Genomic DNA, 57671 nt, shown 5'->3' with positions numbered 1-57671 from the left:
GACGTCCGGTATGAAGAGCGGCGTCCCCGTAGCGACGATTTGATCTGTTATGGCCTGTGGTATGACGCGGCGAGTGCCTGATTGAGGTGCGTGGGTATTGCCGGCAGTTGCGGCAATCTCCGGCTCTCCTTCAGCGTCCAGGACGACGATTGCTCCGTGACGCATTTGCAGAAACGAAGGCAGGATGTTCACGACATTGGCGAGCGTAATCTCCAGCTCGCTGGGGGCGGTCAGCACCTTCGATATCTCGTAGAGTCCCCTGAGCGCGATATCTGCTTGGGGCATGCTTTTGATGGGCGGTTCAGGGCGGGTATCCCGAGGTGCTACCTCGTCGACCCGATCTTGCGGTACGTGAGCCATGGAAACACCTCAGGGGTTGTCGTCCAGAGTGCTCCTCCTTTTGTGTCTGAGTCTGAATTCTGAAAGCACAGTATTCACGAGCTTCTCTTCGTTGCGAGGCGATTCAAGCAAAGATGAGACTTGGCGTTGGTCGCGACCTCAGGTGTACCAAGACTAACCCTCTTGATACGTGCGTGCGTCGGTCATCCGAATTTGAAGAGGACTCCGAAACCGCCGCGTGGATAGTTCCACTCGATCTCGCCACTGGTCTCGCACAAAATCCGGCAGGTGCCGCACTCCATGCAGCCGTCGGCAGTGATCTCCACTTGACCTTTGTCGTTCAACTCATAACATTTCGCGGGGCAGACGTGGGTCAGCGCGAGCAAGTTCGCGCTTGGCCTCTCGTGCGGTAGCACTTTGATATGCGGACGGCCGGAATCCACCAAGTAGCGGTTCTGGTAAAGCTTGTCCTCGACACGTGACTTCGTCACTGCGATCGTCATTTCGTCTCCCCTCAGCGCCACGCCAATGCAAGGCGGACCGCGTCGCTGACCAACCCCCAGCGCGAGCGCGCCTTGATGAAGGCCGCCGTGGTCGCCTTTTCCTTCTCGATCTTCGGCGTGCCGTCGACACGCATGAAGTTCTGCGCGGCTTGCGACATCAACCGCGGATAAGCCGTGAAGTAATTGCAGGAATTGGTGTGGAGCAAGGCCGGCATGTCTTTGTATTTCCTTAGGTCCTTGACCACGAAGGACTTGTCCAGCATGGCTTTGTAAAGGGCGAGATTCCGTTTGGTCATAGGACCGTTGCGGCTCTTGACCTCGATGATTGCCTCAGCCGCGATGCGGCCGGAGGTCATGGCGAGGTTCGAACCCTCGCGGTGAATGGCGTTGTTCAGTTGCGCGGCATCGCCGACCACGACCCAACCGTCGCCAAAGAGCTGCGGAATAGCCTTGTAGCCGCCTTCGGGAATGAGATGCGCGGAATATTCTTTCACTTCCGAGCCGGCGATCAGCGGCCGGATCGAAGGATGGGTTTTTAAGGCGTCGAGGAGGACGTAAGGGCTCTCGACCATCGCGGCGAAATCGGAGACGAGGCAGCCAATGCCCAGTGAGATCGACTCCTTGTTGGTGTAGAGGAAGCCGAGCCCGGCCATGCTGCGGGAGGTCGTGCCCACCGCCTCGATCACGCAGCCTTCATCGCCTTTGAGGCCGAACCGCTGCTCAATGACCTCTTCGGGCAGGAAATGCATTTCCTTGACGGCGAGCGCCACGGTTTGCGGCTTCGGCATCTCGCGCAGGCCGGCCCGCGTGCCAAGCAGTCCGCAGACACCTTCTGCGAGAACGACCACGTCCGCGTAGATGGCTCCGCCGGCCCGGTCTGTGCGGACGCCGATCACCCTGTCCTTGGCGTCACGGATGAGTTCCGTCACGGTCGTCTCGCACAGAACCGTCGCGCCGGCCTCGCGCACCTTACGCGAAAACCATTTATCGAACTGGGCACGGATAATCGTGTAGCGGTTGGGCTTCGCCTCATTGAAGTCGTCCGACCGATAGTGAATCCCGGTGTGGGATGTGTCGTCCATCACCCAAAGCCGCTGTTCAACCAAATGCCGCTCGAGAGGCGCATCGTCCCGGAAATCCGGGATGATCTTCTCCAGCATGTTCGCGTACATGATGGCACCCTGGACATTCTTGGACCCCGGATATTCACCCCGCTCCAACTGCAGCACCTTCAGGCCGTGACTGGCCATGGTGTAAGCAGCTGCGTTTCCGGACATGCCGGCCCCAATAACAATGGCGTCGAATTGTTCCTCAATCATGTCCATCCCTTAGCTCGCAAGCTTATCGCGACTGTGGGGCGACAGCCGCCGGGTGAAGGCTTCCGTCAGTGCGGGCAGGAAGCGGATCGCGTCGGTGACGATCCCGAGGTGAGCGAAATCGAAAATCGGCGCGTTCGGGTCGGTGTTGATGGCCACGATGAGATCCGCCCCCTCGACGCCAACCCGATGCTGGACGGCGCCGGAAATCCCAGCCGCTATGTAAAGCTTCGGCCGGATGGTCTTGCCAGTTTGGCCGATCTGCCGATCAGCCGGCATCCAGCTCTTCTGGACCAACGGGCGCGAACAGCCATGCTCGGCACCAATTGCCCGCGCGAGATTCTTCACAAGCTGCAGGTTCTCCGCCGCGCCTAGACCGAGGCCTCCCGCAACCACGACGTCGGCATAGGCAAGATTTGCCTTTGCCGACTGACTATCCGGCAGGAAGCCGAGGATTTTGGTAACGATCTCGTCCTCGGCTACCGAGAGCTTGTGCCGGATGACACGCCCGACCGGTTTATCCGCCCGCTGCGGCATGGGCATGACCCTCGGTCGCACTGTCGCCATCTGGGGGCGGAAATTGAGCGTATAGATCGTGCACAACAAGGAACCGCCGAAAGTCGGACGGGTGGCGGCGAGCGAACCGTCGGTATCCACATCGAGTTCGGTGCAGTCGGCCGTGAGCCCTGTCTGCAAGGTCGTCGCCACGGAGCCGGCAAGATCCCTGCCGAGTGTGGTGGCACCGAGAAGAAGGATCTCGGGTTTGTGGGTATCGACCAGATCCGTCATCGCCTTGGTGAAAGGCTCGTTCCTGTAGTCGGCGAGCAGCGGCTCCTCGACGATGTAGACCAGGTCGGCACCATAAGCGAAGGCTTCGGCAACGGCGTTCCCGATGGCCTCTCCCGGCGGTCCAAGCACGACGCCCGCAAGCTGGACCTGAAGCTTGTCTGCTAACTTGCGGCCTTCGCCGAGCAGTTCGAATGATACGGGATGGACCTGACCGCGTTCGAGCTCGATGCAAACCCAAACGTGCCGGTAGTCCCTGAAATGCGCGGGCAGCTCCTTCTTTATGCCGGCACGGCCGGCGGCAGGGCGAGGGGTTTCTCGGTTCGCGTTCGACATCGTCTGATCCTTGCCCTCTCACGCGCCGCCGTTGAAGGCGAGCTCATGTTCCAACGCCGGCTGGCGGGTGAAGATTGCCGTGATGAGTTCGTCAGCGACATCGCGCAAAGCCATCTCGGCGGTGTCGATTTTTGCCGCCTTTTCCGCCCGCGCAGGAGGGGCGAAAACGCGCTTGACGACCGTTGGTGAACCGCGCAGGCCGCATTTGGTGAGATCCTCAATGCCGGCGTCGGCCGCACTCCATTTCAAGACCAGGCTGCGCGCGGCGCACAGGGCGTCCTGGATCGAGCCCCGGCGGATCTCGTTTGTGCCTTCCAGCATGGTGATGAGGCAAGGGAGCCTGCTCTTCAGCATCTGTGTGCCGCCTTCGGAGCGGCGCTCGACCTTGATCTCGCGTGCAGCAAGGTCAATAGAGGCGATCTTCGCGACATAGGTCAGTTGCAGGAGTCCGAGGCGCTTGGCGATGCCGGGCCCGACCTGGGCGGTGTCGCCATCGATCGTCTGCTTGCCAGTGAAGACGAGGTCTGGCGTGCCGAACGTCTCGCCAACCTTCGCGATTGCCTGGGAAAGGGCGAACGAGGTCGCCAGCGTGTCGGAGCCGGCAAAATAGCGGTCGGTCAAGAGCACCGCTCGGTCGGCGCCGTAACCGAGCGCCTTGCGCAGCGCGTCCTCTGCCATGGGCGGACCCATAGTGAGCACGGTGACTTCGCCACCATAGGCGTCGCGCAGCCTGAGGGCTTCTTCGAGGGCGAACAGGTCGTAAGGGTTGATGATAGTCGGAACACCCTGGCGCATGATCGTGTTCGTCACCGGATGGACCCTTATCTGTGCCGAGTCCGGCACCTGCTTGATGCAGATTACAATGTGCATTGGCGGTTTCTCTAGGCTCCTGTCCGGATGCGGGCTTGGCGGTTATCTCTTTGGAGCGCATCATTTGTGCCAACTGTTTTGCGCTGCCCCCTATTCCTAGAACTTCGCTTGGTTGCTTCCGAGGGCGCCGTGGTGCTGACGGATTTGTCGGCTTCTCGACATTGTCGCGTCGCAACCCGTGTCGCGGTCATTCCTGTCCGAACCGCTTCAGTACGGAGTCGAACGGGACAAAGGTGCGGCCCGGCGTGGCAGGTTTGTTCGGATCGTGGTCTTTGAGCACCTTGAAGACCCGATGCGAGAGCGGCGAGGAAATCGCGAAGTCTTCGTAAGCGCGTTCGAGCGTCGCGCGCACCCGCGCGGCAATCACCTGGTCGGGCAGACCGGAGAAATCTTCTTCGGCAAGGTATTGGCCCACGCGCTTCATGATATGGAGCCGCGAGACATTCAGCACCTTCGGATCATAGGAGACGCCAAGGACTGCGAAGAACTCCTCCGCAGCGGACAGGCGCTTCAGTCGTGCGAGGATGTCGGTGACATCGATAGGGCGGCTGTCAGCGGAACAATTCATTGCATTCTCCCTGGTCGGAAACCTGTGGTGTCGGTGCGCTCGCGCACGGCTGACCTGGACCCGCACAGCTCCGCGAGGGATGCCTCGCTGCACATTCCATCGTAGAGCTCGACCAGTTGAGTTGCAGTGACGGTCGATTTGGTCTCGGCCGCCTCGCGCCGGACGCGGGCCACCATCGCGGCTGCCAGATCCGGGTCGAGATCGCGACCGCTTTCGCTCAGCACATGGGCAATCGCAGTGGCGCCGGAATGCTTGCCGATGACGATACGCCGGCAGCGGCCCACGAGAGCCGGATCGAGCCCTTGATAAGTACGCGAGTCCTTTAGCAGCCCTGCGACGTGAATGCCGGATTCGTGGGTGAAAACATCGGCGCCGACGACCGGCTTAATGGCCGCGGTCTGCCGGCGGGCGGCCCAAGCCACCTGGGCGGCGAGGTCGGGCAATGCGGTCAGCTCGATGCCGGTATCCGCGCCGTCGAAGACCGCCATCGCGGCGGCCACCTCTTCCAGCGCGGCATTGCCCGCACGCTCGCCGAGCCCCAGGACGGTGACGGACGCATGGCGCGCGCCTGCGCGGATTGCGGCCAGCGTGTTGGCGGCAGCAAGTCCGAGATCGTTGTGCGCATGAAATTCAAGGTCGATTGGAGACTGCGCCACAAGCTGGACGACAAGTTCGAAGGTCGAAAACGGGTCGAGAACGCCGACTGTGTCGGCTAGCCTGACGCGGCTTGCGCCGGCGTGTGCAGCCGTCTCGATGACGCGGGCGAGATGATCCCGATTGGCCCGCGAGGCATCCTCGCAGCCCACCGCGACGAAGAAGCCGGCGGCGGCTGCGCGCCTCACCCTATGTTCGATGACCTGGAGCGCTCCCGCCTTATCGAGGCCGAGCTTGGCGGCAAGTTGGATGTCCGACGCAGGCAGCGATAGATTGACGGCGTGGACGCCGCTCTCGATCGCTGCATCGAGATCCAGCGACGTCATCCGGCACCAGGCCATGAGCCGAACCGGGAGACACCGCGCGACCACGGCGCGAATTGTTTCGATCTCGTCGGCGCCCATGACCGGCGTGCCGATCTCGATCTCTGTGACGCCGGCCGCCGCAAGAGACTCGGCGATCTCCTGCTTTTCCGTCGTGGTAAAGGCGACGCCGGGCGCCTGCTCGCAATCGCGCAAGGTCGTATCGTTGAGAAAGACATGACGGGTCATGAACGGTAGCCGGTTCTGCTGCCGCTCAGGCATAGACCGGATTGAACGTCTTCGGACCTTCGCTTACCCGGCCCAGAACTGGGAAAGCCACGCAGCTTCTCCACCATTGCCGGCATGACCTCGAGCACCCGGTCGACGTCCGCTTCGCCGTTGTCCCGCGCCAAGGAGAAGCGGACTGCCGCGTGTGGCGTTTTCATCGCGCTCAGGACATGGCTCGGTTCCAGAGAGCCGGAGGTGCAGGCAGAGCCGGAGGAACACGCGATGCCCACGCGGCTGAGGAGGAGTGGAATTCCATCACTTTCGACATGTTCGAAGGAGATGTTTGCGGTGTTGGGCAACCGTTCCAGGGGATCTCCAGTGACACAGGTGCTTGGGATGCGCTGGAGAATCCCGTCCTCTAAACGGTCGCGGAGCGACTTTACCCGTGTGGTCTCGTCGTCCATGAATTTCAAGGCGAGTTCGGCCGCCATGCCGAGCCCGACTATGCCGGGCGTATTCTCGGTGCCAGCACGCCGGTTGTGTTCTTGGTGGCCCCCCTTGATCAGCGAGTGGAAATTGACGCCACGTTTTACGAAAAGCGCGCCGATCCCTTTCGGCCCGTGCAGCTTGTGGCCGGAGAGCGACAGCATGTCGATTGCAGTCGACTTCAGGTCCATCGGAAGCTTGCCGACCGCCTGCACAGCATCGGTATGGAAAAGGGCGCCCACTTCCTTGGCCAACTCGGCAAGCCTGGCCACGGGGAAGATCACACCAGTCTCATTGTTCGCCCACATTATCGAGACGATTGCCACCTGTGGGGTGAGGGCGGCCATATAGGCGTCGAGGTCGAGCCGGCCGCGGCAATCCACCGGGATCCTGTGCACCTTGACGCGGCGGGTCTTCTCAAGATGCGCGCAGAGCGTCAGCACGGCGGGATGCTCGACCGCGGACGTCACGATCTCGGTTCGGTTGGGCGCCGCCTCGAGCGCCGAAAGAAGCGCTGCATTGTCGCTTTCTGTCCCACCCGAGGTGAAGGTGATCTCATCGTCGAACTCCGCGCCGATCAGAGCTTGCAACTGCCTCCGCGCCTTTCTCACCGCCGCACTGACTGAGGCGCCAAGAGCGTGCGCCGACGAAGGGTTGCCGAATTGATCCCTAAAGAACGGCAACATCGCTTGCACGACCTCAGGATCGACCCGTGTGGTTGCGTTGTTGTCGAGGTAGACAGGTTTCATGTGCGATCCTCAGTTGACCGGAATGACGCGAGCGCGCGACCGCCTCATTGAGGCTCTGGCGTATGCCGTTGATGATGATGGGCCCGAACTGGCAGCCGGCGCAGACGCCCGAGAGTTTGACGTAGACCGGATCGGCGTCGACATGGACAAGTCCGCAGTCGCCGCCGTCAGCCCGCAGGCAAGGACGCCCGAACACGACAACGTTATCGATAAGCCGAATTTGGCGCAGCGGCGCGATTTGGTCGCCAGCAGCTCGGGTGCCACCAGGAACCGAACTGTTTCGGCAGGCGACGTTCTTTGCATCCTACCGGAAGCGATTGCCGGTCCCGAGATCGGCTTTGACCTTGCCTTGTTCTTGAGGACGGGGACATCTGTTGTGCCGGCCATGTAAGCCTCCTCTTCCGCAAAAGAGTCCGGTGTCGGCAATCGCTTCATGGACCCGCACAGGCGCTTCGGGCGATCAACTGAAGGACTTGCCGCAGCCGCACTTCTCGCGCGCGTTGGGGTTATCGAAGACAAAGCCGGAAGATTCGAGCCCGGTGAGGAAGTCGACGGTCATGCCGGCGACATGGGGTTGGGAGCCCGCGTCCACGAACAGCTTGATCCCATCTGTCTCGGTGATCGCGTCGCCCTCGCGCGACACGCTCTCCAGGCCCATTAAGTATTTGAAGCCGGCGCAGCCGCCGGCCTGGACCATGATGCGAAAGCCTTCCGCCGGCTCGCTGGCGCGGGAAAGAGCAGTCTTGATGGCGGCAACAGCGTTTTCGGTGAGCGTAATCATGGCTCCATTCTCCTCAGTCCGGGACCTGCTTGCGCATCACGCTGCATGCACCGTGCCAAAGCGAAAACCGTTTCAACACAGCGCGGCATCTCTGACCCTGCGGTGGTTCTTGTGAGTCCATTGCTGCGAAGGTGTCGGCCAACCGACACGTACTGTCGGGTTTGTCGGGTCCGCCACGCGGGATGTTGGGCCTGAGTTGTTGGCTGAACTCACATTAAACCAATGACCATTACAGAAGACTCCCTCTGAGCTTGCTTCGGCGCAATTGGCACGGTTTTTGAAGCTCCACTGGCGAGGCGGCAAGAGACTGCCGATCCACAATCGTGTCGTGGGTGCCCTCGCGATCGATGCGGCGAAGCAAGGGAGCAACATGTCAGGACTGGGTCAGACACGCTTTGTTTGGCAAAGCAGCGCCGCCCGTGGCATCCGAATGACCGATTGGCCGATTGCGACAACACCCACAATCGCTCACCACCGCCCGGTGGCCACCGACCGGCTCGATGTGATTCCATCGGCATGTGCCTGCTCGTGTCACTCGGGTCTCGCCGCTCCGATAGCACCCCCGGTTTTCGCGCGGGTGCGACGACGTGCGCACGCTGTCCAGCGACACTTTGTTCACGGGCCAGCAGCAGATCAGGGTCGAGCATTACGGCGCGCCCTATCGGCTGAAGATTCACCGGCAGGGCAGCTGATCCTCACACGTAGGTGGAAGCAGGGGTAAGACATGGACCAGCGCGAGAAACCGTCGCCGGACGAAATCCGGCGGGCGTGCGAAGACAATCCGAAAATCCGGGAGCATGATCTCGCCGCTCGATTGGGCATTTCGGAAGCCGAATTGGTCGCGGCGCATTGTGGTCACGGCGCGGTGCGCATCGAGCCGCGCGTCGATGATCTGCTGACCGGCCTCGAAGCGGTCGGCGAGGTGATGGCGCTCACCCGCAACGAAAGTGCCGTGCACCAAAAGATCGGCGTTTACGACAAAGTGGTCACCGGCAACCCGCATGCCATGGTGCTCGGCGACGAGATCGACCTGCGCATCTTCCCGAAAGCGTGGGCGTATGGCTTCGCCGTCGAGAAGCGCGAGGGAGCCGAGATCCGCCGCAGCCTGCAATTCTTTGATGCCACCGGCGAGGCGATGCACAAAGTGCATCTCAGGCCCGCCTCGAACCTGCATGCCTATCAGAATCTGGCGGCAGAGCTCGTATCCTCCGACCAGGATCCGATCATATCGGTCGAGGCGAGCGGGGCGCGCGATAACGCAGTGAGTCCAGACCAAGCCGCCACGGTCGACGACCTACGCGAGCACTGGAGCCGGCTGAGCGACGTGCATCAGTTCTACCATATGTTGAAGACACTGAAGCTCAGCCGCTGCCAGGCGATGCGTATGGCCGACGAGGATTACGCCTGGCTGCTCGACAATGATGCCGTTGGCGCCCTGTTCCAACAGGCGGCCGAAGACGAGATGCCGATCATGTGCTTTGTCGGCAATCGTGGTTGCATCCAGATCCATTCCGGCCCGATCAAGTCGGTCAAGCAGATCGGGCCGCGGATCAATGTGCTCGACGAGACCTTCCATCTGCATCTTAGGACCCATCACATCCGCGAGGTCTGGGCCGTGCGCAAGCCGACGAGGGACGGTCACGTCACGTCCATTGAAGCCTATGGCGCCGACGGCAACATGATCATCCAGTTCTTCGGCACGCGCAAGGAAGGCGAACGCGAGCGCAGCGACTGGCGGTTTCTGGCCGAGAGTCTGCCACGCGTTCCGGTCCGACCGACAGGGATGTGTAGAGCCGACAGGCCATCGGATTGAACCGGCCGCCATAGGACTCGGCACCACGTTCCGACAGCGGCTCGCGCTGTGCGATAGAGCTTGCCGTCGTAGCGCATACGGACGGTCAGGTGTGCACGCCGGAATTGTCCGCATCGATACAGTCAAGCTCGTCGTCGGCCGGACCGCTGCGCACGAGTGCATCGCCGTCTAACCAGAAATCCTTGCAGCGGCTGCATACAACGCATACGCCATCAGCGCCGAACCGTAAGCGCGGCTCGAGCTTGTTGATAGTTTCGATCATCGCGCGCATGTAGGCGGAACTTGAGTTCTGCATCGTTTCTCCCAAAAACATTGCGAAATTTTCTCGGGTGGAACGACCTTTCTGCATCAGTGCGAACGCAAGTTCCGCCAGCGGCCGTAGGCGGGAGCTGGCCGCCGTGGAAGTCGCCAATCAATGTTGAAACGGGCGAACAAACTGGAAGAGTGCTCCAATTATGGCGCACAGCTCATTTTTGCGTCGGAGCAGCGCGAATTTGACCGGACCCTCAGCAGAAGTTGAGATCTCGTGCTCAATGGTGCTGAGCTCGGCACGCCACTGTGCGATTATCAAATCATATTGGTAAACGGCGTCTCTTTCACTGGAGGAGACAGCGATAAGTTTGGCAGGATCAATAGAGCAACGAAATTTCGCAAGCGGATCGGCAGTATTCGGAGCCGACGGGACATGCGAGTACGACATGGTACACCTTTAAGTTAGAATTGATGGGAAGGTCGCCGACCCCGTCGGAAGACTTGCTGGAATTGTCTCGTACAACAGGGCAGCTGTCAAATTTTTTCGGACGGTGGCTCACGTTATAGTTGTCGTCGCTTCCGAAGATGAGATGGCGTGCTCTAGCGAGGTTAGGCAACACCAACGTCATCTCAACAGCGGGCTGGGTTAGAACCTTGGCGTTCGAATCGGCGGGAACGAGCACAGCGCGCCATGTCCGGACCACAGGATCGCCATCAGGACCGTCGCGTATTGACCCAAGGACGAAGCCGCTCGCGCGGCACTGGCGCCCGTGGTGAGGGTGCGGCAATGATCTGAACGCCGTGCATTTGTGGGTTTGCGGTCCTGGCTGACGATTGGGGTCTTCTCAACCATCAGACAGGAGGTTCCCATGACGGAGGAGAGGACCACCCCGCTGCGCGAGCGGATGATCGAAGACATGCGCATCCGCGGAATGGGCGACAAAGCCCAGCAGGCTCATATCCGAGCCATCAAGGATTTCGCCAGGTTTCTGAAGCGATCTCCGGACACCGCCACACCTGATGACCTGCGCGCCTACCAGCTGCACATGACGAATGCCGGGGTGACACCCACGACATTCAATGCCCGCATCGTGGCGCTGCGGTTCTTTTTCGGCACCACCTGCGGGCGTGAGGACATGAAGCGGCATATGCAGTTTCGCCGCCAGCCGCGGAAGCTGCCCGTGGTGCTCAGCGTCGAGGAGGTTTCCGACCTTCTGATGGCGGCCCCGGGGCCGGGCCTCAAATATCGAGCGGCGCTCAGCATCTCCTATGGGGCCGGGCTAAGGGCGTCAGAGGTCTGTAACCTCAAGATCGGCGACATCGACGGTAACCGGATGCTGATCCATGTCGAACAGGGCAAGGGGCAAAAGGACCGCAAGGTCATGCTGTCGCCCGGGCTGCTGGAGCTCTTGCGCGCCTACTGGCGCGAGGCGCGGCCGCAGGGCTGGCTGTTTCCCGGCAAACCCAGGATCAACCCGATCTCGCCGCGGCAGCTCAACCGCGCCTTCACCTCGGCCAAAAACATGGCCGGGATCGGCAAACCCGCAACGCTGCACACGTTGCGGCACAGCTTCGCCACGCATCTCCTGGAAGCGAACACCGATGTTAGGGTCATTCAGGTCCTGCTCGGGCATGCCCGGCTCAATACCACCGCGATCTATGCCCACGTTGCCACCAAGACGATCCGCGGCACGGTCAGCCCGTTCGAGGCGTTGAAGAAGCTTCAGGACCAAACGCTCCGACGCGGATTGGAGTAGCGCCCCGGTCACGTGGCCCGGGCCACGCTGGAGATCGCTGACATCTTTCGCACCTACGGCTCCGCGTGGCGGCGGGCCAATGCCGGGCATGTCAGCCTGGCCCAGCTCAAGGTCATGTCGGCGATTGAAGCCTGCCGAACCGAGGCGCTCGGCGGGCATGTGGCGGCTTGCACCAAGTGCGGGCATAACCACATCGCCTATAATTCCTGCAAGAACCGGCACTGTCCGAAGATCCTATGGGCTGGTGGATAGCGACCTGCCGTCGGCAGAATGGCGTTGCTAAACCCACTCATTCTGGAGACGACAATGCAACAGGTTGCAAATCGGCCGGAACCGGCCGCTATCCGCATTGATCTTGGCGCGATCTTTGTTTCGATGGAACTGTCTCGATCAAGTTGGCTGATCACTTCACTGTCGCCGGGTGGCGGGGAGAAGATGTCCAAGCATTCTCTGCGGGGCGGGCACGTTGCGGGACTCCTGGAGCTGTTTGCGACGCTCCAGGAAAAGGCTCGGGCACGAACCGGCGAGCGCTTCCGGATTATTGTCATTCAGGAAGCTGGACTAGACGGCTTCTGGATCCATCGGGTGCTTCAGGGCGAAGCGATCGAGAGCCACGTGGTCGACGCCGCCTCGATCCTGGTGTCACGGCGGCGCCGACGGGCGAAGACCGATAAGATCGACGGCGAGACCCTGGTACGGACCTTGCTGGCCTACAAGCGTGGCGAGCCGCGGGTCTGCTCCATGGTCAGGCCGCCGACCCCCGAGGAAGAGGATCGCCGCCGACTCTGCCGGGAGCGCAAGACGCTGATCGCCGAGCGGGTGGAGCACGTCAACCGGATCAAGGGGCTGCTGTTCGCCCAGGGCGTCGGTGACTATGAGCCGCTGCGTCGCGACCGACGCGCCAGGCTCAAGGATCTGCAAACGGGTGATGGTCGCGCCTTACCTTTCCACCTGAAGGCACAGGTTGTGCGTGAGCTCGACCGGCTTGAGCTGATCCTGGAGCAGTTGCAAAAGGTCGAGGCGGCGCGCGACGATCTGCTGTTGGATCGAGCCAAGGCGAACGACCCGGCGCCGGTGGTGAGACTGCTGCAGCTGAAGGGGGTGGGCGCTGAGTTCGCCAACGTACTCTGGTCTGAAGGTCTTTATCGTCATTTCGACAATCGAAGGCAGCTTGCGGCCTATGCCGGGCTTGCGCCAACGCCCTGGCAGAGCGGTTCTGTCGATCATGAGCAAGGCGTCTCAAAAGCGGGCAATCCGCGGCTGAGAGGAACGATGGTGCAGATGGCCTGGCTGTGGCTGCGACACCAACCAGACTCGGCCCTCAGCCAGTGGTTCAAACAGCGGGTCGAGCGCCACGGTGGGCGGCTGCGTAAGCCGCTAATCGTCGCCTTGGCACGTAAACTGCTGGTCGCACTGTGGCAGTATGCGACCGCCGGAGTGGTGATGGAGGGCGCCATCATAAAGCCGACCTGATCTGAAGCCAACCAAACCTCTTTCGCCATCTGACGGGGCCTGATCAGCCCCGGCGGATCCAGGTGGACGAACCGGCCTGGCATATGGTCTCAACAACCGCCCCTAAGAATGGTCACGTCCTCCTGAGCCTAGCCGCCGTATGCGGGATAAGGGTGCAGCCGCCCTGGGGCGGCGACCGTATGTGAGTTTCAACCGAGCCAGAAATGCTCGTATTGGAAACAGGCTCAACCTCGGATCCGTAGCAACTCCAGGAGATAATCCATGAAGCCGTACCACAATCCGGTTGACCCGAGTCCGCCCATGTGAGTGCCAGGGACCTGCGGCGCGGGATTGGATGGCCGCCCGCGCCGCGGATCTGCTGCCCGTGGAATATTTCCACGTGGTCTTCACCCTGCCTGCCGAGATCGCTCAGATCGCCTACTGGAACAAGAAGGCTGTCTATGACCTGCTGTTTCGGGCATCGGCCGAGACGCTGAGCACGATCGCGGCCGATCCCAAGCGGCTCGGCGCACGCATCGGCATGACCAGCGTGCTGCACACATGGGGATCGGCGCTGACGCATCACCCTCATGTCCATATCATCGTGCCCGGAGGGGGACTGTCGCCGGATGGCACGCGGTGGATCGGCTGCCGCCCCGGGTTCTTTCTGTCCGTGCGGGTCCTGTCGCGGCTGTTCCGACGGCTCTTTCTGGAAGGCCTGATGGCGCTGCATCAATCAGGCGATCTGGCCTTCTTCGGGGAACTGGCCGGGCTTGCACAGGCTGACACCTTCGCCGCCTGGCTCGCGCCGCTACGCAAATCCGAATGGGTCGTCTACGCCAAGCCACCGTTCGGCGGTCCCGAGGCCGTGCTGGCCTATCTCAGCCGCTACACCCATCGCGTGGCGATCTCGAACAGCCGCCTGATCCGCGCCAATGCCGAGACCGTCACCTTGCGCTGGAAGGATTACCGGATCAAGAACGGTGACCGTCACAAGGTGATGAGGCTGGCCACCGACGAGTTCATTCGCCGCTTCCTGATTCACGTGCTGCCCGACGGGTTCCACCGCATCCGCCATTACGGCCTGCTGGCCGCAGCAGGCCGTAAGGCCATTGTCACGAAGATCAGGAAATTGCTCGGGGCGGAAACGCCATCGCCAGATGAAGCGCCAAGCGCCGAGATCACCCCGCTCACCCTGAGGGAGCCATGCCCGGACTGCGGCGGCCCGATGCGCATCGTCGAGATATTCCGCCGTGGCCAGCAACCCAGATCCCGGGCGCCACCGAGGGAAAAGGCCGCATGACGAAATGCATGCCACATCAGCCAAGGCCGGCCCGGATCTGCGGTGCGCTCCGGGGTGGCGCCGGTTTGCGTCAGGCTTTGCCGAACACCGCAAAATCGCCGAGACACAACGGCAGACGGCCTCAAGGACCAGCCCTCATCACATCATTGGCCGTTGTTGCGCCACCCCGATTGCTGCTGTTGTGCCCGCCGGTCACCGCCAGCCGCACGCTTTCCCCATAGGCTGCACCCAGCCCCCGCGGCCTCCTCCTTGGGAGGTTTTCAACGCGGGCCGACACAGGCCAGCCGCCACTGTCACGCCGCGGCCCGCATCGAAAAACCTTCACCATTGGCGACCTTCATTGTCCCCTTTTCGAATGGCAGCAATGCGCCTCTTCCCGGACGTACCTGCTGGCGCATCGTGTCGTACGTGAAGCCCTCAGACGTTCGGGCGTTCTTTGTGTCAGTGAAGGCGGGCAAGACCGCCGCGAACGTAAAGATCAGTAAGAAGCGCGGGCGCGCCATCGTTACAGGAGGACAGGGAACGGCGAAGCGGACTATTGGCTTGCTGTCGGGCATCATCACTCATGCGGTCTCGCTTGGCCTGATCGAGCGGAACCCGGCACATGGCCTTCGCCTGCCGGCAGATGGCAAACGCAAGCTCTCCGATTTCCCTGCGAAGTATGCTGCGCTTGATCGAGCGCTCGCGGAAGCTGAGGCGAACGCTGAACCCTGGCAGGCTGTCACTGCGGTTCGGCTTGCGGCCCTGACCGGCATGAGGCGTGGCGAAGTCATCGGCCTGCGCTGGGCCGAAGTCGATCTGAGTGGCCGCTGCCTGCACCTAACGGACAGCAAGACCGGGGAGAGCGTTCGCCCGTTGAGCCGGGCCGCTGTCGATCTACTCCTGTCGATCCGAGAACGCAAAGAGAAGGGCGACTTTGTGCTTCCGAACGCAAGGCCGATGCACCGGTTTGGTGGTTTGCCGAAGGCCTATTTGCGGATCGTGCGCTATGCCGACCTGGACGAAGCCGACCGCGATGCGCTGGCGATCTGACGCTGCACGGTTTGCGGCATGGCTTTGCGACAACAGCGGACGGCTTAGGCATGACGCTCCCGACATGGCCGCGCTGCTCGGTCATTCTGCCGGTGGCGTCACAGCCGGCTATGTGGCACGCGTCGACGCCGTGCTGACAGCCGCCGCCGACAAAGTCGCCGATGAAGTATCGCGGATGATGGGCGAAACGCGGAGTGCGACTGTAATTGATCATCCGGCAATGCGCGAAAAATTATCAGCCTAGTTCGCGATCATTGATGTTATTGCAGTTTTCCGATTGGTGGACACAACCATTGGTCACGAAAAGTCATCTCAGGTAATCGAAAGAAAGGCATGACCAATGTTGACCTTCGCGAATATTCCTCCCCGCCTAACGCGCGCTGAGGCTTCGCTCTATCTCAGGGAACGGCACGGCATCAGCCGATCCAACGGCACGCTGGCAAAGCTCGCCGTGATCGGAGGTGGGCCGGTCTTCCGAAAGGCTGGTACGCGCCGGGTCGTCTATGACGTTTCTGAATTGGATCGGTGGGCGAACAGCATCACTTCGGAATCGATAGCGTCGACCAGCGCTGCTGCGTGATCACCATGGCCGAAGACATAGTTTTCTGCGCGAGGACTGGACACCGGATCGTCGGGGACAACGTGATCCCGTTTCCTCGCCCCCACGCGAAGCCCGTCCCCGCTGAGGCGATAGAGCCAGCTGACGCTCTCACTATCAAGCCAGCCCTGGCGGCCGGTCAAACCCTTGATGAGATTTGCGACGACTGCGCGAAGGCGGAGCTTGCCGCCATCCCGTACCTCGCATCGGAAGACGATCCGATCTAGTCGCATGCAAATGAACGCTCAACGTATTCCTTTTCCGACTGGCAGGAAGGCAAGCAGCCAAAGAAGGGCTGGGATTGCGCCGATGCCATCGGCGACGGATGGACATGATCAGCTTGACGCCTTCATGCGCGCGACCGCAAGGCCGTGGTCGCCACCTGGGGCTGTCGAGCGCCCGCGCCCGGTTGAAATCGTCTCCACGCTCCAGGCTGAGCCGCCGCGCGTCAAGCCCCTGATCAAGGTGGTGAAACGCGAAATTCACCGGGCGGTCAATCAAGCCGTCGCAGTCCTCTCAAATCGGGACTTTGGTATTTTTTCGCGCGCAGACGAACTTGTTCGCCCGGTCACCCACCGCACTCCCTCTCAGACCCTAACTGTTGCCAAGCAGGGCGAGAATGTTAGCCGTCCTGACGGATCGGTGATCGTCACAGCCCTAACTGAGGCCGCCCTTATCGAGGTACTGACCGAAACGGCACTGTTTATGAAGTTCAATCTGCGGGTCAATGACTTCGTCCCATGCGACTGCCCGCCCGAGGTGGCAAAAATGGTCCTTGCGAGAAAAGGCCACAACTGGACCATGCCGCGCCTGAAGGCAGTTATCAGCGCGCCGACGCTGCGGCATGGACGGTACGGTCCTCAGCGAACCTGGGTACGACGCGGACACCGGCTTGCTCCTTGTGGGTGAACGCCTATGGAGGCATGTCCCTGAAACGCCGTGCAAACGGCAAGCCATGGACGCCCTCGCCGTCTTGTCGGAACCGATCGCCGCGCTTCCCTTCGAAAGCGAAAGCGACCGCGCTGCTGCCCTGGCGCTGCTGATCACGAGCGTTCTGCGACCTAGCCTGAAGACTTCGCCTATGTTCGCGGTATCCGCCCCCTCTGCCGGCACCGGCAAGAGCCTAGTAGTCGATGTCGCGGCGGTCATGGCAACGGGTCGGCGGGCGGCTGTCATCACACCAACGCCAGACGAGGCGGAACTTGAAAAACGGATCGGGGCGTGCGCGCTCGCTGGCGATCCGATCCTAAGCATCGACAACGTTACCCATATCCTGCGCAGCGACCAACTGTGCCAGATGCTCACGCAAGATGAGGTCCAAGTTCGCGTGCTCGGCTCATCAAAGAACGTCCGCATTCCGGCCACCAGCCTGATTTGCGCCACGGGAAACAACCTCACGGTCTATGGTGATTTGAACCGACGCACGATCCAAATCCGGCTAGACGCCAAGTGCGAGCGCCCTGAGGAGCGGCGTTTCGAGTTCGACGCAATAGACCTCGCTATGCGCAAGCGGCCCGAACTTGTTGCGGCGGCACTGACCGTCGAGCGCGCCTATCTGTCGGCGGGCACGCCTAACAGAGCTTCGCCCATGGGCGGATTTGAAGACTGGAGCGATCTGGTGCGATCTTCCCTGATCTGGCTTGGGCTGGCTGATTGTCGGGGCGATGTCGCCGCTCAGCGAGCAGCGGACCCGGAGAAGGATGAACTTGCCGAGATCATCGAAGCGCTGCCGAACGGGCCTTTCACAACGCGGGAAATAGCTCTGCGCGTTGCTGATAGTCCGCTTCTAAGGGAAGCGCTGGGCGGCTTCATCGAGCGGAGCGGCGCATTTTCAAGCGGTTCGGGAAGTATCTGGCGCGATATGCCGCAACGCGGATCGGCGGTCGATGGATTGAGCAATTGCCCCGTGAGAGCAACAGCAACTGCACTGTTTGGCGCGTGGCCGGCGAGGGTCACGATCATTCGTCGTCGCCGTCTGGCGGTTCGAAACCGGAGTTGACCGGCTGGTGACCCCCATGCGGAGAGCCAGCAGGCACCTGTAGGTGTACCCAGCCGTAGGCGGGCTCACCAGCTCTGTCCCGTTCCATGTATCACCAGCGCTGCGGTCTCCGCGCAATTGGCTGCGGCCCCGTCTTATGTCGCCGACACGATCAGGTGACTTGCACCGGATTTTTCTGGCCTAGATAAATCCCACTTTCCAAAGCCTACGGCACGTGATATGACTTGGCTATGGTCCTCACGCGAACAGAAACGCGTCGTGGATTTTGGCGCCAGGTTTGTGAGGCTGTCATGTAACCGTAGTCGAGGTTCCCGCGCCGAAATGGCATGGACGAATGAGAGGCCGCCTTGTGCGGCCTTCTTTATCAGACCATCGAAATATGGATAGCATCATTGATAGCGTAGGCAGCGTCAGAGCCTGCCATCCTAGCCTCAGCTAGCAGCCTTTTTAGGCTGTACTCGTAGTCATAGATGTACTTCTCGCGCCCGTCCGGATGACCAAAGCCCAATACTCCGTACCAGAGCATCAGGCGAAATGCCTCCGCGGATTGGTCATCATCTAGACCAAACGCTCGGAACCCATCTAGTACTTTATCTTTCGTCAAGAATTTCGGCTGTCCGATAAAAGCGAATAGAATGTCCGCCGAGAGCCCCGAGACGTCGCGGATCTCATACCCAAAATCTTCGACAAGAAGGTTGGCATGCTGCCGCACCGCATCGACTATGTCGGTTTCGGTAACCTTGCCGTTTCCCCGATTGATTGCGTTCGCTAACGAGTTCTCTACTATATTAATAAGGAAGCGGGGCCTCATTAGACAATGGTCGACACAATATTCGAACGAATCCCTGGATCCAACTGAGTCGCAAAATGTTCGCTGCCACAGCTCCTGAAAGCTGGAACTAATGTTGTTTTGCGATGACTGCAGCCGCTTAAATATTACCTGACGGAGCTTTGCTCTATCCGTCCAGTCAATTCGAATTTGTCCGCCCTTGCCACGGTCAGGCGTGTCCTCGACCAGAAGTTCGTAAATGTCGTTGCGTAGGAAAACAACACTGGCAAAATCTCGGTCGATTCCTGCGAAATCACGACGTATTTTGTCAAGGGTCTCGATCATCAGCCGCACCATTCTGATGTCGAAACTTTGCACTCCGTTTGCTGGCCAACCCTTGTCTATGTTGTCAAATAAGACCAGCATCCGAGATTTCTGGTCCGTGTACTTGGCAACCAGAGCCTTGATCTGATTGATGCCGCCACGAAATACAATGTTCGTTAACCGCTCAGGACTGAGGGCCTGTCCGCTCCTCTTCAATGCCGCGATTTCTTGCAGAAGATGGCGGCTTAGGAGGTTGATTCGGGAAGTAAAATCCCCTTGGCCTACGATCTCGTATCGGTCTAAGGCTGCATCAATCTCGGTTAGTATAGCCACCGAACGGCCGTCAAACTTCAGTCTGTGTTCATACCCCCTGCGGATCGTGAACAGCGTCTCCGACAAGAAAACAAAGTACCAAAAGGCCGCCAATGTATGATCAAAAACACCTACCTCGACGAGCTTGAGTAACTCTTGGCGAAACAAGCTCAGCTGGTGCGACTCGGGCTTCAGGTCGGTTACGAAGAAATTCTTTTGGGTCCTCGTCGTGTCGCGCACCATAAAAAATATAGCGGTTTTCCCAGAGCCTTTTCGACCGGCAACGATCCCTAACTCTCCACGAAGAGTTCTGACGTACTCTGATGTCTCAACGAAATAGTTCTCTAAGGTGCGGAATTCATTCTCGGCCGCAGAGGCGCCTAAGCTGACCCTTTGTAGGTCGCTTCGCCGCGGTTTGTTTCGGTGGGTGCTCAAGCCCTGAATGGCTATTATTGCAGCTTTAGCAAATTGAGATACCGTCTCCTCTATCGCCTCTTCATTTCTCACAGTGGTAACAGCCTCTCGATAATCGAGCGGTATGGGCGAGCCAGTGGAATCTTGCTGGATTAACAGTGTCTCCCGACCCAGGCCGTGGCAAAGGCCGGCAAGGAAGGAGGCGCGGAGATTATGGCGGGGCGCGTCATCAACATTTGCGCCTAAGAACGGTACAATAATACCCGATGACGAAGTTGCCTCGCCGATCATGGCAATCACTGAAAACCTCGGCGACTCAACAGGATCATGGCTCCTGTAAAATACCTTGGAACCTTTTATGCTCGATACAATCGAATTGCGGAAATCGGTTTTTCTGAGGGGATCTATGAGAAATAAGGGCTGGCTCGCGTTGACAGGCTTGCCATATAGGTCAAGCAAGCTCGTCGAGGGCAGCTTCGTAAAAAGCGAAACCAGACCGCTGCTACTTTCGTAGGTTTGGAACCCGATCACGTCAAACAGCCCATCTTGCATTACGTTTTTTGTTGCGTCTGCAAATGACACGTTGACGACGGGGGCGATCGAACAACCGGACCCAACCGCGAAGCCCATTTCATAGTAAACATTCATGTTAGGAAAGGTTATATCGCATAAAAGCGTGTCGGATTTCTCAACAAGGCTCCGAATGCGATCGGGGATATTATCTCCGAATACGTCCATGCTTGGCCATGGAGTTACCGTAAGTTTGCTGGTTACCAGCTGCACCTGAGAGCAAGCACTAGATATTGTTCGGGTTAAATCGGCTGGGCTGCTGGGGAACGCAAAAAAAGCTCTGCGGAATTTGGATTGTTCCATCTACCCCTCCCGGAAGTTTACCGATGCTCCCCCTTGAGACCATCGCCGAACGCATGCCGGGGCGCAAGCAATAGTTGAGGGTGTTAAAAGTCCTGCACATCGTTCCTGAACCTGAGCGGTCATTAATGCCTGGGAAACGCGCTTCGCCCTCGCATCCAAATCGTGACTGTCCACGACCTTATAGAGGGTCCCAATCTGGGCATATTGACAGAATTGAACGCGATCCGTGCCACGCATACGCGCGCGCTGGACAGGGCAAGCCCCGCCTAGAAAACCAACGTCTGAGGAAATCAGGTTGTCGCCTTCCTTCAAGCCACCAATCGAGGCGGCCGTTCAAGGGACCTGCAAAAAAACCTGCCGTTGAGCGAACCCCTCCTCACACCACAATCCGAAACGGGGGGAGGCGTCGAAAGGGCTACCGGTTAGATGATGGCTTTCTTGTCGCTACTGGTCAGCCTCCAGGATGTCTCCAGATCCTATGAGGGGGTGGATAGCGACCTGCGCTCTGGCAAAGTGAGGTTGCTAAACATCTCACCCTGGAGGCAAGCATGCCCGTCGCAGCTACCCGATCCGAAGTGCCGGCCGCTATCCGTACCGATCTTGGCGCAATCTTCGTCTCGTTGGAACTCAGTCTCTCAAAATGGTGGATCACCTCGCTGTCGCCGGGCGCTGGCGAGAAGATGTCGAAGCATATGGTGGCGGCCAGCGACGTCGCCGGCATGCTGGCGCGGTTTGCCGAGCTCAACAGGAAGGCAGAGGCACGGACCGGGCGGAGCTTTCCGATCATCGTGATCCAGGAGGCCGGGCTCGACGGCTTCTGGATCCATCGCGTGCTACAGGCCGAGGGAATCGAAAGCCACGTCGTCGATCCGGCGTCGATTGCGACCTCGCGCCGGCGGCGCCGGGCAAAGACCGACAAAATCGACGGGGAAGCGCTGGTTCGGGCATTGCTGGCCTATAAGAGAGGTGAGCCACGGGTGTGCGCGATGCTGCGAGTACCGATGCCCGAGGAAGAGGACCGCCGCTGTATCTCGCGTGAGCGCAAGGCATTGACGAACGAGCGCGTGCGACACGTCAACCGCATCAAGGGCCTGCTGTTCAGCCAGGGTGTATCCGGCTACGAGCCGTTGCGCCGCGACCGACGAAAGCGGCTGGAGGAGCTTAAGACCGGCGACGGCCGTCCGCTTCCCGGACATCTGAAGATGCAGATCGGTCGCGAACTAGACCGGCTCGAACTTCTGCTGGAGCAGATCAAGGCTGTCGATGCCGCGCGCGATGCCATGCTCGCTGCCGCGCAGGCGGTCTCGCCAGCACCGGCGATGCTGCTCAACCTGAAAGGCATCGGGCCGGGATTCGCCGCCGTCCTCTGGTCGGAGGGGCTGTCGCGTCACTTCGATAACCGACGACAGCTTGCCGCCTATGCGGGCCTCGCGCCGACACCCTGGCAGAGCGGCTCGGTCGATCACGATCAAGGGGTTTCAAAGGCCGGCAATCCCAGGCTGCGAACGATGCTGATCCAGATGGCCTGGCTGTGGGTGCGCCATCAACCGCGATCAGCGCTCGCCTTGTGGTTTGAGGACAGGGTTAAGCAGAATGGCGGCCGTCTCAAGAAGACAACAATCGTGGCGCTCGCCCGCAAACTGCTCGTCGCCCTGTGGAAGTACGTCCATGCGGGGGTCGTCATCGAAGGGGTGGCCATGAAGACCGCCTGATGCATTATCCAAACTGAATTCTGCAATCTTCCAGGACCCGATCAGTCCTGGCAGATCCAGGTGGGACGAACCGCGTTTATACATGGCCCCGAAATGCCGATCTTCCAGTATGGTTCGTCTTGCTGAGCCCTTGTCCGCCGCACGCGGGATGTTGGTGCTGCTGCTTCGAACAGCGACCGTATATAAGTTGGATCAGGCTCGGGTAACGAGCCGTGTCATGCAATAGGGCTCAGTCCATGGATGCCATTATAACCGACGGAGTAGCAAAATGTGATCTTGACGGGCCGCGTCCGCGTTGACCTTCCTCATATAGGTATAAACCGTAACCTATGTGTCCAGAATGGACCCTGATGTTTTTGGCGCACCCGACAGGATTCGACCCTGTGACCTCTGCCTTCGGAGGGCACAAGCGTTTAGACATCCAAACTTGCGTGCAATCCTCCATGTGGTGCATATGGTGTGGCCATTTATCTGCCCGGCCGGAAGCAGTTTGGTCGCTGTGAGCCTTGGATGCTTTTGCAGCGCTAGTGCAGTGCGCGATCCTTTCCCAGACAGCCGGGATGGCTAGGGCCCGTCTAGTTTGCGCCAGAGAACGAACCTACTGGCGTGGGAGAGCCTCTCCAAGGCGACGCCACGTACTTGAAACGCCCCTAACCATCCGACTTCAGCAGATGCTTACAGGAACCCTGCGGATTGCAGCCCAATTTCCGGCGAGGTTGATCAACATTGCTGGTTTGCTGCCAAATTCAGCTTCTATATACACAATGGTTGGGAACCGTCGTTTGACTGTCTTTGCAGGAGGGCAGACGACCCTCTCCTGCGGTGATGCAAATCTTTAAATGCCAAAGATGCAAAAATCCCGGCAAAAATGCAGAACTCAAGTTCCCGCTACAGCGCAAGCGCCGCCGGGTCTTGTGGGACCGCACCACTTGCGCTGGATCGCGTCGTTGCTCAATCCGGGCCATGCGAGCGATCTCCTCGCTCGTCGACCGGAAGGCAGTGCAGCAGCAGCCAGGCCGAACAGCCCGATGTCGCGGACTCGACAAAACCGACCGTGGATGTCGGTTGTCGGATGTTGTCCTAAGAATGATGGACAGGTGATCATCAACTTAGCGGCGGCGGGCCTAGTGCAGGCTGGCATTGCTTGGTGCAGCGCCATGGGTACGCCTATCCGGCACGCGACTTGCTTCGACAATTTGATCAGCAGGGCATCAGCAGTGCGTCACGGAGCTCAGAGGTGATTGACCAGCCTCTCAACCCTAACGGGGATAAGCGGCGGCTTTGCTTCATGACCGCAGCGCGGCGGAGATGCCCCTTCTGATCGACTTCGCAACCGATCTCATCCGCGCTGGTGCAGGTGGGCTGTATCAGGCGACAGAATCTAGAAGGCGCCCGACAAGAGACGTGCCCATGCTGGAAATCGACTTTATGAACAGCGGTGCAATCTCAATCGAGCCATGAACGCCAATGTAGAGAAAACAAAATGGCGACCAACCCCGTTCCAGATCATGTCCCGCCCGAAATGGTGAGGGACTTCAGCCTGTTTACATCGCCAGGGATGCCACCAACACCCAACGGGGATCCACACGCAGCTGTCGCTTGCGTACATGACGGGCCTCCGATCTTTTACTCCCGCTACAACACGCAAGATGGCCGGGGTACCTGGGTCATCACCCGTGCCGCGGACCAGCGGAAGGTGCTGCAGGACGCAGAGACTTTTTCCAGCCATCGCAGCATCTTCTCCTCCATACTGGGTGAAAACTGGCCGACGATCCCGCTTGAGCTCGATCCACCGGCCCATGGCGTCTTTCGCTCACTGCTCAATCCGCTGCTTTCGCCAAAGCGGGTGTTGGCTTTGGAACCGGCTGTCCGCGAACGGGCGGTCGAGCTGATCGAAAGGATCGCCGCGTCGGGCACAAGCTGCGACGTGATGAAGGATTTTGCCTTTCCTTTCGCGGTGAGCACCTTTCTTCGCTTTCTGGGGTTGCCCGATGACCGACTCGATACATTCGTCGGCTGGGGGAAAGATCTGCTCCACGGCGACGATAAGGAACGACCTGTGGCTGCCCGGACGATCGTGGCATTCATCGACGAACTTGCAGCCATGCGCCGCCAGGAGGCGGTTGACGATTTCATGACCTTTATCGTGCAGGCACAGGTCGAGGGCCGCCGGCTGACGGACACCCAAGTCCGCGGCATCGGCGTGCTTGTCTTCGTCGCTGGGCTCGACACGGTCGCAGCAGCTATAGGCTTTGACTTGGCGTACCTCGCGCGCAACCTCAAAGATCAGCAATTGCTGCGGAGCGAACCGGACCGCATCCCGCTCGCAACCGAAGAATTGCTGCGGGCCTATCCGCCCATTCAGTTGATCCGCGTGGCTACGAAAGATATCGACTTCGAAGGCGCGCCGATCCGGAAGGGGGACTATGTTTCCTGCGCCACGATGATTGCCAATCGTGACCCGGCGGAATTCGAATGCCCCAACACAATCGATTTGGAGCGGGAGGACAACCGCCACGCAGCGTTTGGCTATGGTCCCCACCGTTGCCTTGGCTCACACCTTGCCCGGCGGGAGATTGTCATTGGCCTGGAGGAGTGGTTGGCGCGCATCCCGGCTTTCAGGATCAAGCAGGGTACGGCACCGATAACTTCTGGCGGCCATGTGTTCGGGATCGAAAATTTGATCCTGGACTGGTCTTAGGCCCGCCCCGACCCGGGGCACAGACAATGGAGGCAGCGCCATGCGCATCATCGTCCAAAAGGCCAAATGCCAGGGTCACGCGCGATGCGCGGCGCAAGCGCCGGACATCTTCAAGCTTGATGACGAGGGCTACATCCTGCCTGGTGACATTGAAGTTGCGGAAGGGGAGGAACTGCCTGCATCGCGGGGCGCGCGATCCTGTCCTGAACGTGCGCTGGAACTCACCCGCTGCGCGCTTTGAGGACTCATTCAACCGAGAGTCTGGCGGGCTTGAACCATGTGGCCGCACTCAGCACGCGACCTCTGTCCCGCACGGTTCACGTCCAACTCTGCAGGGGCATTTCCGGCGCCAGTGTTCCCCGTGAGGCGCAAACGGCAGGGCAGGGGTTCGCGAACACCTCTTCCAATCACAGAATTTGCGTCAGAGCCGATGGACCAGACGAGAATTGCCGAACTACTCGACGCGAGGCGACCCGGAGTGCCATACCGAAGAACTGCCCGACCCATGTTGCGGCAGGCCGGGTCTCTGCATGATTTGATAGGACGAAACCAGGAGAACGCACCATATTTGCCCAACATTATGCCCGGCTCAGCACCGGCCAATGGCCGCACATCGAGCTGGAGAGGAGGTTCGACCAGCATGTGCTTGCCTGTGTGCTTTCACATGCGCTCGAGGAGATCGAGGCCGGCGAGGTGACGGCGACGGAGGCAACCGGACTTTCGCGCGCCGAGCTGCGCGATGTCCTGGTCCGCTGTTTCCCTGCTTTTCCTATCAACGCGTTTGCCTTGAAAGAGGTGAGCGAGCCCGAGCCCGACCTGGAGGAAGAACTTCTGCGCGGACTGCTGCTGGCGCACGCCCGGCCGGGCGACCCGGCGAGCGCCCGCTTCGCCAAGATCATCGCCCGGCGTGCCATGCGCAATGACCATCTCTGGCAGGACCTTGGCCTTTTTAATCGGACCGAGCTCGGCCGCCTGCTCGCCTCGCATTTTCCGACGCTGGCGGCCGGCAACACCCGAAATATGAAATGGAAGAAATACTTTTACCGCAAGCTCTGCGAGGCCGAAGGTTTTTCGCTCTGCAGCGCGCCCAGTTGCCTGGAATGCAATGATTTCGAAAGCTGCTTCGGCCCGGAGGAAGGCGAAAGCCGCCTCACACGGATCAAGGACGGCATCGCCTCGGATTGAGAGCCGCCTCGTAGGTTGTACAGCGCCAGCGCTCGCGCCGCGCCATGTGTCTCTTGTCGAATGTCGACGGACACCTTCGAGGATTTGAACGCTGTGCGCTCGCGATGCCGGCGACCCCGAAGGTCGAGCCGATCAGCATTGCCGAGTAATCCGGTGACCGGTGGTGGCAAGGGCAACGGCGGCTAAGGTGAAAGGCCCCGGCGATTTCGAACGCGAGATCGCCCAGACGCAGGATTGCTGCTTTGCGGGCAGTGACGGCGGCCCAGTCCGGCGTCAATCCGCTGGTGGATGACTTCGGCCGTGCCGTCGAGACAGCTTGCATCCGGCAAGAGCTTCTGACAGCCGCCCAGAAGGCCGGCGTAGCGACCACGCCGGACGAATCAGCGAAGACCGATGCGCTCGCCCACAGCTACGCGGACGCCAGTGTCGCCACCCGGCAGCTTGCCGAGCAGCAAGACGTGCCAGAGTGCCGAAGAGTTCGTTGGCCTGGGCAAGGACGTGCTTGGCGGCTTCATTTCTAATTTGCGCTCAGGCAAGTCGGCGGCGGAAGACTGGCGAACGCCTTGAACAAGGTCGCCGACAAGCTGCTCGACATGGCGCTGAATAGCTCGTTCAGCACAGCCCGTGCCGGTGGCATCTTCGGCGCGATCGGCGCCTATTCGGGTTCAGCAGCGGCGGCGTGGTGCAGCACCTCGCCGGTGGTGGTCATGTCCGCGGTGCTGGTACCGCGACCAGCGACAGCATTTCCGGCCATGCTGTCCGATGGCGAGTTTGTCGTGAACGCCCGTGCGAAAGCGCGCGATAGGGCGCTTCTGGACGCAATTAACAGCGGTTCTCTGCCGGCGCTGGCTTCCGGGCTCGGTTGATGGCGACAAAACTGTGAGGCTTCACAGGACCGCCAAGACAACCCCGTCCAACCGATCAACATGCCGGTGAGCGTCACCGTGAACGCGAGCGGCGGCGATGCAGCCCAAATGCGGACCTGGCCCACCAGACAGCGCGTGAAACCAAAGCGGCAATGCGGGCGGTGGTGGTCGAAGAACTCCGAACCGCAAATGCGGCCGGGCGGCATCATGTCGGGCAGGGGACGCTATTGAAGAGCGCAAATCAAACAGATCTGGCGCGTGACTTTCAACGGCTTCAGCTAAATGCGTTTCGCGAGATCTCCGACCTTCGCATGCTGGAATGGCTTCGTCAGGTCTGGCATCTCCACAACCTCTTCTGTCGTGGGGGCAAAAAGGCTCTGCAAGCCCGACAAGGCACTTGGATTTTTTCGTATTATCTTCCTTCCGCCCTCCAGAACTTCAGACGATTCCAACGTTGCGATTCGCTCCTGAACGTAAGTGATGATGCCGCGCCCGATCACCTCTTCAAAAACGCCTAGTTTCTCCCCGGTGTCGGGGTCGACAATCTCCTCACCTTGTCGATACAAAATATAATCCTCATGTGCTTTGACGCCTTCGTTCGCGCCGACGTTTAGCACGACTTTGTATGGGCTTATAACGTTGGCGACCTTAGCTTGCTTCATGTGCGATCCACTCGATTTTTGGGGCGCCTGGCTTTAAGACGATTTGGCCGAAATGATCCTTTGAGCCTGCATCAAGGCTCTTCCAGATCTCGTCTGCGCCAGCAGCCCGTTCTCTTATCAATAGCTGAACGTTCTTGTCGTCCTGGAAGATAAGCACTTCGCCGATTCCTAACACGCGCTCGAAACCATCGCTTTCTGTAACGAACAGAGTGTAGGCAGCGCGATACATCAGCCAATCGGCGGGGGAGATTACAAAAAGCCCGATCTGTTCCTTTTTGAAGAGCAGCACGCGTGGTCTTATCAGTGAATCAGTGGCAGGCTGGGCATAGTGAAAATGCAGAACTGTTCCGATATAGAGGCCGAGAACAACTACCACGATAATGGCAAGCGGCCCTGAACTTAGCGTGACTGTGGCCGGTAGTAGGGCTTGGGCAGCCCACCCGACCACGCCCGCTGCGGTAATGGCGAAAGCCCATGGGCCAAGCCAACCACCTCGCACGTTCTGCTTATAGGACCCCACTACCTAATCCCCCTTCACCCGAAGTTCCATGTAGCACACAAGGCGCTACTCCGTAATCGGAGGCGGTCGAATATACAAAGGCAAATTTAAGTCAGGAACAAAATAGAACTTTCACTTCCACCTTAATCGGATTGCTACAATAGCGGCCGGACATAAGAGCATACCGGACCCCCGGCCATCGACCGGGCGGGACATTATGCCTGGGGCGGGGAAACCCGCCACGAAAGTAGGTTACCGCAATCGACGCCTTCGAAAGTTTCGCCTTAAAATTCAGGCTCCGTCGAAGCCCACACTATGGGGAAGGGACGACCTGATCCGGCCTGTTGACTGTGTGCTCCCCGGAAGTGAGGCATCGCAAGGTATCGACCGTTAGGGTTCCGAGAGGAACCGGGAATGGCTTACGGTAGGTCCGGCTAGCCGCCTTCCGGCGTCTGACAAACGACGCTGGTTTACAGAGTTTCCCTCCTGTTCAGAAAGCGGCGATGGCCCTTTGGCCCTCGTTTTTTAATCAGCTTTCTGGACGGGGGGATAGCTCATTACCGCTGGGGACTGAAGCGCAAGGGGAAGGAACGGCGACCAGAACACACAAACGAAAAGACCCCGCGGAGCGCGGGCGAGCGAAGCGAGCAAGATTGGTGTGAGTGTCTGTTGCTGGTGTCACCATGAGCGTCGAGGACGACGAAGGCTATGAGCCGTGTTGCAACAGGCCGTCTCAGGCACCGACACCCGGACGCTCGATTGCTATAACACGCACCATCATCGTCCGGCGCTCATCCGGGCGATGTGAGTTCCTGTAACGACAAGCCCGGCCGTCATCCCTCGCTCGGACGCGCCCGGCTTTGTTTCGTCAACATGTAAGTCACTAGTGAGTCGCGCTAACGTGTAGATATTATCAGACTTAATGCTTGAATCGAGCCGGGCGACTCATCCTCCGGCATGCAAACTCAGATCGGAAACCACTATCTTGATGACGAACCTTGGAACGGCTTGGTCGATCGTATCGCTGGGCCGCACGACCTGGACGAACAAGGCTGGAACTTGCGCGACGAAACGATCTGGGCGCTCGGCGAGGCGGCGCATGGCCGGCGGTGATCGCGACGACGATGCCACAGCGGTGGAGGGCTTCGAGCATGCCGGACGACGAGCGCCGACCAACTGTTCGAGCGCCTCAGGGAGATGAGAGGCGAGAACCTCCTCAAGCGCGTGATCTCGAAAGCCTGAAGGCCGACGGGGTAGAATACGGCACTCGGGTGTTCACCGCCGCCCTTTAGGGCGGCAACACCGAGCATGGCGCGAGCGGACTGGAAAATCAGCACCGCCCTGTCGATGCTGGTTGAACACAGGCTTCGAGTTCTGGGGAGGGCGAAAAATTGCCTCAAATGCGGGAGGTTCTTACATCTGTGGTCAGGTGAAACAAAAACCATGGGTGATTTGCTTGGAAAAGCCTTACATCAACGAGCATCGGCCCATTCGTCGTTCTGTTCGAGCAGGATCGCGCCAACCAGGCGGACGATGGCGTCATCATTTGGGAAGATGCCGACGACCTCGGTGCGCCGCTTGATCTCGCCGTTGAGGCGCTCGATCGGATTCGTCGAGTGGAGCTTGGCGCGATGTTCCTTCGGGAAGGTCATGTAGGCCAGCACGTCGGGCTCGGCGTCGTCCATGATTGTCGCCAGTTTCGGCACCTTCGGCCGGATCTGGTCGGCGACGGCGCGCCATTGCGTGCTTGCGGCCCCGGGCGTTTCCTGGGCGAAGGCGGTGGCGATGAAAGCGGAGACGACGCGGCGCCCGCTCTTGCCGGCATGGGCCAGCACGTTCCTCATGAAGTGGACGCGGCACCTCTGCCATGTCGCGCACAGCACCTTGGTGACGGCCGCCTTGATGCCTTCATGGGCATCGGAGACGACGAGCTTGACGCCGCGCAGGCCACGGCGGGTCAGCTTGCGCAGGAACTCCGTCCAGATCGGCTCGGCCTCAGACGTGCCGACCTCCATGCCCAGCACCTCGCGCCGGCCGTCCGCACAGCGATGATGACGGCGACCGAGACGATGCGGCCGCCGCGGCGCACCTTCAGGTAGGTGGCGTCGATCCACAGATATGGCCAATCGCCCTCGATGGGTCTTTCAAGGAACGCTTTGACCTTGCCGTCGATCTCTTCGCAGAGCCGCGAGACCTGGCTTTTGGAGATGCCGCTCATGCCCATGGCCTTGACCAGGTCATCGACCGAGCGGGTCGAGATACCCTGGACGTAGGCCTCCTGGATGACGGCGGTCAGCGCCTTCTCGGCCATGCGGCGCGGTTCAAGGAAACCGGGGAAGTAGGAGCCCTTCCTGAGCTTGGGGATGCGCAGCTCGACGGTGCCGGCTCGCGTCTCCCAGTCGCGCTCGCGATAGCCGTTGCGCTGGGCCGTGCGCAACGGGTTCTTCTCGCCATAGGCGGCGCCGGTGGCGGCCCCAACCTCCAGCTCCATCAGCCGCTCGGCGGCAAAGCCGATCATCTCGCGCAAGAGATCGGAATCCGGAGTCTTCTCCACGAGCGCGCGCAGGTTCATCATGTCGTCGGTCATCGATGGTTCCTTCGAATCAGGTTGGTGTCAGCAACCCGACCTTACCGGCGAACTGTCGATGACCACCGCAAAGCCGCTCGCTCGCTACAGCGCTATCGAGAGCGCGCTCGCGAGCGGCTTCGCTACCGCCGAGCTACACCACCTGTGGGGACGCGACCCGGATGACAGTCGCCGACTATATCCACGCCGCGTGGTCACCGCCGCTTAAAACAGCCTCAGGCTCGTCGCGTCTCGTGCCGCGGCCTGACATTTTGGAAAGGCTTTACCGGCGCTCGAACGTCGGCTTCCAGTCGAGATTGCGAGCCCTCTTAAGGCCTTCATAGTCAGCTTAAAATGGCCCCCAAGAATCGGAGTTGAAAGTGAACGAAATCAACCCGTCTTTGCGAGTGGTGAGCACGTTGCGTGTCTCGTTCCGGAAGGGTCCGCTTTTGGTGAATCGCCGATAAAACGGGATCGTCTTTTGTGTGTCGTACATGTAGCCCTTGTCGGAAATGACGACATAGTAGGGCTTGCAATACTCGAAGATCTCCTCGCAGCAACCGCTTTCGCGCCCGTGGTGCGACGCAACCAACACGTTGGTGTCTCGGAGAGCTTGGCGAAAATCTTCCAGCTCAAGAAGCTTCAACCAGCCGGCACGCTCCAAGTCCCCAGGGAACATGATCCCTTTTCCGTTGCAGGTGAGATGAACGACCATGCTTAGATTGTTTTCGTCGTCGAAGGCTGGATAGTCGTTATAAAAAACCTTCTTAGTCATCCCAGCAAACGAAGGCCCAGGGGATGCCACACCGCCCGTGCCGCCGGTAAAGATGTTATCGATAGCGTCGACCAATTTGGCGATTCCGGCTCCCATCCCGTCTTCGCTCTTTAGTGCTTGGATTGTCTTTGACGAAACGGATTTGTTTCTCAGAAGCCAGTTGATGTTGATTTTGCGATCATACATATTTGGCAGGCCGGCAACGTGATCCTCATCGTAGTTGGTGACCGCCAGCATATCGAGGGTCATGATCCCTCGATCGTATAGATAGTTGCCCGGCCGCCAGCCGGTAAGGCCGTTCTGGCCGCAGTCCAGCATCAGCCTGGTCTGATCGTCACAAGTGGCAATCGCGCAAGCGCCGTGTTCAACGTCGAATATTTCTACTAACATTTTGATGAACCGCCATTCTTCCTATTCAGCTGTTGCTGAAACAGCCAAAAAGGCAAGAGGCGTCCCGGCAGCGTACGAGTTTTCCCACCGAGTTATTTTAGGTCGCGTCCGCCTCGACAGCCGCAAATACGACGAAGACTTCAATGCTGTATAGCCGGTAGAATTTCAGATACCGCTTGAAGAGTTGAAAAGAGATGAGGGCGAAGCCTGCCGCCACCATGACTTCGTGGGCGGCACTGCCGAACGTATCCAGCCGCGGCGCGACCAAAGCCTGCACCAGCAGCAGCTCGGCGGTGACGGCCGCGATGAACGACAGGTTGCGGCAAAAGCCATAGACATTCAAAAAATTCTCAAGCCTCGGCTTTGCTTGGTCGTCTCGCTTTGCCACGGTGTAGGCTACCCAATAGGCTTCGTCGCCATGGAGGCCGGTTCCGGCTTTCGCCAGCGCGGCCTGGACGCAGGCGCGCGTCGGCCGTGACAGAGGGCTGAAATAGGCCGGCAGCAGAGACCGCAACAACCAAGAGGCCCTCTGCTCGGGCGACAGGAGGTGAACCGATGGCGGCTTCAGCATGTTGTGAACAATGCCGGCCTCGAGGATCCGGGATGCAGGCCCCGCCACCAGATGGCCTGCCGCGTATGAAAGAAACAGGACAAACACGCCGGTGGGCACGTCCCAGCTGGCGTGAATGACGAAGCTGGTCCCGAAAAAAAAGTCGAAAGCCGCCAGCACGAAAAAGCCTTGCGGCAGGTAGGCGAACACGTCGTAATCGCTAAGACGGCCGAAAATATCCATTTGCCGTTCAAACCCCCAAAGCCCCAGGGAAGTGTTTCATGGGAAGAGCATTGAAACAAGGTCGCGCCGGGTGTGCGGGGGCGTCTTGAACCGCGTAGGTTTTTGGCGTCTCATTGCCGGCCTGAAACTGGAGGAGGGACAAGTGTCAGCAATACCAAAAAGCGTTCTGAAGGTGCTCGGACACGAGTGGAAAATTGACGAAGGTTATTCTGCTTTCGATGCCGTGTTTAATGACCGAGAAGACCAGGGTCGGCGATCCAGTCCGTCTTTTTATCACATTGCGACCGGCAAGGAGGTGGAAACGGATTTCGACATTTTCTCTCACAAGGAAGCCAAGAAATTAGCCGCGGAGCATGTTTTCGGCTTAATGGCCGCTATGAGAGACAGCGGCGTTACCATTAACGAGCACGCTCAACATGCATTCGAAGACTTCTGCCACGAAGTCTACGGCGCGTGGGCAAAGTATCGGGAGAAACTCGACCAGGTCGAGCGTTTCAGCAAGCGGCCGGCATGATCGTTGGCATCGGCCTCTCGTGCTTCGCAATGGCCTTCGTGCTGTTTGCCGCCGATCCTTTTGACTACCACCCAGATCCTTTCCTACAGGCGCTGGTCTGGGTGGGCTTTGGCGTTTGGTGCCTCGCTACAGCTTGGCAGCAGCGCAACTGGCGCCCGCCGCCTGACGAGAGCTAACGCGGGCGGCGTTGATACGCCCTGACGCCGCGTGTGCACGGTGACGCACAGCTTGGCGCTGCTCGATGATCCTGCCCGATTATGTCGTTCGCGCAAGGTTGGGGCGCATTTCGGTCTTACGCCGCCGCGCAGATACAGCTCGGGGAAATTGATCTGTCGGGGAGGACCAGCAAGGCGATCGCCACATGCTCTACCTGGCTGCTCAGATCACCTTCGACGAGACCGAGGACTTGGTCGTAGATGAAGGCATGGGCAATGAAGATTGCGAAGAGCCGCGGCCTCGCGAAGGCGCGCGTCGCCCTTTCACGCCGCGTTGCAGCCACCCTGCACAAGATGTGGCTGACGGGCGAGCCGTTCCGGTGGCAGAAAACGGCGCTTGCCAACGTCTAGTCGAGGATGTTGATCAACCGTATCCGCTGCGGCGAAAGTCCCGGCAAGGAACGGGTGAGGGTGAGAGCGACTGTCCGTTTGGTGTGCAGTCGGCCGACGAAGGGACGCCGTGAACAAGATGGCGGTTCACGTGTCGGGCGGCGAAGGTCGCCATGGCCCGGAGGTGAAGCCGGCGAGGCGCTTCCGCTGGTCCATGCAAGCGGAGGATCGCGCCGCGCCGTGCATGCGATTGCATCTCTCGTCCCGCTGCGCTGCTGAGACCTCTCTCCTGTCAGGCGATCTAGGTTTCGCGCTTCGGGCCGAGCAGGAACACTGTCAGTGCGGCGATGAACGTGGCAACAGCACTGTAGGCAATGGCACTGGTAACCCCGGCATTGTCCACCAATACTCCGCCGAAAATCGCGCCGGCTGCGATTGCCACTTGGAATGCTACGACCATCAGCACACCGGCGCTTTCGGCCTGCTCGGGAACGGCCCGCCGCACCATCCACGTCTGTAATCCCACCGGCACCGCGCCGAAGGCAAAGCCCCATGCGGCAACCGCAATCGCCGAGGCGAAGGCCGATGCTCCCGCCGTCAGCAGCGAAACAGCGGCTATCGCTATGAGCAGCGGTGCAAGGGCCGCGACTGCCTTGAGACTGTACTCGGCCAGAAGCCCGCCGGCCAAATTGCCGAAGAATCCGCCGATGCCGAAAGCAAGCAACACAAGCGAGATCGTCTCGACGTCCAGCGCGGGAATCTTCTCGAGGAAGGCGCGGATATAAGTGATTCCGGCGAAGTGGCCGGAAGCGACAAGCAGGACGACCACAAGCGCGACCTTGACCATCGGAATCTTGGCCACATCCAGCAGGCCGCGGAAGCTAGCCACTCCAATCGGAGGCAGTCTCGGAATGGTTATGAGTTGCACCAGCAGTGTAGCCGCGCCGCCGACTGCGGCGAGCATGAAGGCGTTTCGCCATCCCCAGATATCGCCGACATAAGCGCCGATTGGAGCTGCGCAAACGGTAGCCACGGAAACGCCGGTGAGGATGATCGACATGGCGCGCGGCAGGAGGTGACTTGGAACGAGCCGCATCGCCAGTGCTGCCGACATGGACCAGAAGCCTCCGAGCGCTATGCCGAGCACGACGCGTGCAGTCAGGAGAACCGCCAGCGACCACGCGCCGGCCGCCAGAACGTCCGACAGGATCAGCAGCAGCGTCATCGTCCACATGACGATCCTGCGGTCCAGGCGCTTTGTGATGATGGCCACCGTCGGCGCCGAGATCGCCCCGACGATAGCGGTCGCGGTCATCGCCTGTCCAGCCGCTCCCTCGGTGATACCGAGATCATGCGCGAGCGGCGTGAGCAGGCTGACAGGCAGAAACTCTGCGGTCACCAGCCCGAACGTGCCCAAGGAAAGCGAAATGACCGCACCCCATGCGGGACCAGACGGTGGGACGGGCTTTTCTGAGTCGTGCAGAACAGCGTCCACGACGCCTGCCGCGGATTGGGTCATGAACGAAGTCTCCAGTTTGATGCAATGCAACGTGATGTTGGCTGCCTTGACCCAAATTTAAAAACACAAGCGCATTTCCCGGCGGCGTTGCACGGAGGAGGGGATGTTCATTGCTTCGCGATATTTTGTGACGGTGCGGCGTGCAACATCGATGCCGGTTTCCTTCAGCCGGGCAGCGATGTCCTCATCGGAAAGCACGTCGCCGGGAGATTCTGCGGCAATCATCGCTTTGATCCGATGCCGGACAGCTTCGGCGGAGTGCGCATCGCCGCCTTGGAAGGACGCGATCGCGACGGTGAAAAAATACTTCAGTTCAAAGACTCCGCGCGGGGTAAGCATGTACTTGTTCGAGGTCACCCGGCTTACCGTCGACTCGTGCACGCCGATCGCGTCAGCGACGGTTCTGAGATTGAGAGGCCGCAGGTGGGCGACGCCGTGTTCCAAAAAGGCATCCTGCTGGCGCACGATTTCAGCCGCAACCTTAACAATCGTCTTGGCGCGCTGATCGAGGCTGCGGATTAGCCAGTTCGCGTTTTGCAAGCATTCGTTGAGAAATGCTTGATCTTTCGGATTTTGGACAGTTTGACGCGACACTTCGGCATAGTAGGTTTGGTTGATCAGCAGCTTGGGCAGTGTGGCCGGATCAAGTTCGATCTGCCACCCGCCTTCCGGCGAGGGCGTGACCCAGACGTCGGGTATGATTGATTCAGACGCACCGGATTGGAATCGGTTTCCAGGCTTGGGATCGAGCGCCCGAATCTCATGCATCATGTCGAGAAGGTCGTCTTCATCGACGCCGCAATGCTGCTTCAGTGCCTGAAAATCGCGTCGCGCAAGCATTTCAAGATTGGCAACCAAAGCTGCCATTGCCGGGTCGAACCGGTCTCGCTGGCGTAACTGGATTTCGAGGCATTCTCCGAGAGTTCGCGCAAAAATTCCCGGTGGATCAAAGTGCTGCAAGGTTCCGAGAACCCGTTCCACATCAGCCTCCCGGACATTCAGGCTCCCGGCCAACTCCAAAAGGTTTGCCCGAAGATAGCCAGTGTCTTCCAGATCGGCGGCAAGCTGGCCAGCGATCAGCCGCTCCTGTGGTGTGAACGCAGTGAGGGCGATCTGACGAGCGACATGGTCGTGCAATGTCTCGGCGAGGCTGGCAAACTCGTCGAGGGAAGGGCCATTACCCGGCGGGTTGTTGGTCGTGTTGCGAAGTGATTTCCATTGCCCGAGCCGTTCAGGCGACCCGGCCCCGGTCGGTCCGTCAACGGCGTTTGCGCGTGGGCCGACAGGCTGATCCGCTCCCGAAATCGAAACATCGCCAAAAGGCCCGCCATCGTTTGGCGCAGGTTCCAAGAGCGGGTTCTTTTCGATTTCCCGCTCCACGAACTGATGCAGTTCAGTATGCGCCAGTTGCAGCAAGCGAATCGACTCAATGAGTTGAGGCGATGCGACCATCGATTGCTTCTGGCGCTGAAGCAGGCTTGCTGAGGATTGCATGGTGAGCGCGATAATCCTGTCGAGGAGCCTCTTGGGGCGGGCAATGGCACCAGTGAGACGTTTTCTAGGTCATGCGGCGGCTTTCAGCGTTTCGAGAACGTTTTGCGGGGATGAGACGCCATAGGGGTCGGCCTCGCAGTTGTCGGAGAAACCTTCCTCCTCGAACCAGTGCTCCACCACGCCATTGTTGATCAGGGCGGCGTAGCGCCAGGAGCGCATCCCGAAGCCGAGATTGTCCTTGGCGACCAGCATGCCCATCTTGCGTGTGAACTCGCCTGAGCCATCGGGGATGAGCTCGACCTGCTTCAGGCCCAAGGACTTCCCCCACGCATTCATGACGAAGGCGTCGTTGACTGAGAGGCAGTAAATCGCGTCAATTCCCTCCTTCTCAAACTCATCATAGAGCTCTTCGAACTGGGGCAATTGGTAGGTCGAGCAGGTCGGCGTGAAGGCGCCAGGCAGCGAGAACAGGATGACCCGCTTGCCGGCAAAGTAGTCGTCAGATGTCTTTTCTTGCCAGCGATATGGATTTGGCCCCTGGACTGACTTATCGTGAACACGCGTGAGAAAGGTGACGAAGGGAACTTTCTTTTGAACTGTCATCAAGTTGCTCCTAAAGAAGAAAACTGGCGCTGAATTCTGGCAGAGGCTGGCGCAATACCGAGCAAAGGCTCGTATGCCCGGCACGGAATGAGGACCTCGCGGCTCGCAACCTCCTTTTTCTCTCCCGACGTATGGGAACCTCTTGGCGGCTGGTCTTGGCCACGCGAACGCAATCGATCTGAGCGAGCTGGACACCGTCGAGCCGCTTGGTTTCCACGGCTATGGCGCCGGAAGCGGGATCGGTCACTCGCGATCGTGAAAAAGGGATAGCGGCCGGAAGTAGCCAATATCGCAAGCATGTGGGGGCCTGAAATGTCACTTCACGCAACAGACCCGCGTCACTCGACTGGTTCAGCGTGTTGTCGATATGTGGCAGTGACCCGCCGGCCTTGGCTTGGGTGACCCTTTGACGGGGATCTTGGGCACTCACATGCTGAACAGAACCGGGAAACGGCATTTGCGCGAGCGGCCCGTGTTGGCGTGCCGGCATCGGACCAGCCATGCGCAAAGCGGCCACCGAGAACGGACTTCCGGAGGAGACGATGTCCCGACGTTCAGCGGGAACGGGCACCGTCTCCTCAGGCCACGGTTTGGAGCTTCGCGTATCGGGCATGGCACAAGTCGCTTTCATCGTGATTTGATGGGCTCTAACCAGGAGCAGCAAGCGGCGTGCCATTTCAAATAGAGATGCTTTTGGACCGCCCCCTTCTTCTCGGAGGCCGTGTGTTGGAAGATTGGGCGCGCGCTATAACGGCCTCGTCACCACACGCAACAACGATGCTGTATGGTGGCGGGTATTCGGCGCTTCCGCCCCGTTGGGCAAAGACGAACCGGAAGCCGAGCCGATGCACTACCTCACACCGGCGGGCACCGCAGGATTGTGTAGCGTGTGCCGCTAGCGTTCTTGGGTGCGCAGGCACGGCTATCGCGAACACGCGCCTGTCGCAGCAACATGAGCGCGCGCTCTTGGGCAAGCGCCCTGGTGCCGTCAGGATCGAATTCCACAATCGTGTCTGTTTGCCGCCCTCTTATGTTTGAAACTGGACCAGAATGTCGCAAGCCCGACCTAAAGGTCGCCCGAGGCGTTCTGTCCGACACTGTTCCGTCGCCTTTGTTGGCCCGCGACACCGGCTTATTTCGCCTAGCTCTTCTCTGGCCTCAGGCTAAGCCGCTGAGAAGCTGCCACAATTTTTTCTGCTGCGGCCAAATTGGCACGAGATTTGAAGCACCTTCGTTGCGGGCCGGGAGCCGCCGACCGACTTTCATTTCGTGGATGGCACGAATGGAACGAAGAAAGAAAAGCAAAATGTCAAATCCGCGTCGGATAGCGTCTATGGGCAGGGGGTCCTCGGCGAAACCGCCCTTACCCAACAGCTCGCCGCCCTTGTCACCCAACAGCTCGCCGCCCTTGTCGACCCTTGCGCAGGAAATCTTGGCCGGCGGCGGCTCAAAGGCCCACCACACCGACCTTATCCTGAAATCGATGGTGCAGGATAAAGTTCTGCATCTCGCCGCGCGGTGTGCCTAGACAGTTACACGTTGGCCGATCTTGATAATCAGGCCGGCCGTCGGAGGACGTCATCTGTATGCCGTCTTAGGTCATTCGCTGCCGCAGCGCCCGCCGGTCACCTTCCGCCCTTCCATCGCCATAGAGTGAAGTGCCACCATGCCCGAACAACCTTTGCCGACGCTGCCGATGTGGCGCGTCGATCACATTGAGCCCTCGCCCGAGATGTTGGCGCTACGCGCCAACGGTCCGATCCACCGCGTGCGCTTCCCGTCCGGGCACGAAGGCTGGTGGGTGACAGGCTATGACGAGGCCAAGGCGGTGTTGTCCGACGCGGCGTTCCGGCCCGCGGGACTGCCGCCGGCGGCATTCACCCCGGATTCGGTGATTCTCGGTTCGCCAGGATGGCTGGTCTCGCACGAGGGGGGCGAACATACGCGGTTACGCACGATTGTGGCGCCGGCCTTTAGCAACGGCAGGGTGAAGCTGCTCGCGCAGCAGGTCGAGGCGATCGCCACGCAGTTGTTCGAGACGCTGGCGGCCCAGCCCCAGCCCGCCGATCTGCGGCGCCACCTCTCCTTTCCGCTTCCGGCCATGGTCATTGGCGCGCTGATGGGCGTGCTCTACGAGGATCACGCCTTTTTCGCCGGGCTGTCCGACGAGGTGATGACGCACCAGCATGAAAGCGGCCTGCGAACCGCGTCGCGCTTGGCCTGGGAAGAACTCCGCGCCTACATTCGCGGCAAGATGAGGGACAAGCGCCAGGATCCGGGCGACAACGTGCTGACGGATCTGCTCGCGGCGGTCGACCAGGGCAAGGCGACCGAGGAAGAGGCGATCGGCCTGGCGGCGGGCATGCTGGTGGCGGGGCACGAGAGCACCGTCGCGCAGATCGAATTTGGCCTGCTGGCCATGTTCCGCCATCCGCAACAGCGCGAACGCCTGGTGGGCGATCCATCCCTGGTGGACAAGGCGGTGGAGGAAATCCTGCGCATGTACCCGCCGGGCGCCGGCTGGGACGGCATCATGCGCTATCCGAGGACCGACGTGACCATCGCGGGCATGCATGTTCCCGCGGAGAGCAAGGTGCTGGTCGGCCTGCCGGCGACGTCGTTCGATCCGCGCCATTTCGACGATCCGGAAATCTTCGACATCGGACGTGACGAAAACCCGCACCTGGCGTTCTCCTACGGGCCGCACAACTGCATCGGCTTGGCGCTGGCCAGGCTGGAACTCAAGGCGGTGTTCGGTTCGATCTTCCAGCGCTTTCCCGCGCTGCGCCTGGCCGTGGCGCCCGAAGAACTGAAGTTGCGCAACGAGATCATCACTGGCGGGTTCGAGGAGTTCCCGGTGCTCTGGTGATGCGCGGACGCCACCAGGAACGCGATGTTCTCGAATTGCCGGCGCGCCTGCCGCGCGCCGATCAGATCAGCTAGCCAACAGGTGACCAAGATGGACGTGCAAGAAACCACGGCAGCATGCCGGGACGCCTTCGCCGAACTGGCGTCGCCAGCGTGCATCCACGACCCGTATCCGTTCATGCGGTGGTTGCGCGAGCACGATCCGGTACATCGCGCGGCGTCGGGCCTCTTTCTGTTGAGCCGCCACGCCGACATCTACTGGGCGCTCAAGGCCACGGGCGATGCTTTTCGGGGGCCGGCGCCAGGCGAACTGGCGCGCTATTTCCCGCGTGCGGCGACCAGCCTGTCGCTAAGTTTGCTGGCGTCCACTTTAGCGATGAAGGAACCTCCGACGCATACGCGTCTGCGCCGGCTGATCTCGCGCGATTTCACCATCGGCCAGATCGACAACCTGAGGCCGACCATCGCTCGCATTGTCGCAGCGCGCCTGGACGGCATGGCGCCCGCACTGGAGCGCGGGGAGGCAGTGGACCTGCATCGGGAATTCGCGCTGGCCTTGCCCATGCTGGTTTTCGGCGAACTGTTCGGCATGCCCCCGGACGACATTCTCGGGCTCGTCACCGGCATCAGCGCCATTCTGGAAGGCCTGAGCCCGCACGCCAGCGATCCCCAACTCGCCGCGGCGGACGCGGCCAGCGCCAGGGTGCAGGCCTACTTCGGCGACCTCATACAGCGCAAGCGCACCGATCCCCGCCACGACATCGTGTCAATGCTGGTCGGCGCACACGACGACGATGCCGAGACGCTGTCGGATGCGGAATTGATCAGCATGCTCTGGGGCATGCTGCTGGGCGGCTTCGCCACCACTGCCGCGGCCATCGGCCATGCGGTCCTGGCGATGCTGGCGTATCCCGAACAGCGGCACTGGCTGAAGGGAGATGCCGTGGGGGTGAAGGCATTCGTCGAAGAAGCCCTGCGCTACGACGCGCCCGCCATGTTCAGCTCCATTCCGCGTATCGCCCAGCGCGACATCGAACTGGGCGGCGCGGTGATCCCGAAGAACGCGGACGTGCGCGTGCTGATCGCGGCCGGCAATCGCGACCCGGACGCTTTCGCCGATCCCGACCGCTTCGATCCCGTGCGGTTCTATGGCACCAGTCCTGGCATGTCGATCGACGGGAAGATCATGCTGACCTTCGGCCACGGCATCCACTTCTGCCTTGGTGCGCAACTGGCCCGGGTGCAGTTGGCCGAAAGCCTGCCGCGGATCCAGGCACGCTTCCCCACGCTGGCATTGGCCGAGCAGCCGACCCGGGAGCCTTCCGCGTTCCTTAGGACGTTCCGCGCGCTGCCGGTGCGGCTGCATGGGCAGGAGGGCTGAGATGCGCATCCTGGTCGATCAGGATCTGTGCGGAACTACCGGGCAGTGCGTGCTGACGCTGCCGGGCACCTTTCGCCAGCGCGAACCGGACGGCGTGGCCGAAGTGTGCGTGGCGACGGTCCCGCAGGCGCTGCACGCCGCCGTGCGGCTTGCGGCCAACCAGTGCCCGGTCGCCGCCATTCGGGTCATCGAAAGCGACGCTGGCCATGACGAGCGCGCCAGCGCCGACCCTGCGCCTTCTCCGGCGGAGGCCGAGCGGCATGCTGCGAAAGACCAATGCAATTCAGGAGACACGATGGGACGGTTTGAAGGCAAGGTGGCCGTGGTGACCGGCGCCGGCGCCGGCATCGGCCAGGCATGCGCTCTCGCCATCGCGCGCGGGGGCGGCAGAGTGGTGGTGGCCGACATTGATGGCTCGGCGGCCATCGCCTGCACCGCGCAGATCGCGGCCGAAGCAGGCCACGCGCTGCCCATAGCCATGGATATCGCCGATGAGCAGGCGGTGGCAGGGCTGTTCGAGACGGCGGAGCGGCACTTCGGGGGGGTCGACCTGCTGGTGAACAATGCGAGCGCCATGCATCTGACCCAGCGCGACCGCGCGATCCTCGACCTGGACCTGGCAGTCTGGGACCAGACCATGGCGACCAATCTGCGCGGCACCCTGCTCTGCTGCCGGCAGGCCATCCCACGGATGATCGCCCGCGGCGGTGGCGCGATCGTCAACATGTCGTCGTGCCAGGGACTCAGCGGGGACACCGCGCAGACGTCCTACGCCGCGTCGAAGGCGGCGATGAACATGCTCTCGGCTTCGCTCGCCACCCAATACGGTCATGCGCAGATCCGCTGCAACGCCGTTGCGCCGGGTCTCGTCATGACCGAGCGTCTCCTCACCAAGCTGGACGAGTGCATGCAACGGCATCTGCGCCGTCACCAGCTCCTGCAGCGCGTCGGCCGCCCCGAGGACGTGGCCGCGCTCGTGGCGTTCCTGCTCTCCGACGATGCTGCGTTCATTACCGGCCAGGTCGTGTGCATCGATGGCGGCATGCTGGCGCATGTGCCGACATACGCCGACGGCGGTAACAGCTGCGCCGCGCGCCCTGCCGGCGACACCGAATCGGCGGCGGCGGCGCGCTGCTGATGGACATGCTGCTCAACCCACTCAACCGTCGGCACCGGCTGCGATGCGACATCCCGGTCATGCCTGGCGCTTTCCCCCTGGTCGGGCATCTTCCCGCCATCGTCTGCGACCTGCCGCGCCTGCTGCGGCGCGCGGAACGGATGCTGGGCAGCCACTTCTGGCTGGATTTCGGCCCTGCCGGACACCTGATGACCTGCGTGCATCCGGATGCGTTCGCACTGCTCCGGCACAAGGACGTCTCCTCGGCGCTGATCGAAGAGATCGCGCCCGAATTGCTTGGCGGAACGTTGGTTGCCCAGGACGGCGGCGCGCACCGGCAGGCGCGCGATGCGATCAAGGCGGCGTTCCTGCCCAAGGGGCTGACCCAAGCCGGCATCGGCGACCTGTTCGCGCCCGTCATCCGGGCGCGGGTGCAGGCCTGGCGCGACCGCGGCGAGGCAACCATCCTGCGCGAAACCGGCGACCTGATGCTCAAGCTCATCTTCAGCCTCATGGGAATCCCCGCGCAGGACCTGCCGGGATGGCATCGCAAGTACCGGCAACTGCTGCAGTTGATCGTCGCGCCCCCGGTCGACCTGCCCGGACTGCCCTTGCGGCGCGGCCGCGCCGCCCGCGACTGGATCGACGCGCAGTTGCGCCAGTTCGTTCGCGACGCGCGCGCGCATGCTGCGCGCACCGGGTTGATCAACGACATGGTGAGCGTCTTCGACCGCAGCGACGATGGGCTCTCCGATGACGTCCTGGTCGCCAATATCCGCTTGCTGCTGCTTGCCGGTCACGACACCACTGCCTCGACGATGGCCTGGATGGTGATCGAGCTGGCGCGGCAGCCTGTGCTGTGGGACGCCCTGGTCGAGGAGGCGCAACGCGTGGGCGCGGTGCCGACCCGGCACGCGGACCTGGCGCAGTGTCCGGTCGCCGAGGCGCTGTTCCGCGAGACGCTGCGCCTGCATCCGGCGACCACGCTCCTGCCTCGTCGCGCGCTGCAGGAATTGCAACTCGGCCAACGGCGCATTCCCGCGGGCACCCATCTGTGCATCCCGCTGCTGCATTTCTCGACCTCGGCGCTGCTGCACGAGGCGCCTGATCAGTTCCGCCTGGCGCGGTGGCTGCATCGCACGGAGCCGATCCGCCCGGTGGACATGCTGCAGTTCGGTACCGGCCCACACGTCTGCATCGGCTACCACCTGGTATGGCTGGAAATGGTGCAGTTCTGCATCGCCTTGGCGCTGACCATGCACCAGGCCGGGGTGCGGCCGCGGTTGCTGAGCGGCGTCGAAAAAGGCCGGCGCTATTACCCGACCGCACATCCGTCCATGACAATCCGCATCGGATTCTCATGAGCTGGCATCGCATGCCCCGTGTGGCGGGCAGCGGCGCCGGCGACGCGCGACATTGCTGCACTCGGCGCGCGCGCTCGGTGCGACGCCGGCAACACCGCGGCGGCTCGGCGCTCGCCGTGGCCGTGTCAGGTACAAGGACATGAACAACATGCAGACCGGTTCCACGCTACACGACGACCGAACTGGCGTTTCTGCGCCCGGCGGATTGGGCGCGCAGGCGCGCGGCGCATCCGGCAGGCTGCTGCCGGAGATCTGGATGCAGGACGGCGCAAAGCGGGTCGAACAGGCGCTGGCGCGTCTTCTCTGCGCCCAAGACGACGGTGAGACCGAGCTGATGGCGGCGATGCGCTACGCCACCTTGCATGGCGGGAAGCGCACCCGCGCCTTGCTCTGTCTGGCTGCCGGCGCACTGGCCGACACGCCGGCGCACATGCTCGACGACGTCGGTGCCGCCATCGAGATGATGCACGCCTGTACCCTGGTCCACGACGACCTGCCCGCGATGGACGACGACGTGCTTCGCCGCGGCCGTCCGACCGTGCACGTCAAGTTCGGCGAAGCCACTGCGATCCTGGTCGGCGATGCGCTGCAGGCGCACGCGTTCCTGACCCTGGCGAGCCTGGATGCGCCGGGCGACAACCGTATCGCGCTCGTGCGCGAACTGGCGCAGGCCGTGTCAGCCGAGGGTGCCGCAGGCGGGCAGGCCATGGATCTGTCGCTGGTCGGAAAGCACGGCGAGCTGAATAGGATCCTGGAGATGCACCGGATGAAGAGCGGAGCGCTAGTGCGCGCGTCCGTTCGCATGGGCGCGCTATGCGCCATCGCGGAGGAGGCCGCGCACGCTGCGCTGTACTGTGCGCTCGATCGCTACACCGCCTGTTTAGGGCTGGCGTTGCAGGTGATCGACGACATTCTCGACGCGACAGCGGATACCGCGACGCTGGGCAAGACCCCCGGTAAGGACGCGGCGGCGCAGAAGCCGACCTGCGCGTCGATCATGGGGCTGCAGGCAGCGCGCCAGTTCGCGCTGGATTTGTTGCGCGACGCGGGGGAGGCCATCGTCCCGCTGGGGCCGCGTGCGGAACGGTTGGCGCAGATGCTGCAGCGGGCCAACGTGTATCTGTCCGCGCCATACGCATGAGCGCGCCTGTCCGCATGGACTCGCCCCTGTGCTGCTGCGACCGGCCGGCGGGGGGTGCATGCTGCTCTTTGTCCGAGTCCGCGGCGCCGATCGCAGCGATTGCCCGATCCTGGTCCTCGTCAACCGTCTGCAGAAGGAACATCCCGCGTGAACGCGCTGTCCGAACAGATCCTTTCCGAATTGCGCCACCTGCTGAGCGAGATGAGCGACGGCGGCAGCGTCGGTCCGTCCGTCTACGACACGGCGCGAGCTCTGCAGTTCCACGGCAACGTCACCGGTCGGCAGGACGCATACGCGTGGCTCATCGCGCAGCAACAGGCCGATGGCGGATGGGGAAGTGCGGACTTCCCGCTGTTCCGCCATGCGCCCACGTGGGCGGCGTTGCTGGCATTGCAGCGTGCCGATCCTCTTCCCGGCGCTGCCGGCGCAGTCCAGGCTGCAACCCGGTTCCTCGAGCGCCAGCCCGATCCCTACGCGCATGCGGTGCCGGAAGACGCGCCGATCGGCGCGGAGCTGATCCTGCCGCAGTTGTGCGGCGAGGCCGCATCCTTGCTTTCCGGCGTGGCGTTTCCGCGCCACCCGGCGCTGTTGCCGTTGCGGCAAGCGTGCCTGGTCAAGCTGGGGGCGGTGGCGACCTTGCCGAGCGGCCATCCGTTGCTGCACTCCTGGGAAGCCTGGGGGACGTCGCCGACCACCGCATGCCCGGATGACGACGGCAGCATCGGCATCAGTCCGTCCGCCACCGCCGCGTGGCGTGCGCACGCCGTGACACAGGGGAGCACGCCGCAGGTCGGGCGCGCCGACGCGTATCTGCAGGCGGCATCGCGGGCGACGCGCAGCGGCATCGAAGGTGTCTTTCCCAACGTCTGGCCGATCAATGTATTCGAGCCATGCTGGTCGCTGTACACCCTGCATCTGGCCGGTCTGTTCGCGCATCCCGCGCTCGACGAGGCGGTGCAAGTGATCGTCGCGCAGCTCGACGCCCGCCTGGGCGTGCGCGGTCTGGGCCCGGCCTTGCACTTCGCGGCCGATGCGGACGATACCGCCGTTGCGATGTGCGTCCTGCGCCTTGCAGGCCGCGACCCGGCGGTCGATGCCTTGCGCCATTTCGAAATCGGCGAGCTGTTCGTCACCTTCCCCGGCGAGCGCAATGCCTCGGTATCGACCAACATCCATGCCCTGCATGCATTGCGAATGTTGGGAAAGCCCGCCGACGGCACCAGCGCCTACGTCGAGGCCAATCGCAACCCGCATGGTCTATGGGACAACGAGAAATGGCACGTTTCGTGGCTGTATCCCACCGCGCATGCGGTCGCTGCGCTGGCGCAAGGCAAGCCCCAGTGGCGCGACGAACGCGCGCTGGCGGCGCTGCTGCGGGCGCAGCGCGACGACGGCGGCTGGGGCGCCGGTCGCGCGTCCACATTCGAGGAAACCGCCTATGCGCTGTTCGCGTTGCACGTGATGGACGGGAGCGAAGAGCCGACAGGGCGCCGGCGCATCGGGCGGGCGGTGGCGCGTGCGCTGGAGTGGATGCTCGCCCGCCATGCGGCGCATGCATTGCCGCAGACGCCGCTGTGGATCGGCAAAGAACTGTATTGCCCCACCCGGGTGGTGCGCGTGGCCGAACTCGCCGGGTTGTGGCTGGCGCTTCGTTGGGGGCGGCGCGTCCTGGCCGAGGGAGCAGGAGCGGCGCCATGATCCAGACCGAACGCGCGCTGCAGCAGGTGCTGGAGTGGGGGCGTTCCCTGACCGGGTTCGCCGACGAGCATGCCGTGGAAGCGGTCAGGGGCGGCCAGTACATCCTGCAGCGCATCCACCCGAGCCTGCGCGACACCAGCGCCCGCACCGGCCGCGATCCGCAGGACGAAACGCTGATCGTGGCGTTCTATCGCGAACTGGCGCTGCTGTTCTGGCTCGACGATTGCAACGACCTTGGCCTGATCGCGCCGGAGCAGCTCGCCGCGGTGGAGCAGGCGCTGGGGCAGGGCGTGCCGTGCGCGTTCCCCGGATTCGAGGGCTGCGCTGTGCTGCGCGCTTCGCTGGCCGCGCTCGCCTACGATCCTCGCGACTATGCTCAGCTTCTCGACGATACCCGGTGCTACTGCGCGGCGCTGCGCGCCGGACACGCGCAGGCCGCAGGGGCGGAACGCTGGTCCTACGCCGAGTACCTGCACAACGGCATCGATTCGATCGCCTACACGAACGTGTTCTGTTGCCTGTCGTTGCTGTGGGGACTGGACATGGCGACCTTGCGCGCGCGTCCGGCGTTTCGCCACGTCCTGCGGCTCATCTCCGCGATAGGGCGCTTGCAGAACGATCTGCATGGACGCGACAAGGACAGGTCGGCCGGCGAGGCCGACAACGCGGCAATCCTGCTGCTGCAGCGCTACCCGGCTATGCCTGTGCTGGAGTTCCTTAATGACGAGCTGGCCGGCCATACGCGCATGCTGCACCGGATGATGGCGGAAGAACCCTTTCCCGCGCCGTGGGGACCGTTGATCGAGGCCATGGCGGCCATCCGCGCGCAGTACTACCAGACCTCGACCAGCCGCTACCGCAGCGACGCTGCGGGGGGAGCCCAGCGTGCGCCGGCCTGAACGAGCGGGAGGCGGCGGCGTGCGCACGCTGCGGTCGGTCCGATCCGACGCAACGCCGTCGCTCGATGCGACGGATGGAGCGAGCATGAGCGACACCGCCCTGAGCCGGCGCAAGGACGACCATCTGGACGTCGTGCTGGATCGGCGAACGGCGCCGGCCACGGTCGCCGCCGGCTGGGAGTACATCCGTTTCGAACACTGCGCATTGCCCGAGTTGGACCTGACGCAGATCGATCTGCGCGCCTCGCTGCTGGGCAAGACCATGCGCGCGCCGCTGCTGATCAGCTCCATGACCGGCGGCATGCCACGCGCCGAGCCCATCAACCGGCATCTGAGCGAGGCAGCGCAAGCCTTGGGGATCGCCATGTGCGTCGGTTCGCAGCGCGTGAGCCTGCAATCCCGCAACTCCCAGGGGCTGACGCGCGCGCTGCGCCGCCTGGCTCCAGACATTCCCTTGCTGGCCAATATCGGCGCCGCGCAACTACGCGAGGCCGGCGGCCTGGACCTGGCGCGCCGGGCGGTGGATGCGCTGGAGGCCAATGGCCTCATCGTCCATCTCAATCCGCTGCAGGAAGCGGTACAGCCGGAGGGCGACCGCGACTGGCGCGGCGTCCTGGCGCAGATCGCTCGCGCCGCGCGCAGCGTGGGCGTGCCGATCGTGGCCAAGGAAGTGGGGTCGGGCCTGTCCGCCTCGGTGGCCTGTGCGCTCGTCGAGGCGGGCGTGGCGGTGATCGATGTCGCCGGCGCCGGCGGCACCAGTTGGGCCGCGGTGGAGGGCGAGCGCGCCCGCGATGCCGCCGACCGTGCAGTGGCGATGGCGTTCGCCGATTGGGGGATTCCGACCCCGGCCAGCGTGCAGGCGGTACGTCGGGCGCTGCCCACGGTGAAGCTGATCGCGTCGGGCGGGATCCGCGACGGCGTCGACGTGGCCAAGGCCATCCGCCTGGGCGCGGACATCGCCGGGCAGGCGGCCGGCGTGCTGCGCGCGGCTACGGTATCCACCGAGGCGGTTGTCGCGCATTTCGAGATCGTCATCCGCCAGTTGGCCGTCGCCTGCTTCTGCACCGGCTCGGCTGATCTTGCGGCGTTGCGTCAGGCGCGCTTGTTGCCCTCGGCGCATCTGCCCGCCGGTTGATGCCGGCGTCGCCCGTACGTGGCGGCGGGCGCCTAGTCTTACTGAGTCAGAAAGTCGCGGATGCGGGGGATTCGCGCTGGTCGCGGATTTGTTAGGATGCTGCTTCGTGATCAGGGAAGCGCCCCGCAATGCCCGACTGGACAGCCGAGAGTGAAGCCGCATTCGACGCCTATGTCGATGCTTTGATCGGGGTGATCGGTCACGCCGACCGAGCTGAGCCCCTGAAGGGGTCGGAAGAAGGTGCACCGGGGGACCGGCAAGGAGTAGATGGTGCAAATCCATTGCAATGAAGGAGTAGCGATCCACATTGACCCCGAGTCATGCGCGGTCGGTCGTGAGGAGACCGGTAACTTCTCTGGGGTCAAACACGGGTTGTTAGGCTTGAGCAGTCCATTAGCATCGTTTTGAGACAAAGCGATGGCGGTGGAATGGACGGTTACGATCGAGGGCCGGAACGAGTTGGCGACACATGCCCGAAGGAGGTCCGCATAGACAAGAGCTGAGAGAGCCTGTTCCACGGCGACATCGGCTTATCGATCCGCGATAGCAAGAAGATCATGGCAGCGCTGCAGAACGCGGTCGTGAATCACGAGGCGGAGACGTATGCCCTTCTTCGCCGGGTTTGCCATACGTTTCGACCGGTCAAGGACTACACGACACGCCGGATCCGAACCGTCTTCGGCGCCGTTGAGCTTAGTCCCCGATGATGCTGTGCCGGGAATGCCATCCAGGGATGGTCGGTGCTTCGCGCTGCTGAAGGAAATTTGTCCCCGGAGCTGATGGAACTGACGGCGCGGCTAGGAAGCATGCTGCCCTAGCGGCAGGCGGCGAAGGTGCTGGCCGATTTCCTGCCCACTGAACCGACTGAGACGCATGCGACCGTGCGCAAGCGTACCATCAGGATCGGCAAGCGGCTCGACGATCAGGTGCAGGAAACTTGGCGCGCGAGGTCCCAAACGGATGACCGATGCCAGCTTGAGCTGCAGCTTTCCGGAGATCGGCGCAAAGAGTTCGTCATCAGCATTGATACGGCGCACGTTCGTAGCGCTGATCAACGTTCGGCGCGAAATTTCGAATTCGTCGTGGCCAGATGCGGCCGCGGGGGGACGGGGCGAAAGGGGCGGTCGCTATTTCGTCACCGGCAGCACCGACCAGCAGGCAATCCGCGATCGAGCTCTTCACTCTCTCCAGGAAGTCGGATATCGCGCCTTTGGGGATGTGACGGTGATCTCGGACGGGGTCGAAATCCTAAAGCGGCTGCCCCGCGCCATGCCCAAACCGACGACCCACATCATCGACTGGTTTCATATTGCCATGAAGATCCAGCCCATGCAGCAGATCGCCGGTCACATCGTGCGATCCCGATCCGGCCCCTTGAAGCGCTTCCAACCGTCGACACGGACATCAGAGCCGTGAAGTGGCGACTGTGGCATGGGCGGGTCGGTCGTGCGATCCGCGACCTGGAGCAACTTCTAGTAAGACTGAAGGAAGGCGAGTTCTCGATCGCACGGCTTCACAGTCTCCGGAGCGCAGCTCCTGACCTATGTCCGTTCGAACCGCGGCGCGATCGTCAACTATGGAAGCGCTACCGGGCTGGGCTTCGCGTCGCCACCACTCTCGCCGAGTCGGCGGTGAACTCAGTCGTCGGGAAACGTATGGTCAAGAAGCAGCAGATGCGCTGGTCGCTTCACGGTGCGCATATGCTCGTGCAGGTCCGGGCGGAGATCAATGGGAACTTCGCAACCGGCTGCGGGCGCCTTTCCGACAGCCAGAACTGAACGGGCCTCCAATAGCCTACGCGCTTACCGTCATCTCAGTCCCCAGTCGATTATGTCCGCGGCCAGGGCATCGATATTCCCGCCGAGTTGCTCCCAGGTCGCACCGCTTCCTTGGCTCATATCGCACTCACCGGAGACTATCTCTGGAACGAAATTGACCGACCCCTGGAACGCTTCAGGCCGATCCGCGCTAACCGCTTCAATCCAAACATTTTCGAATTCTCTTAGCGGGTATTATCGTAGAAATGCCCACGGAGTCCCGGTTACAGGCAGCCCGCGAACACGGGCGAAAGGACGCCGTCCGAAACTAACGCCCTTTCAGCGCTCCGAAATCATCGGCATGTCAAATGAAGGCCGTCCGGCAGCTGAAATCGCTCGTCTCTTTCGCGTTTCATGGGGCCACCGTCGGGCGCATCGGCGCCGAGGTCAAAATAGCCGTTCGCTGAATGTTCTTTCAGTTGGCCGTTTTCGCAGCGACGTACGCAGCGGGCCCATCCGGTAGAAACGCGGCTGGGCGGTGGTACATAGCCTTGGCCCTTGGCGTGGCCGTCTCGCCTACGGCGGCTCTCGAATTCGTCCGCCGGCTGGTGCTGACGGTCATCACCGGCAATGGCGACATGCACCTGAAGAACTGGTCTTTGATTTATCCCAGTAACGCGACAAGCCGGTGCTTGCACCAATCTACGACCTTCTGTCGACCGTGCCATATATTCCCGCCGACGCCCTGGCGCTTTCGCTTGGAGGGGAGCGCTCGTTCAAGGCGCTAGCAGCATCGCGATGGAAAGCATTTGCGAACCGTGCAAGGCTTCCGGAGCCGGCAGTCCTGAAGGCAGTGGTCGAGACCGTCGAACTCGTCAACGAGCACTGGTGGCATCTGCTTGCGCGCGACGTTGTCGCGGCGAAAGTGCTCGAGCGGATCGACGAGCATGTGAAGGCGATGACGCCGATACTGAACTCCTGCGCCGAGAAGTGAGCCGAGTCCCCTTGGGTTGGTGATATGGCCGAATTATCGCCCGTGGCCCGGATGGATGTCGGTGGATCGAAGGTATACCAGCGATCCGCTCTGGTGCGTCTATGCCGGTCCGATAGGTAAGCGCGACCACCACCCCGACACCCGGGATCGCATCAGCCGCCGACGGATGGCATCTTTCCGGAGCAAGCTCGGGCTAAGCGGTCGAGTCGGCAAAACTCCTCGAGAAGTGTCCTTCGTACCCGTAGCATCGGCTCCGTAATTGCAAGTGAGCTCGGCGTGTCCCCGACGAGTTCCAGGACCCGCGCTTCGAACGAGTGTTTGGTGACATGGCCGATCCGATATCCGCAGACCTTCAGAGATCCCCTGACCGAGTTCTCGATATCCTGAAGCTGGTTCATCAGCTGCTGGCGATTGACGAGCAGCATTCCTACTTGCTGTGCTTCTTCGCTTTTGACGAAGACCTGTCGGAACCAGCCGAGCCGGACGAGGTGCGCAATTCCTCGTGCGTCATTGCGGTCTGTTTTGTTGCGCACGGCGCACAAACCGGCCTTGAGGTGTCGGCATTCGAGCCAAATCGCAGGAAACCTGCCGAACGCAGCTCACTATCCGGTTGCCTGGGAAGTCCTTGGCTCTGAGCTCGCCAGACATGCTTCTGCGGCGCGTTGCGATCCTTCAAAATCGCCTTCAACCGCTTGCGGTCCGAAGGCTTCACCCTGATGGATATTCCCGTTCGCACGCTGCATATTCGCATAGATTGGGAATCCTCAGAGGGATTCAAATGTCAGGCGCCATCCACTAGTCACATTCATCAAAATCGCTTCGTAAATGTTTATATATGTATACCTTAATTTATCATATTTTCTCAGATACGTGACGATTAGTAGTGTACATTCCTATCGAATAGTTCGCGTTCAGGAGAATTATATGTCATCTGACTTCGGCGTGGCCTGCGAGTTCGATGGGGGCCTTTGCCCGGAAGGTGTTCGGCCACGCTCGTTCGCCAACTGTTAGTGGAACAGTGCTGCGGTATTTCAGGCGTCATCCAGGAAGCGAGAAAGGCCTTCAATGCAACCGTGCCCGGCGCCTTAGCCGTAATTGCCAAAATAAAAAAACCGACATGCTTATTGGTAAGCATGATGTCCAACGATCGCGAGTCTCTGCTCGCTGGTGCAACCAATAGTCTATTTGATCGAATACTGCTGCATCTAGCGAGCGCGCAACGACAAAGTTCTCAAGTTCCGCAGTTGGCCCACGTCAGGAGGTGGCTGGTTGGTTCTTCAGAGATTTCTATAACAGTACTCGGAGTAAGATGGATACACAGCCTGAAAAGAAGGAGTAACGCCACACTGAATGCCGACAGTCACAAGATGTTCCACGGCAGCAACAGCCCCTCCAGAGCCGGTCTGTAAACTCAATGATTCACCCTCTCATCGCTGAGGTCCGGCAGGGGACAATTTCTGTCGCTCTTCTCGCTGGCAACTGATCACCACGGAGAACTGCGGTGTTTCCCAATATTCTAGATTCGTACTTCGTCCAGTTGAAACAGATAAACCCGGTGGCCTTCAAGGCGATCGAGCCCCGAATGGTTAGAGAATCATCCGCCTGCCTTACCAATCTGGCCAATCTCTCGCGCAATGAGTTCACCTCGGAAGGGCGTGGGTCGGATTACCTCGATAGCATCCAACTGTCGCTGCTGGCGCGATCGGAGGGTGTTATGGATCTTCTGGGCAAGATGCACCCCAATGGTTGCGACGGACTTTGTTCGTCTATGATCATCTGTGATCTTCTCGCCGGTGACGGATACGTGAACAAGGTAGCCCACCAGATCTTTGGTGCGGCGCGTTGCCCGACGTTCATCAATTCTGACATCTCTCAGTTCATGGTGGACCGTTGCATCCGCGACGGCCTTTTTGCGATTTGGCAAAGCGCGACTGATCCGTTCTGGATTAAAGACGGATCGGTGGACGGTGTGCTGATGGCTTACGGCACGCACCACATCCAGCGCGCTCAACGCCCCGCCGCTGTCCAGGCGGCTGCGCGAATTCTCCGGCCCGGCGGCATCTTTGTTCTCCATGACTTCGAAGAGGGCTCACCCACCGCCCGCTGGTTCGCTGACGTGGTGTCAACACATTCCGTGACGCCGCATGACTATCCTCATTTCACCGCGGGCGAGGTGCTCGACCTGTTCGCTGCTGCGCAGTTCGATGAGGTAACTGTGCAGCGAATCACAGACCCGTTCGTCTTCCACGCAGGAGACGAGGAGAGCGTTCTCCAATTGCTGGCCGAATACGTCGTGAAGATGTACGGGCTAGAGAAGCTCCGGGCCCATACGCAGCGTGTGCTCGCGCTTCTTGATGAGTATTTCGGGCTCGCCGTGACACGAACCTCTCGCGGTGACTTCGAAGCGCGCATAGCGCGCAATGCCTTGGTCGGCAGCGGGCGACGGGTGTGAAATACAGTATCACGGGCCCCATCAAAGGCCGACTTCTGCTTACTCTACCGTGTCGTAGTCGTCTGCTTTTAATTCTCGAATTGGATGGAAAAGAAGGTGATACCGCTCAATTTGTCAATTCTCCGTCGCCTACTTTGACCTAGACCGCGGGGCATACGCCTCTCGCTATCCGGACTTCGCCCCAACGCGCACTGAATTCCGAACAAGGAATTGCATGACATGCCCTCACATCTCGCTCGGCTTGGTGTCTTTCCAATCATCAACTGCGGTAGCATGCGGTCATTCTACGGCAACACGGTCGCACTGCCGGAAGTCGTCGAAGCCATGGCGGAAGCGGCACAGACCCATGTCATAATGGAAGAGTTGAAAGAAGCTGTGAGCCTACGCCTTGCAGAGCTCACGGGATTCGAAGCCGGGCTTGTGACCTGTGGCAGTGCCGCAGCGTTGTTCCTAGCAGCGGTGGCTTGCACAGCGGGAAACGATCCCGAAAAGATGCTGGGTCTGCCCAAGACTTTTGGAACCAAGAATGCAGTCCTTGTGCCGGCTGCCCACCGGTTCATCTATGATCACGCTTTCCGGCTTGCCGGCCTGCGAATCGTCGAAGTGCACTCCCTGGCGGACGCCGCGGGCGTCCTGAAAACAGATTCAGTTGCGATGATTTGCTACCTTGGTATGCGCGAGAAAGCTGGAGCCATGCCGTTCAATGAGTTAGCACGTCTTGGTAGGGCTAATGGCACTCCAGTGGTTGTCGACGTGGCCTCGGAATTCTTGCATCGCCCCAACAAATGGCAGCACCATGGGGCCGACATCGTTATCTATAGCTGCGGAAAGTTCATGAGGGGGCCACAAGCGTCCGGCCTGTTGCTTGGCCGGCAAGATCTGATTGAAGCCGCCTGGCGCAATTCCGCCCCCCAGCAAGCGGCGGGCCGCTGCATGAAGGTAGGCAAAGATCAGATGTTGGGTGCGGTCATTGCTGTAGAGCAATGGTTCGCAGAGGATAGGTTTAACTTGGAGCTGGATCGGTGCTTTGATTATCTTGGCACCATAGAGAAGGAACTCAAGGAAGAGCCTCTGCTGAAGACTGCATTCCACCAAACGACGGAGTGGTCGGTTCCGAGGCTCCGAGTAAGCTGGGATGACATGCCGGCCAGCCCTCATGCCAATCTCTTAAGGGCGTCACTTCTCAAAGGTTACCCCCGCGTTCTGATTTGTGATTTTGGTATGACTTCGTCCAGCTTCCTCATTGATGCCTTCAGTCTGAGGCGGGACGACTGCCATATCGTGGCGAAGAAGATCGTGGAGTTTTTCCGTTCAGGCGCCCACAATGATCGGCCGGGTGACCAACTTCTGATGCTGAACGATCTCGCAGGTACCTGGGCCGTTGCCATCGATTTCTCAGCTGGTCGGGAGATGCACAAGTTCATCATAGAGAACTCTGCCAATGGCCTTGACGCAGTTCATTCCGGCCTTTTGTTCGACGCTCCGATGGTAGTTAAGGGAATGCTGGATCGGTTGGAGTTCACAAGCAAGGTGCCCTTCGAAGGCGTGCATCTCTACTATCGCTTCACTGGAAGGCCTGTGTCACACGGCCTTGAGGGAGATGTCGTGATGGGAGCGGCCTCTGCCACTAACAGCGGTCCTGTCGCTGCTGCACAGTTCGGGACCGCTCATTGGCGAGCAAAGCGCGTCGACTTGAGCGGCTGACCCGAACATTGTTGGCTACCACTCTGAGAGGCCGTTTGGAAAATCAGAAAATTGGGGTTTCGGGGAGGCTGGTTTGTGATTCAACGTGTGGACGGCCCCCATTGAGCAAGAAGATTCTGACAGTGGCAATACTGAAGTGGTACGTTCATTCATGTGTTCGGCCTTTTTTTGTGCGGCCTCGGGCGGCTGGCCATTATGGTGTCGGTGGATCGGGCCCTGATTAAGCTGCCGCGGTGCGATGCGCGTTGATCCCTCAGGTTCTCCCGATCCCTGGTTTGACCGGATCTGCATCACTGATATCGTTCTCTCCTGCCCAAACTGGATGTCGCGCGACCGTCGGTTACCCTCGAGCCATTGACGGCGTCGCGCGGTAGTTTTCCTCACGCGCCATCACCGCCCAGGCGATCGGCGTTATCTTATTGGCGACAGTGACTGTGACCAGCCGTGCCGGCTTACATTCGAGCAACGGTTCGCCGGTTCGCCCAGGTATTGACGGTCATCGCTTTTTTCGCCGCGTGTATCCGACGACCGCCGTGGCGCCGTAGCTGTTTGATCATGATGGCGCATCATTGTCGTCCGAATCAAAGGATGCGCTATAGACCAGGTTCTGCATGGGAGCGCCACGACGACAGAGGCGGTCCGTCGAGCGAAACAGCATAGTCAAGAGAGCCTGAGGGCGCTGACGAAGCGCTATGGCATCGGTCAGAAGGTAAGCGCCCAGCAGCGGCCGTTCAGCCGGCGTGATGATTGAATGGCAGGAGTTGATATCAGAAGACGGATAGGAAGTGGAGGAACCGAACGTCGACTGCCGATCTTCCGACCGGGCCAAGAGAAGCGCGCTCAACAGTGCTGTCAGTCAAGGAGGAGGCGGTCATCGTCGCCTTTCGGCGCTATACGCTGCTGCCGCTGGACGATTGCCTGCGCTTCAGCCGACGATCCCGCATCTGTCGCGTTCGTCGCTGCCTGCAGCGTTACGGGGTAGGCAGATTGCCGGATGTCGAGGGTGACAGGTCGGCAAGGAAGAAGTGCAAGGCCAATCCGATCGGCTACTTCCATATCGATATCGCCGAGGTCCGCACCGAACCGAGCAGGGCAAGCTGCATATGTTCGTGGCCATCGACCGGACCTCGAAGTTGCCTTCGTCGAACTGCATGAGAAGGCCACGACAGCGGTTTCGGCAGACTTCCTGCGCCACCTGGGACTGTCAGGAATTCTGTGCGCGAGGCCGGCCTCGTCATTGGCTGACGAACCTCTCGCCGAAGACAACGGCGAACTGGGTCTTGGCCTCGAACCATTCGCGCGGCGGTCGTTTCCATTCCTCAGCCGCATGGTTCAGGACCAGATATAGCAGTTTCATCGCCGCGTCGTCACTCGGGAAGTGTCCGCGGGTGCGGACGGCGCGGCGCAGCTTGGAGTTCAACGCCTCAATTGCGTTCGTAACCGGTATGATCATGACGGTGCCATCCGATCCCCGCTGGAGATGAGCGATTTTCGGCGTATGGTGCGACCATCCGGGACAGG

52 protein-coding genes and 7 pseudogenes (1 of these 59 running past the window's edge) are annotated in these 57671 nt (G+C 61.0%); 36 read left to right on the top strand and 23 right to left on the bottom strand.

What is annotated here, in order from left to right:
• The 9 genes from nifA to NKJ23_RS25830 all read right to left on the bottom strand — a co-directional run.
• A protein-coding gene (gene nifA, locus NKJ23_RS25870; RefSeq protein WP_352683276.1) for a nif-specific transcriptional activator NifA crosses the window boundary here: on the bottom strand, window positions 1-360 show its beginning. The gene continues 1404 nt to the left of window position 1, outside the view; 360 of the gene's 1764 nt are visible here — the first part of the coding sequence; it begins with the start codon at window positions 358-360; its stop codon lies off the left edge, out of view.
• Window positions 361-542: 182 nt separating this feature from the next.
• Complete coding sequence (locus NKJ23_RS25865) at window positions 543-842, bottom strand: ferredoxin family protein (RefSeq protein ID WP_352480510.1); 300 nt, start codon at window positions 840-842, stop codon at window positions 543-545.
• Window positions 843-853: 11 nt separating this feature from the next.
• Entirely contained in the window at window positions 854-2161 is a 1308-nt protein-coding gene (locus NKJ23_RS25860) for an FAD-binding protein (RefSeq protein WP_023678244.1), read from the bottom strand.
• A 9-nt stretch (window positions 2162-2170) separates the two neighbouring features.
• Window positions 2171-3280 carry an electron transfer flavoprotein subunit alpha/FixB family protein gene (locus tag NKJ23_RS25855; protein ID WP_352683274.1) on the bottom strand — a complete coding sequence of 370 codons (1110 nt, stop codon included), beginning with the start codon at window positions 3278-3280 and terminating at the stop codon, window positions 2171-2173.
• A gap of 18 nt (window positions 3281-3298) precedes the next feature.
• Entirely contained in the window at window positions 3299-4150 is an 852-nt protein-coding gene (locus NKJ23_RS25850; protein WP_352639912.1) for an electron transfer flavoprotein subunit beta/FixA family protein, read from the bottom strand.
• Window positions 4151-4337: 187 nt separating this feature from the next.
• The gene (gene nifW / locus NKJ23_RS25845) at window positions 4338-4718 is read right to left on the bottom strand and encodes a nitrogenase stabilizing/protective protein NifW (protein ID WP_352480507.1); all 381 of its coding nucleotides are present in this window, start codon (window positions 4716-4718) and stop codon (window positions 4338-4340) included.
• Complete coding sequence (nifV, locus tag NKJ23_RS25840) at window positions 4715-5923, bottom strand: homocitrate synthase (RefSeq protein WP_352683272.1); 1209 nt, start codon at window positions 5921-5923, stop codon at window positions 4715-4717. The genes nifW and nifV overlap by 4 nt, the downstream gene beginning before the upstream one ends.
• Window positions 5920-7137 (bottom strand): cysteine desulfurase NifS, encoded by a 1218-nt coding sequence (gene nifS, locus NKJ23_RS25835; protein ID WP_352683270.1) that lies wholly within the window; start codon window positions 7135-7137, stop codon window positions 5920-5922. The genes nifV and nifS overlap by 4 nt, the downstream gene beginning before the upstream one ends.
• A complete protein-coding gene (locus NKJ23_RS25830) occupies window positions 7088-7333 on the bottom strand; it encodes a NifU family protein (RefSeq protein WP_352683267.1) in 246 nt (81 codons plus the stop codon). The genes nifS and NKJ23_RS25830 overlap by 50 nt, the downstream gene beginning before the upstream one ends.
• On the opposite strand from NKJ23_RS25830, the gene NKJ23_RS25825 reads away from it, so the two are divergent.
• Entirely contained in the window at window positions 7280-7528 is a 249-nt protein-coding gene (locus NKJ23_RS25825) for a hypothetical protein (protein WP_352667743.1), read from the top strand. The genes NKJ23_RS25830 and NKJ23_RS25825 overlap by 54 nt on opposite strands.
• Window positions 7529-7597: 69 nt before the next feature.
• Here the strand turns inward: NKJ23_RS25825 and NKJ23_RS25820 are convergent, their stop codons facing one another.
• On the bottom strand, window positions 7598-7918 hold the full coding sequence (locus NKJ23_RS25820; protein ID WP_352667630.1) for a HesB/IscA family protein: 321 nt from the start codon (window positions 7916-7918) through the stop codon (window positions 7598-7600).
• A 587-nt stretch (window positions 7919-8505) separates the two neighbouring features.
• Between NKJ23_RS25820 and hemP the strand changes: the two genes are divergently transcribed.
• On the top strand, window positions 8506-8610 hold the full coding sequence (hemP, locus tag NKJ23_RS25815) for a hemin uptake protein HemP (protein ID WP_023678236.1): 105 nt from the start codon (window positions 8506-8508) through the stop codon (window positions 8608-8610).
• A gap of 32 nt (window positions 8611-8642) precedes the next feature.
• Window positions 8643-9731, top strand: coding sequence for a hemin-degrading factor (locus NKJ23_RS25810; protein ID WP_352683265.1), 1089 nt, complete (start codon window positions 8643-8645; stop codon window positions 9729-9731).
• Window positions 9732-9816: 85 nt separating this feature from the next.
• Here the strand turns inward: NKJ23_RS25810 and NKJ23_RS25800 are convergent, their stop codons facing one another.
• Window positions 9817-10026, bottom strand: coding sequence for a hypothetical protein (locus NKJ23_RS25800; RefSeq protein WP_352683263.1), 210 nt, complete (start codon window positions 10024-10026; stop codon window positions 9817-9819).
• A gap of 826 nt (window positions 10027-10852) precedes the next feature.
• On the opposite strand from NKJ23_RS25800, the gene NKJ23_RS25795 reads away from it, so the two are divergent.
• The 9 genes and pseudogenes from NKJ23_RS25795 (at window position 10853) to NKJ23_RS25755 (ending at window position 18124) form a co-directional block, all read left to right on the top strand.
• On the top strand, window positions 10853-11740 hold the full coding sequence (locus NKJ23_RS25795) for a tyrosine-type recombinase/integrase (protein ID WP_352683261.1): 888 nt from the start codon (window positions 10853-10855) through the stop codon (window positions 11738-11740).
• 12 nt (window positions 11741-11752) lie between these two features.
• A pseudogene (locus tag NKJ23_RS25790) lies at window positions 11753-11971 on the top strand (transposase zinc-binding domain-containing protein); the annotation flags it as partial.
• Window positions 11972-12046: 75 nt separating this feature from the next.
• A complete protein-coding gene (locus tag NKJ23_RS25785; RefSeq protein ID WP_352671193.1) occupies window positions 12047-13213 on the top strand; it encodes an IS110 family RNA-guided transposase in 1167 nt (388 codons plus the stop codon).
• A gap of 289 nt (window positions 13214-13502) precedes the next feature.
• Window positions 13503-14495: pseudogene (locus NKJ23_RS25780) on the top strand (IS91 family transposase); the annotation flags it as partial.
• A gap of 327 nt (window positions 14496-14822) precedes the next feature.
• Window positions 14823-15527: a tyrosine-type recombinase/integrase gene (locus tag NKJ23_RS25775; RefSeq protein WP_352683259.1), complete on the top strand. Its 705-nt coding sequence runs from the start codon at window positions 14823-14825 to the stop codon at window positions 15525-15527.
• A 64-nt stretch (window positions 15528-15591) separates the two neighbouring features.
• Window positions 15592-15771, top strand: coding sequence for a hypothetical protein (locus NKJ23_RS25770; protein ID WP_352457006.1), 180 nt, complete (start codon window positions 15592-15594; stop codon window positions 15769-15771).
• Window positions 15772-16052: 281 nt separating this feature from the next.
• Window positions 16053-16352, top strand: a complete 300-nt coding sequence (locus NKJ23_RS25765) for a hypothetical protein (protein WP_352683258.1) — start codon at window positions 16053-16055, stop codon at window positions 16350-16352.
• An 82-nt stretch (window positions 16353-16434) separates the two neighbouring features.
• Entirely contained in the window at window positions 16435-17034 is a 600-nt protein-coding gene (locus NKJ23_RS25760) for a hypothetical protein (RefSeq protein WP_352683256.1), read from the top strand.
• Window positions 17035-17080: 46 nt separating this feature from the next.
• Window positions 17081-18124: a hypothetical protein gene (locus NKJ23_RS25755; protein ID WP_352683253.1), complete on the top strand. Its 1044-nt coding sequence runs from the start codon at window positions 17081-17083 to the stop codon at window positions 18122-18124.
• 364 nt (window positions 18125-18488) lie between these two features.
• Here the strand turns inward: NKJ23_RS25755 and NKJ23_RS25750 are convergent, their stop codons facing one another.
• Window positions 18489-20816, bottom strand: coding sequence for a P-loop ATPase, Sll1717 family (locus NKJ23_RS25750; protein WP_352457002.1), 2328 nt, complete (start codon window positions 20814-20816; stop codon window positions 18489-18491).
• 548 nt (window positions 20817-21364) lie between these two features.
• Between NKJ23_RS25750 and NKJ23_RS25745 the strand changes: the two genes are divergently transcribed.
• The 5 genes from NKJ23_RS25745 to NKJ23_RS25725 all read left to right on the top strand — a co-directional run bounded on the left by NKJ23_RS25745 (window position 21365) and on the right by NKJ23_RS25725 (window position 27280).
• Window positions 21365-22528 (top strand): IS110 family RNA-guided transposase, encoded by a 1164-nt coding sequence (locus NKJ23_RS25745; protein WP_352683251.1) that lies wholly within the window; start codon window positions 21365-21367, stop codon window positions 22526-22528.
• A 1483-nt stretch (window positions 22529-24011) separates the two neighbouring features.
• Complete coding sequence (locus NKJ23_RS25740; RefSeq protein ID WP_352548234.1) at window positions 24012-25229, top strand: cytochrome P450; 1218 nt, start codon at window positions 24012-24014, stop codon at window positions 25227-25229.
• A 40-nt stretch (window positions 25230-25269) separates the two neighbouring features.
• Window positions 25270-25470, top strand: coding sequence for a ferredoxin (locus NKJ23_RS25735; RefSeq protein ID WP_352491466.1), 201 nt, complete (start codon window positions 25270-25272; stop codon window positions 25468-25470).
• A 323-nt stretch (window positions 25471-25793) separates the two neighbouring features.
• Window positions 25794-26414, top strand: coding sequence for a nitrogen fixation protein NifQ (locus tag NKJ23_RS25730; RefSeq protein WP_352683302.1), 621 nt, complete (start codon window positions 25794-25796; stop codon window positions 26412-26414).
• A 563-nt stretch (window positions 26415-26977) separates the two neighbouring features.
• Window positions 26978-27280, top strand: coding sequence for a hypothetical protein (locus NKJ23_RS25725; RefSeq protein WP_352683249.1), 303 nt, complete (start codon window positions 26978-26980; stop codon window positions 27278-27280).
• Between the two features lie 278 nt (window positions 27281-27558).
• Here the strand turns inward: NKJ23_RS25725 and NKJ23_RS25720 are convergent, their stop codons facing one another.
• Together NKJ23_RS25720 and NKJ23_RS25715 are read right to left on the bottom strand one after the other, a co-directional pair.
• Complete coding sequence (locus NKJ23_RS25720) at window positions 27559-27942, bottom strand: hypothetical protein (RefSeq protein ID WP_352683247.1); 384 nt, start codon at window positions 27940-27942, stop codon at window positions 27559-27561.
• A complete protein-coding gene (locus NKJ23_RS25715) occupies window positions 27929-28462 on the bottom strand; it encodes a hypothetical protein (protein WP_352683244.1) in 534 nt (177 codons plus the stop codon). The genes NKJ23_RS25720 and NKJ23_RS25715 overlap by 14 nt, the downstream gene beginning before the upstream one ends.
• Before the next feature lie 936 nt (window positions 28463-29398).
• On the opposite strand from NKJ23_RS25715, the gene NKJ23_RS25710 reads away from it, so the two are divergent.
• Entirely contained in the window at window positions 29399-29554 is a 156-nt protein-coding gene (locus NKJ23_RS25710) for a hypothetical protein (protein WP_352683242.1), read from the top strand.
• A gap of 362 nt (window positions 29555-29916) precedes the next feature.
• Here the strand turns inward: NKJ23_RS25710 and NKJ23_RS25705 are convergent.
• Window positions 29917-31028 (bottom strand): annotated as a pseudogene (locus NKJ23_RS25705) (IS256 family transposase); the annotation flags it as partial.
• Between NKJ23_RS25705 and NKJ23_RS25700 the strand changes: the two are divergent.
• Window positions 31015-31236, top strand: a complete 222-nt coding sequence (locus tag NKJ23_RS25700; RefSeq protein ID WP_352683240.1) for a hypothetical protein — start codon at window positions 31015-31017, stop codon at window positions 31234-31236. The pseudogene NKJ23_RS25705 and the gene NKJ23_RS25700 overlap by 14 nt on opposite strands.
• Before the next feature lie 120 nt (window positions 31237-31356).
• Here NKJ23_RS25700 and NKJ23_RS25695 read toward each other — a convergent pair whose 3' ends face one another.
• Window positions 31357-32172, bottom strand: a complete 816-nt coding sequence (locus NKJ23_RS25695) for a ComEC/Rec2 family competence protein (protein WP_352683238.1) — start codon at window positions 32170-32172, stop codon at window positions 31357-31359.
• Window positions 32173-32269: 97 nt separating this feature from the next.
• Window positions 32270-32965, bottom strand: coding sequence for a hypothetical protein (locus NKJ23_RS25690; RefSeq protein WP_352683236.1), 696 nt, complete (start codon window positions 32963-32965; stop codon window positions 32270-32272).
• Window positions 32966-33050: 85 nt separating this feature from the next.
• Between NKJ23_RS25690 and NKJ23_RS25685 the strand changes: the two genes are divergently transcribed.
• From NKJ23_RS25685 to NKJ23_RS25675, 3 genes are all read left to right on the top strand, one after another.
• A complete protein-coding gene (locus NKJ23_RS25685; protein ID WP_352683234.1) occupies window positions 33051-33479 on the top strand; it encodes a hypothetical protein in 429 nt (142 codons plus the stop codon).
• A complete protein-coding gene (locus NKJ23_RS25680) occupies window positions 33476-33655 on the top strand; it encodes a hypothetical protein (protein WP_352683230.1) in 180 nt (59 codons plus the stop codon). The genes NKJ23_RS25685 and NKJ23_RS25680 overlap by 4 nt, the downstream gene beginning before the upstream one ends.
• A gap of 255 nt (window positions 33656-33910) precedes the next feature.
• Window positions 33911-34045 (top strand): hypothetical protein, encoded by a 135-nt coding sequence (locus tag NKJ23_RS25675; RefSeq protein WP_352683229.1) that lies wholly within the window; start codon window positions 33911-33913, stop codon window positions 34043-34045.
• Window positions 34046-34325: 280 nt separating this feature from the next.
• On the opposite strand, the gene NKJ23_RS25670 is transcribed toward NKJ23_RS25675, so the two are convergent.
• The 4 genes from NKJ23_RS25670 to NKJ23_RS25655 form a co-directional block, all read right to left on the bottom strand.
• Window positions 34326-35543, bottom strand: a complete 1218-nt coding sequence (locus NKJ23_RS25670; RefSeq protein ID WP_352683228.1) for an MFS transporter — start codon at window positions 35541-35543, stop codon at window positions 34326-34328.
• Between the two features lie 57 nt (window positions 35544-35600).
• Entirely contained in the window at window positions 35601-37037 is a 1437-nt protein-coding gene (rpoN, locus tag NKJ23_RS25665; protein WP_352683226.1) for an RNA polymerase factor sigma-54, read from the bottom strand.
• A 69-nt stretch (window positions 37038-37106) separates the two neighbouring features.
• Complete coding sequence (locus tag NKJ23_RS25660; protein ID WP_352456996.1) at window positions 37107-37640, bottom strand: peroxiredoxin; 534 nt, start codon at window positions 37638-37640, stop codon at window positions 37107-37109.
• Window positions 37641-38798: 1158 nt separating this feature from the next.
• Window positions 38799-39104 carry a hypothetical protein gene (locus NKJ23_RS25655; protein WP_352683224.1) on the bottom strand — a complete coding sequence of 102 codons (306 nt, stop codon included), beginning with the start codon at window positions 39102-39104 and terminating at the stop codon, window positions 38799-38801.
• Window positions 39105-39306: 202 nt separating this feature from the next.
• Here NKJ23_RS25655 and NKJ23_RS25650 point away from each other — a divergent pair, with 202 nt between their 5' ends.
• From NKJ23_RS25650 to NKJ23_RS25600, 11 genes and pseudogenes are all read left to right on the top strand, one after another.
• Window positions 39307-40509, top strand: coding sequence for a cytochrome P450 (locus NKJ23_RS25650; protein ID WP_352683222.1), 1203 nt, complete (start codon window positions 39307-39309; stop codon window positions 40507-40509).
• Window positions 40510-40599: 90 nt separating this feature from the next.
• On the top strand, window positions 40600-41889 hold the full coding sequence (locus NKJ23_RS25645; protein ID WP_352683220.1) for a cytochrome P450: 1290 nt from the start codon (window positions 40600-40602) through the stop codon (window positions 41887-41889).
• Window positions 41873-42016, top strand: a pseudogene (locus tag NKJ23_RS25640) (ferredoxin); the annotation flags it as partial. The gene NKJ23_RS25645 and the pseudogene NKJ23_RS25640, both read left to right, overlap by 17 nt.
• A gap of 168 nt (window positions 42017-42184) precedes the next feature.
• The gene (locus tag NKJ23_RS25635; RefSeq protein ID WP_352683300.1) at window positions 42185-43027 is read left to right on the top strand and encodes an SDR family oxidoreductase; all 843 of its coding nucleotides are present in this window, start codon (window positions 42185-42187) and stop codon (window positions 43025-43027) included.
• The gene (locus NKJ23_RS25630; RefSeq protein ID WP_352683218.1) at window positions 43027-44370 is read left to right on the top strand and encodes a cytochrome P450; all 1344 of its coding nucleotides are present in this window, start codon (window positions 43027-43029) and stop codon (window positions 44368-44370) included. Before NKJ23_RS25635 ends, NKJ23_RS25630 begins: the two co-directional genes overlap by 1 nt.
• 148 nt (window positions 44371-44518) lie before the next feature.
• Window positions 44519-45511 (top strand): polyprenyl synthetase family protein, encoded by a 993-nt coding sequence (locus tag NKJ23_RS25625; protein ID WP_352683298.1) that lies wholly within the window; start codon window positions 44519-44521, stop codon window positions 45509-45511.
• 147 nt (window positions 45512-45658) lie between these two features.
• Window positions 45659-47209, top strand: a complete 1551-nt coding sequence (locus NKJ23_RS25620; protein WP_352683216.1) for a hypothetical protein — start codon at window positions 45659-45661, stop codon at window positions 47207-47209.
• Window positions 47206-48108 carry a terpene synthase family protein gene (locus NKJ23_RS25615; RefSeq protein ID WP_352683214.1) on the top strand — a complete coding sequence of 301 codons (903 nt, stop codon included), beginning with the start codon at window positions 47206-47208 and terminating at the stop codon, window positions 48106-48108. The genes NKJ23_RS25620 and NKJ23_RS25615 overlap by 4 nt, the downstream gene beginning before the upstream one ends.
• Window positions 48109-48193: 85 nt before the next feature.
• Window positions 48194-49243, top strand: a complete 1050-nt coding sequence (fni, locus tag NKJ23_RS25610; RefSeq protein WP_352683212.1) for a type 2 isopentenyl-diphosphate Delta-isomerase — start codon at window positions 48194-48196, stop codon at window positions 49241-49243.
• Window positions 49244-49660: 417 nt separating this feature from the next.
• Window positions 49661-51021 (top strand): annotated as a pseudogene (locus NKJ23_RS25605) (ISKra4 family transposase).
• 524 nt (window positions 51022-51545) lie between these two features.
• Window positions 51546-51994 (top strand): annotated as a pseudogene (locus NKJ23_RS25600) (HipA domain-containing protein); the annotation flags it as partial.
• 152 nt (window positions 51995-52146) lie between these two features.
• Here NKJ23_RS25600 and NKJ23_RS25595 read toward each other — a convergent pair.
• Window positions 52147-52527, bottom strand: coding sequence for an IS110 family transposase (locus NKJ23_RS25595; RefSeq protein WP_352683210.1), 381 nt, complete (start codon window positions 52525-52527; stop codon window positions 52147-52149).
• A gap of 968 nt (window positions 52528-53495) precedes the next feature.
• On the opposite strand from NKJ23_RS25595, the gene NKJ23_RS25590 reads away from it, so the two are divergent.
• The 3 genes and pseudogenes from NKJ23_RS25590 to NKJ23_RS25580 all read left to right on the top strand — a co-directional run.
• Entirely contained in the window at window positions 53496-54446 is a 951-nt protein-coding gene (locus NKJ23_RS25590; RefSeq protein WP_352683209.1) for a methyltransferase domain-containing protein, read from the top strand.
• A 219-nt stretch (window positions 54447-54665) separates the two neighbouring features.
• A complete protein-coding gene (locus NKJ23_RS25585) occupies window positions 54666-56150 on the top strand; it encodes an aminotransferase class V-fold PLP-dependent enzyme (protein ID WP_352683207.1) in 1485 nt (494 codons plus the stop codon).
• Between the two features lie 595 nt (window positions 56151-56745).
• A pseudogene (locus tag NKJ23_RS25580) lies at window positions 56746-57348 on the top strand (transposase family protein); the annotation flags it as partial.
• Window positions 57349-57384: 36 nt separating this feature from the next.
• Here NKJ23_RS25580 and NKJ23_RS25575 read toward each other — a convergent pair.
• The coding region (locus NKJ23_RS25575) for a transposase (RefSeq protein ID WP_352683205.1) at window positions 57385-57671 on the bottom strand (287 nt) is incomplete at its 5' end.

Origin of the sequence: Mesorhizobium sp. M0184, from assembly GCF_040322215.1 — a bacterium.
In the GTDB taxonomy this organism is placed as follows: domain Bacteria; phylum Pseudomonadota; class Alphaproteobacteria; order Rhizobiales; family Rhizobiaceae; genus Mesorhizobium.
The sequence above is the reverse complement of the archived record's forward strand: the minus strand, read 5'-3'. Positions and strand labels throughout refer to the sequence as shown.

Bases quoted from the DNA above. Each gene is read 5' to 3' on its own strand.
- rpoN (WP_352683226.1), bottom strand. From the start codon at position 37,037: ATGCAATCCTCAGCAAGCCTGCTTCAGCGCCAGAAGCAATCGATGGTC.
- NKJ23_RS25810 (WP_352683265.1), top strand. From the start codon at position 8,643: ATGGACCAGCGCGAGAAACCGTCGCCGGACGAAATCCGGCGGGCGTGC.
- NKJ23_RS25695 (WP_352683238.1), bottom strand. From the start codon at position 32,172: ATGTTAGTAGAAATATTCGACGTTGAACACGGCGCTTGCGCGATTGCC.
- NKJ23_RS25770 (WP_352457006.1), top strand. From the start codon at position 15,592: ATGGCCGCGCTGCTCGGTCATTCTGCCGGTGGCGTCACAGCCGGCTAT.
- NKJ23_RS25850 (WP_352639912.1), bottom strand. From the start codon at position 4,150: ATGCACATTGTAATCTGCATCAAGCAGGTGCCGGACTCGGCACAGATA.
- NKJ23_RS25795 (WP_352683261.1), top strand. From the start codon at position 10,853: ATGACGGAGGAGAGGACCACCCCGCTGCGCGAGCGGATGATCGAAGAC.
- NKJ23_RS25710 (WP_352683242.1), top strand. From the start codon at position 29,399: ATGCAAACTCAGATCGGAAACCACTATCTTGATGACGAACCTTGGAAC.
- NKJ23_RS25635 (WP_352683300.1), top strand. From the start codon at position 42,185: ATGGGACGGTTTGAAGGCAAGGTGGCCGTGGTGACCGGCGCCGGCGCC.
- NKJ23_RS25585 (WP_352683207.1), top strand. From the start codon at position 54,666: ATGCCCTCACATCTCGCTCGGCTTGGTGTCTTTCCAATCATCAACTGC.
- NKJ23_RS25735 (WP_352491466.1), top strand. From the start codon at position 25,270: ATGCGCATCATCGTCCAAAAGGCCAAATGCCAGGGTCACGCGCGATGC.
- NKJ23_RS25745 (WP_352683251.1), top strand. From the start codon at position 21,365: ATGCCCGTCGCAGCTACCCGATCCGAAGTGCCGGCCGCTATCCGTACC.
- NKJ23_RS25645 (WP_352683220.1), top strand. From the start codon at position 40,600: ATGGACGTGCAAGAAACCACGGCAGCATGCCGGGACGCCTTCGCCGAA.
- NKJ23_RS25720 (WP_352683247.1), bottom strand. From the start codon at position 27,942: ATGAAGCAAGCTAAGGTCGCCAACGTTATAAGCCCATACAAAGTCGTG.
- NKJ23_RS25660 (WP_352456996.1), bottom strand. From the start codon at position 37,640: ATGACAGTTCAAAAGAAAGTTCCCTTCGTCACCTTTCTCACGCGTGTT.
- NKJ23_RS25680 (WP_352683230.1), top strand. From the start codon at position 33,476: ATGATCGTTGGCATCGGCCTCTCGTGCTTCGCAATGGCCTTCGTGCTG.
- NKJ23_RS25755 (WP_352683253.1), top strand. From the start codon at position 17,081: ATGGACGCCCTCGCCGTCTTGTCGGAACCGATCGCCGCGCTTCCCTTC.
- NKJ23_RS25750 (WP_352457002.1), bottom strand. From the start codon at position 20,816: ATGGAACAATCCAAATTCCGCAGAGCTTTTTTTGCGTTCCCCAGCAGC.
- NKJ23_RS25860 (WP_023678244.1), bottom strand. From the start codon at position 2,161: ATGATTGAGGAACAATTCGACGCCATTGTTATTGGGGCCGGCATGTCC.
- NKJ23_RS25700 (WP_352683240.1), top strand. From the start codon at position 31,015: ATGTCGTCGGTCATCGATGGTTCCTTCGAATCAGGTTGGTGTCAGCAA.
- NKJ23_RS25740 (WP_352548234.1), top strand. From the start codon at position 24,012: ATGGCGACCAACCCCGTTCCAGATCATGTCCCGCCCGAAATGGTGAGG.
- NKJ23_RS25800 (WP_352683263.1), bottom strand. From the start codon at position 10,026: ATGCAGAACTCAAGTTCCGCCTACATGCGCGCGATGATCGAAACTATC.
- NKJ23_RS25855 (WP_352683274.1), bottom strand. From the start codon at position 3,280: ATGTCGAACGCGAACCGAGAAACCCCTCGCCCTGCCGCCGGCCGTGCC.
- NKJ23_RS25865 (WP_352480510.1), bottom strand. From the start codon at position 842: ATGACGATCGCAGTGACGAAGTCACGTGTCGAGGACAAGCTTTACCAG.
- nifS (WP_352683270.1), bottom strand. From the start codon at position 7,137: ATGAAACCTGTCTACCTCGACAACAACGCAACCACACGGGTCGATCCT.
- NKJ23_RS25670 (WP_352683228.1), bottom strand. From the start codon at position 35,543: ATGACCCAATCCGCGGCAGGCGTCGTGGACGCTGTTCTGCACGACTCA.
- fni (WP_352683212.1), top strand. From the start codon at position 48,194: ATGAGCGACACCGCCCTGAGCCGGCGCAAGGACGACCATCTGGACGTC.
- NKJ23_RS25630 (WP_352683218.1), top strand. From the start codon at position 43,027: ATGGACATGCTGCTCAACCCACTCAACCGTCGGCACCGGCTGCGATGC.
- NKJ23_RS25625 (WP_352683298.1), top strand. From the start codon at position 44,519: ATGCAGACCGGTTCCACGCTACACGACGACCGAACTGGCGTTTCTGCG.
- NKJ23_RS25785 (WP_352671193.1), top strand. From the start codon at position 12,047: ATGCAACAGGTTGCAAATCGGCCGGAACCGGCCGCTATCCGCATTGAT.
- NKJ23_RS25825 (WP_352667743.1), top strand. From the start codon at position 7,280: ATGGACAAGTCCGCAGTCGCCGCCGTCAGCCCGCAGGCAAGGACGCCC.
- NKJ23_RS25650 (WP_352683222.1), top strand. From the start codon at position 39,307: ATGCCCGAACAACCTTTGCCGACGCTGCCGATGTGGCGCGTCGATCAC.
- NKJ23_RS25820 (WP_352667630.1), bottom strand. From the start codon at position 7,918: ATGATTACGCTCACCGAAAACGCTGTTGCCGCCATCAAGACTGCTCTT.
- nifV (WP_352683272.1), bottom strand. From the start codon at position 5,923: ATGACCCGTCATGTCTTTCTCAACGATACGACCTTGCGCGATTGCGAG.
- nifW (WP_352480507.1), bottom strand. From the start codon at position 4,718: ATGAATTGTTCCGCTGACAGCCGCCCTATCGATGTCACCGACATCCTC.
- NKJ23_RS25690 (WP_352683236.1), bottom strand. From the start codon at position 32,965: ATGGATATTTTCGGCCGTCTTAGCGATTACGACGTGTTCGCCTACCTG.
- NKJ23_RS25675 (WP_352683229.1), top strand. From the start codon at position 33,911: ATGAAGATTGCGAAGAGCCGCGGCCTCGCGAAGGCGCGCGTCGCCCTT.
- NKJ23_RS25615 (WP_352683214.1), top strand. From the start codon at position 47,206: ATGATCCAGACCGAACGCGCGCTGCAGCAGGTGCTGGAGTGGGGGCGT.
- NKJ23_RS25760 (WP_352683256.1), top strand. From the start codon at position 16,435: ATGCCATCGGCGACGGATGGACATGATCAGCTTGACGCCTTCATGCGC.